Annotated in this window: 58 protein-coding genes and 1 pseudogene (2 of these 59 cut by a window edge); 35 read left to right on the forward strand and 24 right to left on the reverse strand. The window is 71.5% G+C overall.

Translation table 11 applies throughout. The features are described 5' to 3' along the window. Positions 1–154: the final stretch of a sensor domain-containing diguanylate cyclase gene (locus BKK80_RS33700; protein WP_236903878.1), read on the forward strand. It extends 1,469 nt beyond the left edge of the window; the window shows 154 of its 1,623 coding nt (coding positions 1,470–1,623); its start codon lies beyond the left edge, outside the window; its stop codon occupies positions 152–154. Between the two features lie 38 nt (positions 155–192). On the opposite strand, the gene BKK80_RS33705 is transcribed toward BKK80_RS33700, so the two are convergent. Beyond that, complete coding sequence (locus BKK80_RS33705; protein WP_071073006.1) at positions 193–915, reverse strand: response regulator transcription factor; 723 nt, start codon at positions 913–915, stop codon at positions 193–195. A gap of 297 nt (positions 916–1,212) precedes the next feature. On the opposite strand from BKK80_RS33705, the gene atpD reads away from it, so the two are divergent. From atpD to BKK80_RS33755, 9 genes and pseudogenes are all read left to right on the forward strand, one after another. After that, a complete protein-coding gene (gene atpD / locus BKK80_RS33710; protein ID WP_071073008.1) occupies positions 1,213–2,679 on the forward strand; it encodes a F0F1 ATP synthase subunit beta in 1,467 nt (488 codons plus the stop codon). 20 nt (positions 2,680–2,699) lie between these two features. Next, on the forward strand, positions 2,700–3,158 hold the full coding sequence (locus BKK80_RS33715) for a F0F1 ATP synthase subunit epsilon (RefSeq protein WP_071022048.1): 459 nt from the start codon (positions 2,700–2,702) through the stop codon (positions 3,156–3,158). After that, positions 3,155–3,577 carry an AtpZ/AtpI family protein gene (locus BKK80_RS36010; protein WP_084545865.1) on the forward strand — a complete coding sequence of 141 codons (423 nt, stop codon included), beginning with the start codon at positions 3,155–3,157 and terminating at the stop codon, positions 3,575–3,577. Before BKK80_RS33715 ends, BKK80_RS36010 begins: the two co-directional genes overlap by 4 nt. Then, a complete protein-coding gene (locus tag BKK80_RS33725) occupies positions 3,574–3,915 on the forward strand; it encodes an N-ATPase subunit AtpR (RefSeq protein WP_083384353.1) in 342 nt (113 codons plus the stop codon). Before BKK80_RS36010 ends, BKK80_RS33725 begins: the two co-directional genes overlap by 4 nt. Next, complete coding sequence (locus BKK80_RS33730) at positions 3,912–4,694, forward strand: F0F1 ATP synthase subunit A (protein ID WP_083384352.1); 783 nt, start codon at positions 3,912–3,914, stop codon at positions 4,692–4,694. The genes BKK80_RS33725 and BKK80_RS33730 overlap by 4 nt, the downstream gene beginning before the upstream one ends. Beyond that, complete coding sequence (locus BKK80_RS33735; protein WP_071017853.1) at positions 4,691–4,939, forward strand: F0F1 ATP synthase subunit C; 249 nt, start codon at positions 4,691–4,693, stop codon at positions 4,937–4,939. The genes BKK80_RS33730 and BKK80_RS33735 overlap by 4 nt, the downstream gene beginning before the upstream one ends. A gap of 12 nt (positions 4,940–4,951) precedes the next feature. After that, on the forward strand, positions 4,952–5,707 hold the full coding sequence (locus BKK80_RS33740) for a F0F1 ATP synthase subunit B family protein (RefSeq protein ID WP_071039115.1): 756 nt from the start codon (positions 4,952–4,954) through the stop codon (positions 5,705–5,707). Positions 5,708–5,729: 22 nt separating this feature from the next. After that, positions 5,730–8,365: pseudogene (locus tag BKK80_RS38065) on the forward strand (F0F1 ATP synthase subunit alpha). 196 nt (positions 8,366–8,561) lie between these two features. Continuing rightward, positions 8,562–8,846, forward strand: a complete 285-nt coding sequence (locus BKK80_RS33755) for a hypothetical protein (RefSeq protein WP_071017847.1) — start codon at positions 8,562–8,564, stop codon at positions 8,844–8,846. An 88-nt stretch (positions 8,847–8,934) separates the two neighbouring features. On the opposite strand, the gene BKK80_RS33760 is transcribed toward BKK80_RS33755, so the two are convergent. Both BKK80_RS33760 and BKK80_RS33765 read right to left on the reverse strand, forming a co-directional pair. Continuing rightward, a complete protein-coding gene (locus BKK80_RS33760; RefSeq protein WP_071073010.1) occupies positions 8,935–10,467 on the reverse strand; it encodes a thymidine phosphorylase family protein in 1,533 nt (510 codons plus the stop codon). Between the two features lie 30 nt (positions 10,468–10,497). Next, positions 10,498–10,953 (reverse strand): universal stress protein, encoded by a 456-nt coding sequence (locus BKK80_RS33765; protein ID WP_071017844.1) that lies wholly within the window; start codon positions 10,951–10,953, stop codon positions 10,498–10,500. A gap of 151 nt (positions 10,954–11,104) precedes the next feature. On the opposite strand from BKK80_RS33765, the gene BKK80_RS33770 reads away from it, so the two are divergent. The 5 genes from BKK80_RS33770 to BKK80_RS33790 all read left to right on the forward strand — a co-directional run bounded on the left by BKK80_RS33770 (position 11,105) and on the right by BKK80_RS33790 (position 16,439). Further along, entirely contained in the window at positions 11,105–11,758 is a 654-nt protein-coding gene (locus tag BKK80_RS33770; RefSeq protein WP_071017842.1) for a BON domain-containing protein, read from the forward strand. Positions 11,759–11,930: 172 nt separating this feature from the next. Then, positions 11,931–12,719: a potassium-transporting ATPase subunit KdpA gene (locus BKK80_RS37660; protein WP_084545867.1), complete on the forward strand. Its 789-nt coding sequence runs from the start codon at positions 11,931–11,933 to the stop codon at positions 12,717–12,719. Between the two features lie 1,001 nt (positions 12,720–13,720). Next, positions 13,721–14,914, forward strand: coding sequence for a type VI immunity family protein (locus BKK80_RS33780; protein WP_071073012.1), 1,194 nt, complete (start codon positions 13,721–13,723; stop codon positions 14,912–14,914). A gap of 437 nt (positions 14,915–15,351) precedes the next feature. Beyond that, a complete protein-coding gene (locus BKK80_RS33785; protein ID WP_071073014.1) occupies positions 15,352–15,570 on the forward strand; it encodes a DUF2188 domain-containing protein in 219 nt (72 codons plus the stop codon). Between the two features lie 95 nt (positions 15,571–15,665). Next, positions 15,666–16,439, forward strand: a complete 774-nt coding sequence (locus BKK80_RS33790; RefSeq protein WP_071073016.1) for a PTS sugar transporter subunit IIA — start codon at positions 15,666–15,668, stop codon at positions 16,437–16,439. 64 nt (positions 16,440–16,503) lie between these two features. Here the strand turns inward: BKK80_RS33790 and BKK80_RS33795 are convergent, their stop codons facing one another. Further along, on the reverse strand, positions 16,504–16,758 hold the full coding sequence (locus BKK80_RS33795) for a hypothetical protein (protein ID WP_236903882.1): 255 nt from the start codon (positions 16,756–16,758) through the stop codon (positions 16,504–16,506). Positions 16,759–17,145: 387 nt separating this feature from the next. On the opposite strand from BKK80_RS33795, the gene BKK80_RS33800 reads away from it, so the two are divergent. Continuing rightward, positions 17,146–17,493: an ArsR/SmtB family transcription factor gene (locus BKK80_RS33800; protein WP_071017840.1), complete on the forward strand. Its 348-nt coding sequence runs from the start codon at positions 17,146–17,148 to the stop codon at positions 17,491–17,493. Between the two features lie 58 nt (positions 17,494–17,551). Here BKK80_RS33800 and BKK80_RS33805 read toward each other — a convergent pair whose 3' ends face one another. The 4 genes from BKK80_RS33805 to BKK80_RS33820 are packed head-to-tail and all read right to left on the reverse strand — an operon-like array spanning position 17,552 to position 19,617. Then, positions 17,552–18,256, reverse strand: coding sequence for an aquaporin (locus BKK80_RS33805; RefSeq protein ID WP_071017838.1), 705 nt, complete (start codon positions 18,254–18,256; stop codon positions 17,552–17,554). A gap of 5 nt (positions 18,257–18,261) precedes the next feature. After that, complete coding sequence (locus BKK80_RS33810; RefSeq protein WP_071073018.1) at positions 18,262–18,765, reverse strand: arsenate reductase ArsC; 504 nt, start codon at positions 18,763–18,765, stop codon at positions 18,262–18,264. Between the two features lie 10 nt (positions 18,766–18,775). Then, positions 18,776–19,276 carry an ArsI/CadI family heavy metal resistance metalloenzyme gene (locus BKK80_RS33815; RefSeq protein ID WP_071073020.1) on the reverse strand — a complete coding sequence of 167 codons (501 nt, stop codon included), beginning with the start codon at positions 19,274–19,276 and terminating at the stop codon, positions 18,776–18,778. 11 nt (positions 19,277–19,287) lie between these two features. Continuing rightward, the gene (locus BKK80_RS33820) at positions 19,288–19,617 is read right to left on the reverse strand and encodes an ArsR/SmtB family transcription factor (RefSeq protein WP_071073022.1); all 330 of its coding nucleotides are present in this window, start codon (positions 19,615–19,617) and stop codon (positions 19,288–19,290) included. 398 nt (positions 19,618–20,015) lie between these two features. On the opposite strand from BKK80_RS33820, the gene BKK80_RS33825 reads away from it, so the two are divergent. The 4 genes from BKK80_RS33825 (at position 20,016) to BKK80_RS33840 (ending at position 22,056) form a co-directional block, all read left to right on the forward strand. Beyond that, positions 20,016–20,507 carry a universal stress protein gene (locus BKK80_RS33825; protein WP_071017825.1) on the forward strand — a complete coding sequence of 164 codons (492 nt, stop codon included), beginning with the start codon at positions 20,016–20,018 and terminating at the stop codon, positions 20,505–20,507. A 47-nt stretch (positions 20,508–20,554) separates the two neighbouring features. Next, on the forward strand, positions 20,555–21,022 hold the full coding sequence (locus BKK80_RS33830; RefSeq protein WP_071017824.1) for a universal stress protein: 468 nt from the start codon (positions 20,555–20,557) through the stop codon (positions 21,020–21,022). A gap of 103 nt (positions 21,023–21,125) precedes the next feature. After that, a complete protein-coding gene (locus BKK80_RS33835; RefSeq protein ID WP_071017822.1) occupies positions 21,126–21,407 on the forward strand; it encodes a DUF1488 family protein in 282 nt (93 codons plus the stop codon). Between the two features lie 97 nt (positions 21,408–21,504). Continuing rightward, positions 21,505–22,056 (forward strand): hypothetical protein, encoded by a 552-nt coding sequence (locus BKK80_RS33840; protein WP_071017820.1) that lies wholly within the window; start codon positions 21,505–21,507, stop codon positions 22,054–22,056. Positions 22,057–22,105: 49 nt separating this feature from the next. Here BKK80_RS33840 and BKK80_RS37275 read toward each other — a convergent pair whose 3' ends face one another. Further along, positions 22,106–22,501 carry a TraR/DksA family transcriptional regulator gene (locus tag BKK80_RS37275; protein ID WP_236903883.1) on the reverse strand — a complete coding sequence of 132 codons (396 nt, stop codon included), beginning with the start codon at positions 22,499–22,501 and terminating at the stop codon, positions 22,106–22,108. Between the two features lie 239 nt (positions 22,502–22,740). Here BKK80_RS37275 and BKK80_RS33850 point away from each other — a divergent pair, with 239 nt between their 5' ends. From BKK80_RS33850 to BKK80_RS33865, 4 genes are all read left to right on the forward strand, one after another. Next, positions 22,741–23,406 (forward strand): BON domain-containing protein, encoded by a 666-nt coding sequence (locus BKK80_RS33850; RefSeq protein WP_071017818.1) that lies wholly within the window; start codon positions 22,741–22,743, stop codon positions 23,404–23,406. Positions 23,407–23,462: 56 nt separating this feature from the next. Further along, complete coding sequence (locus BKK80_RS33855; RefSeq protein WP_071017816.1) at positions 23,463–23,885, forward strand: Hsp20/alpha crystallin family protein; 423 nt, start codon at positions 23,463–23,465, stop codon at positions 23,883–23,885. Between the two features lie 112 nt (positions 23,886–23,997). Beyond that, positions 23,998–24,822: a universal stress protein gene (locus tag BKK80_RS33860; RefSeq protein ID WP_071017814.1), complete on the forward strand. Its 825-nt coding sequence runs from the start codon at positions 23,998–24,000 to the stop codon at positions 24,820–24,822. Positions 24,823–25,126: 304 nt separating this feature from the next. After that, positions 25,127–25,603, forward strand: coding sequence for a CBS domain-containing protein (locus tag BKK80_RS33865; RefSeq protein WP_071017813.1), 477 nt, complete (start codon positions 25,127–25,129; stop codon positions 25,601–25,603). A gap of 114 nt (positions 25,604–25,717) precedes the next feature. Here the strand turns inward: BKK80_RS33865 and BKK80_RS33870 are convergent, their stop codons facing one another. Next, positions 25,718–26,560 carry a universal stress protein gene (locus BKK80_RS33870; protein WP_071017812.1) on the reverse strand — a complete coding sequence of 281 codons (843 nt, stop codon included), beginning with the start codon at positions 26,558–26,560 and terminating at the stop codon, positions 25,718–25,720. A gap of 216 nt (positions 26,561–26,776) precedes the next feature. Between BKK80_RS33870 and BKK80_RS33875 the strand changes: the two genes are divergently transcribed. Next, positions 26,777–27,436: a SagB/ThcOx family dehydrogenase gene (locus BKK80_RS33875; RefSeq protein ID WP_071017811.1), complete on the forward strand. Its 660-nt coding sequence runs from the start codon at positions 26,777–26,779 to the stop codon at positions 27,434–27,436. 65 nt (positions 27,437–27,501) lie between these two features. Here BKK80_RS33875 and BKK80_RS33880 read toward each other — a convergent pair whose 3' ends face one another. Continuing rightward, positions 27,502–28,146, reverse strand: coding sequence for a response regulator (locus BKK80_RS33880; protein ID WP_071073024.1), 645 nt, complete (start codon positions 28,144–28,146; stop codon positions 27,502–27,504). After that, the gene (locus BKK80_RS33885) at positions 28,143–29,420 is read right to left on the reverse strand and encodes a PAS domain-containing sensor histidine kinase (protein WP_418235909.1); all 1,278 of its coding nucleotides are present in this window, start codon (positions 29,418–29,420) and stop codon (positions 28,143–28,145) included. Before BKK80_RS33885 ends, BKK80_RS33880 begins: the two co-directional genes overlap by 4 nt. 409 nt (positions 29,421–29,829) lie before the next feature. On the opposite strand from BKK80_RS33885, the gene BKK80_RS33890 reads away from it, so the two are divergent. Further along, the gene (locus tag BKK80_RS33890; protein WP_083384348.1) at positions 29,830–30,618 is read left to right on the forward strand and encodes a helix-turn-helix domain-containing protein; all 789 of its coding nucleotides are present in this window, start codon (positions 29,830–29,832) and stop codon (positions 30,616–30,618) included. Positions 30,619–30,827: 209 nt separating this feature from the next. Further along, positions 30,828–31,115, forward strand: coding sequence for a DUF1840 domain-containing protein (locus tag BKK80_RS33895; protein WP_071017807.1), 288 nt, complete (start codon positions 30,828–30,830; stop codon positions 31,113–31,115). Positions 31,116–31,138: 23 nt separating this feature from the next. Here the strand turns inward: BKK80_RS33895 and BKK80_RS33900 are convergent, their stop codons facing one another. Beyond that, positions 31,139–33,136, reverse strand: coding sequence for a TonB-dependent receptor (locus BKK80_RS33900; protein WP_071073026.1), 1,998 nt, complete (start codon positions 33,134–33,136; stop codon positions 31,139–31,141). A 546-nt stretch (positions 33,137–33,682) separates the two neighbouring features. Between BKK80_RS33900 and BKK80_RS33905 the strand changes: the two genes are divergently transcribed. From BKK80_RS33905 to BKK80_RS33915, 3 genes are all read left to right on the forward strand, one after another. Then, the gene (locus BKK80_RS33905) at positions 33,683–35,746 is read left to right on the forward strand and encodes a TonB-dependent hemoglobin/transferrin/lactoferrin family receptor (RefSeq protein WP_071073028.1); all 2,064 of its coding nucleotides are present in this window, start codon (positions 33,683–33,685) and stop codon (positions 35,744–35,746) included. 76 nt (positions 35,747–35,822) lie between these two features. Further along, positions 35,823–36,788, forward strand: a complete 966-nt coding sequence (locus BKK80_RS33910; protein WP_071073031.1) for an MbnP family copper-binding protein — start codon at positions 35,823–35,825, stop codon at positions 36,786–36,788. Between the two features lie 3 nt (positions 36,789–36,791). Then, positions 36,792–37,994 carry a methanobactin export MATE transporter MbnM gene (locus BKK80_RS33915; protein WP_071017801.1) on the forward strand — a complete coding sequence of 401 codons (1,203 nt, stop codon included), beginning with the start codon at positions 36,792–36,794 and terminating at the stop codon, positions 37,992–37,994. A 26-nt stretch (positions 37,995–38,020) separates the two neighbouring features. Here the strand turns inward: BKK80_RS33915 and mbnC are convergent, their stop codons facing one another. The 5 genes from mbnC to BKK80_RS33935 form a co-directional block, all read right to left on the reverse strand. Continuing rightward, positions 38,021–38,635 (reverse strand): methanobactin biosynthesis protein MbnC, encoded by a 615-nt coding sequence (gene mbnC, locus BKK80_RS33920; protein WP_084545871.1) that lies wholly within the window; start codon positions 38,633–38,635, stop codon positions 38,021–38,023. Then, a complete protein-coding gene (gene mbnB / locus BKK80_RS33925; protein WP_071073033.1) occupies positions 38,625–39,494 on the reverse strand; it encodes a methanobactin biosynthesis protein MbnB in 870 nt (289 codons plus the stop codon). The genes mbnC and mbnB overlap by 11 nt, the downstream gene beginning before the upstream one ends. A 63-nt stretch (positions 39,495–39,557) precedes the next feature. Next, positions 39,558–39,650: a methanobactin gene (mbnA, locus tag BKK80_RS36855; protein WP_083384345.1), complete on the reverse strand. Its 93-nt coding sequence runs from the start codon at positions 39,648–39,650 to the stop codon at positions 39,558–39,560. Positions 39,651–39,831: 181 nt separating this feature from the next. After that, complete coding sequence (locus BKK80_RS33930) at positions 39,832–40,461, reverse strand: phosphoribosyltransferase (protein ID WP_071022023.1); 630 nt, start codon at positions 40,459–40,461, stop codon at positions 39,832–39,834. An 18-nt stretch (positions 40,462–40,479) separates the two neighbouring features. Then, entirely contained in the window at positions 40,480–41,019 is a 540-nt protein-coding gene (locus BKK80_RS33935; protein WP_071073035.1) for a hypothetical protein, read from the reverse strand. Positions 41,020–42,088: 1,069 nt separating this feature from the next. Between BKK80_RS33935 and BKK80_RS33945 the strand changes: the two genes are divergently transcribed. From BKK80_RS33945 to BKK80_RS33955, 3 genes are all read left to right on the forward strand, one after another. After that, positions 42,089–42,316 (forward strand): hypothetical protein, encoded by a 228-nt coding sequence (locus BKK80_RS33945; protein ID WP_071017792.1) that lies wholly within the window; start codon positions 42,089–42,091, stop codon positions 42,314–42,316. Between the two features lie 55 nt (positions 42,317–42,371). Next, positions 42,372–44,309: an ATP-dependent zinc metalloprotease FtsH gene (ftsH, locus tag BKK80_RS33950; protein ID WP_071073547.1), complete on the forward strand. Its 1,938-nt coding sequence runs from the start codon at positions 42,372–42,374 to the stop codon at positions 44,307–44,309. A gap of 143 nt (positions 44,310–44,452) precedes the next feature. Further along, the gene (locus BKK80_RS33955; RefSeq protein ID WP_071073040.1) at positions 44,453–44,746 is read left to right on the forward strand and encodes a hypothetical protein; all 294 of its coding nucleotides are present in this window, start codon (positions 44,453–44,455) and stop codon (positions 44,744–44,746) included. A 16-nt stretch (positions 44,747–44,762) separates the two neighbouring features. Here BKK80_RS33955 and BKK80_RS33960 read toward each other — a convergent pair whose 3' ends face one another. The 4 genes from BKK80_RS33960 to BKK80_RS33975 all read right to left on the reverse strand — a co-directional run bounded on the left by BKK80_RS33960 (position 44,763) and on the right by BKK80_RS33975 (position 49,011). Beyond that, the gene (locus tag BKK80_RS33960) at positions 44,763–46,304 is read right to left on the reverse strand and encodes a methyl-accepting chemotaxis protein (protein WP_071073042.1); all 1,542 of its coding nucleotides are present in this window, start codon (positions 46,302–46,304) and stop codon (positions 44,763–44,765) included. Positions 46,305–46,786: 482 nt separating this feature from the next. Then, positions 46,787–47,056: a hypothetical protein gene (locus tag BKK80_RS33965; protein ID WP_071017777.1), complete on the reverse strand. Its 270-nt coding sequence runs from the start codon at positions 47,054–47,056 to the stop codon at positions 46,787–46,789. 130 nt (positions 47,057–47,186) lie between these two features. Continuing rightward, positions 47,187–48,251 (reverse strand): cell envelope integrity protein TolA, encoded by a 1,065-nt coding sequence (tolA, locus tag BKK80_RS33970; RefSeq protein WP_071073044.1) that lies wholly within the window; start codon positions 48,249–48,251, stop codon positions 47,187–47,189. Positions 48,252–48,366: 115 nt separating this feature from the next. Then, positions 48,367–49,011, reverse strand: coding sequence for a hypothetical protein (locus BKK80_RS33975; protein ID WP_071017773.1), 645 nt, complete (start codon positions 49,009–49,011; stop codon positions 48,367–48,369). 294 nt (positions 49,012–49,305) lie between these two features. Between BKK80_RS33975 and BKK80_RS33980 the strand changes: the two genes are divergently transcribed. Further along, complete coding sequence (locus BKK80_RS33980) at positions 49,306–50,208, forward strand: LysR family transcriptional regulator (protein WP_071017771.1); 903 nt, start codon at positions 49,306–49,308, stop codon at positions 50,206–50,208. A gap of 418 nt (positions 50,209–50,626) precedes the next feature. On the opposite strand, the gene BKK80_RS33985 is transcribed toward BKK80_RS33980, so the two are convergent. Beyond that, positions 50,627–52,174 (reverse strand): class I adenylate-forming enzyme family protein, encoded by a 1,548-nt coding sequence (locus BKK80_RS33985; RefSeq protein WP_071039139.1) that lies wholly within the window; start codon positions 52,172–52,174, stop codon positions 50,627–50,629. Between the two features lie 160 nt (positions 52,175–52,334). Beyond that, positions 52,335–53,501, reverse strand: a complete 1,167-nt coding sequence (locus tag BKK80_RS33990) for an acyl-CoA dehydrogenase family protein (RefSeq protein ID WP_071017769.1) — start codon at positions 53,499–53,501, stop codon at positions 52,335–52,337. Positions 53,502–53,939: 438 nt separating this feature from the next. Between BKK80_RS33990 and BKK80_RS33995 the strand changes: the two genes are divergently transcribed. Continuing rightward, positions 53,940–53,975 carry the 5' end (the start) of an SDR family NAD(P)-dependent oxidoreductase gene (locus BKK80_RS33995; RefSeq protein WP_418235926.1) on the forward strand. Its footprint extends 870 nt past the window's final position, so the window shows 36 of its 906 coding nt (coding positions 1–36); its start codon is at positions 53,940–53,942; its stop codon lies beyond the right edge, outside the window.

The raw sequence follows: 53,975 nt of genomic DNA on the forward strand, positions 1-53,975 counted from the left end.
GCCCGAGTCGCACGGCAGCATGGAGCGGGTGCTGGCGCTGGCGGACGCCGCCCTCTATGCGGCGAAGGAACAGGGGCGGAACCGGACCGTGGCCGACGCCTCCCTCGACCTGCCGGACGCGCCCCGTCCCCCGGCGCCACGCTCCGCCGGCTGAGGCCCGGCCCGATGGCGTCCGCTACCGCTGGCCGCTGCTCAATGCCGTACTGCCGCCGCCTCCTGTTCGAAGCGGTAGCCGTAGCCGTACACCGGCGCCACCCGCCAGCCCTTGCTGCCGTCGAGCTTGAGCTTCTTGCGCAGGCGGCTGACATGGGTGTCGACGGTGCGCGTGTCGACGTCGGCGTTCAGGCCCCAGATGCGGTTGAGCAGGTGGTCGCGCGAGAGCAGCTTGCCGGGACTGTCGAACAGGTAGACGGCCAGGTCGAACTCCTTCTGCGTCAGTTCGACAGCCTGGCCGTCGAGCGCGATGCGCACCGCCTGCAGGTCGATCTCATAGGCGCCATGGCGCTTGGCCGCCGTGCCGGCGACGGTGGTGCCAGCGGTGGTGCCGGCGGTGGCGCCATAGCGGCGCGCCAGGGCCTCGATACGGGCCAGCAGCACCGCCGGCCGCACCGGCTTGACGAGGTAGTCGTCGGCGCCGGACCTGAGCGCGCTGACGGTGGTCTGCTCGTCCTCGCGCGCGGTCAGCACGATGATGGGCAGCTCCCAGCCGAGCTGCTCGCGCGCCCAATGGATGATGTGGCCGCCGTCGGTGTCGGGCAGCATCCAGTCGATCAGCAGCAGCTCGCAGCCGCGTCCCACCTGCGCCATGAAACCCGCGCCGTCGCCGAAGCCCTGCGCCACATGGCCGCCGCCCTCCAGCCAGGCCAGGATCACATCGCGCTGGTCCGGATCGTCTTCCAATACCGCGATCTGCATTGCCCCTCCCTTTCATCGCCCAGGCCCTCCCGCCACCGGCTGGCGGGGCCGGATTCTACCTGTTGCGCGCGCACAACCCGGCGCCACGCGGCCGGCCCGGGCGCGCCAGGGCCCACCCTCCCACCATAGCAGCCGGGCGCCTGCGAGCGCACCCCTCGCTTGATGGATATCAATCCGCGGCGTGACGGCGGCGTCTACAGTAGGAAGTGACTGTCCCGAGGCGCCGGCCGCGATTGCCTGCACCTGGCCGCGAACGGCGCCGCCGGGACCCGACCGCATCGCCGCAACGCCGAACAGTTGGAAACGCGCCCCCTCCCACCCCAGACCGCCCGGACCGCCCAGGCTGCCGGCCCGCCCGGCAGCGCGCGGGTGCGCGCCATCCGTGGCGCGGTGCTCGACATCGACTGCGCCGGCCAGCCGCTGCCCGCTCTCTGCGACGTGCTGGCGGTAGCGCTGGACGGAGGCGGCGAGGTGCTGGCGGAGGTACAGGCCCACCTGGACCGCGGCAGCGTGCGCGCCATCGCGCTGCAGTCGACCAGCGGCATGCGGCGCGGCGCGGCCGTGCGCCTGGGCGGCGGACCGCTGCGGGTGCCGGTGGGCCAAGCCGTGCTCGGGCGCCTGCTCGACGTCACCGGCACGCCGCGCGACGGCGGGCCGGCACTGCCCGCCGGCACGCCGCTGCGCCCGCTGCACCGCGCCGCGCCGCCGCTGGCGGCGCAGGCGCCGGGCACCGAGATCTTCCGCACCGGCGTCAAGATCCTCGACCTGCTGACACCGATCGCCCAGGGTGGCAAGGCCGCCATGTTCGGCGGCGCCGGCGTCGGCAAGACCGTGCTGGTGATGGAACTGATCCATGCCATGGCTGAGCGCTACCAGGGTATTTCGGTCTTCGCCGGGGTCGGCGAACGCTCGCGCGAGGGCCACGAGATGCTGCTCGACATGCGCGGCTCGGGCGTGCTCGGCCGCACCGTGCTGGTCTACGGCCAGATGAACGAGCCGCCCGGCGCGCGCTGGCGCGTGCCGCTGACCGCCGTGGCCGCCGCCGAGTTCTTCCGCGACGAGCGCCGCCAGGACGTGCTCTTGCTGATGGACAATGTGTTCCGCTTCGTGCAGGCCGGCGCCGAGGTCTCCGGGCTGCTCGGGCGCCTGCCCTCGCGCGTCGGCTACCAGCCCACGCTGGCCAGCGAGGTGGCGGCGCTGCACGAGCGCATCACCGCCACGCGCGACGCCGCCATCACGGCGATCGAGGCGGTCTACGTGCCGGCCGACGACTTCACCGATCCCGCCGTCACCGCCATCGGCAGCCACGTCGACAGCATGATCGTGCTGTCGCGCGCGATGGCGGCCGAGGGCATGTACCCGGCGGTCGATCCGATCGCCTCGTCCTCGGTACTGCTCGATCCGCTGCTGCTGGGCGACGACCACGTGGCCACCGCCAACGCGGTGCGCCAGGCCATCGAGCACTACCGCGAGCTGCAGGACGTCATCGCCCTGCTCGGCGTCGAGGAGCTGGGCGCGCAGGACCGCCGCGTGGTGGCGCGCGCGCGGCGCCTGCAGCGTTTCCTGACCCAGCCGTTCACCGTCACCGAGAACTTCACCGGCGTGGCCGGCCGCTCGGTGGCCGTCGCCGACACCCTGGCCGGCTGCCGCGCCATCCTCGACGGCGAATGCGACGACTGGCAGGAGCAGTCGCTCTACATGATCGGCACGCTGGACGAGGCACGCGAGCGCGAGCAGCAGGCGCGGCAAGGGGGCACGCCATGACACCCGCCATGACACCGGCCATGACGCCTGCCAGCGCCGCGCCGCGCGCCCTGCACCTGCGCATCGCCACCCCCGACGGACTGGCGGTGGACGAGGCCGGCGTGCGCGCGCTGCGCGCCGAGGACGACAGCGGCGCCTTCGGCGTGCTGCCGGAGCACGCCGACTTCCTCACCGTGCTGGTGCCCTGCGTGGTGCGCTGGCACGGCGCCGACGGCACGCATCGCTTCTGCATGGTGGAGGGCGGCATGCTGCGCGTGGACGGCGGCGCGGAAGTCGCCATCGCCACCGCCGCCGCGGTGCTGGGCGACAGCCTGGAGGCGGTGGCCGCGCGCGTGCGCGAAGCGCGCGAGCGGCGCCTGGAGGCAGCGCGCAATGCGCGCGTCGAGCAGACCCGGCTGCATGCGCGCGCGGTACGCGAGATCGTGCGCTGCCTGCGCCCGGACCTGCATGTCGACGGCATCGGGAGGCTGGAGCCATGAGCGCAACGCAGCACGATGGCGCACATGCCGCCGGTGGTCCTGGCGGTCCTGGTGACGCCGATGGCGCCGTCGATGGCGCCGTCGATGGGGGCGGCGGCAAGGGCGGCGCTCACGGCCAGGGCAAGGACAACGGCAACGGCAACGGCGGTGAACGCGTGGCGCAGCGCGCGCTGGCCCGCGCACGGCAGGCCGCGCGCGTGCCGGAGCCCTCGCTGGCCAGCCGCCTGGCCCAGATCGGCGTGCTCGGCTGGACCATCGTGCTGCCCACCGTGCTCGCGCTGGCGGCCGGCCGCTGGCTGGACCGGCGGCTGCATACCGGCGTCTTCTTTTCGGCGCCGCTGTTGATGATCGGGGCCGCCATCGGCCTCTGGTGCGCCTGGCGCTGGATGCGGCGCCACGGCGGGGAGGATGGGCAATGATCGACCTGGGCGGAGCGGCTGCCGCGCTCACCGGCGGACTGGCCGGTGGAGCGGCGGGCGCGGTGGCGGGGCTCGTGGCGGGACTGGCGGGAGGGCTGGCGCACTTCGGCAGCCTGCACGCCGTGGTGCGGCGCCTGCAGCGCGGCGCCACCGCCGGCGCGCTGGCGCTGCAGGGCGTGCGCCTGGCGCTGACCGGCGCCCTGCTGTTCGCCTGCGCCAAGGCAGGCGCGGCACCGCTGCTGGGCGCCGGCGCCGGCCTGCTGGCGGCGCGCGCCGTGGTACTGCGCCGCCTGCCCCGGCCACGCGATGGACGCGCTGCGCGCGCGGACACGCCATGACCTTGCACTCGCCGCTGCTGACCGAGCCCTTGTTCCACCTCGGGCCGGTCCCCGTCTCCGCCCCCGTGCTGATGACCTGGGCCATCATGCTGGCGCTGGGCGCGGGCGCCTGGCTGGCCACGCGCCGCCTGGCGCTGCACCCGTCGCGGCACCAGGCCGCGCTGGAACTGCTGGTGACGACGCTCGACCAGCAGATCCGCGACACCATGCAGGTGGCGCCGGAGCGCTACCGCGCCCTGCTGGGCACGCTCTTCCTCTACATCCTGCTGGCCAACTGGTCCTCGCTGCTGCCCGGCGTCGAGCCGCCCACCGCCCACCTGGAGACCGACGCCGCGCTGGCCCTGCTGGTGCTGGCCGCGACGGTGCTGCACGGCGTGCGCAGCCGCGGCCTGGCCGGCTACCTGCGCACCTTCGCCGAGCCCAGCTGGCTGATGGTGCCGCTCAACCTCGTCGAGCAGCTCACGCGCACCTTCTCGCTGGTGGTGCGCCTGTTCGGCAACGTGATGAGCGGCGTCTTCGTGGTCGGCATCGTGCTGTCGCTGGCCGGCCTGCTGGTGCCGATCCCGCTGATGGCGCTGGACCTGCTGACCGGCGCGGTGCAGGCCTACATCTTCACGGTACTGGCGATGGTCTTCATCGGCGCGGCGGTGGCCGACGCGCAGCCGGGCGCGGTCGAAGGCATGCGGCCGCGCGGGCCGGACGAGCGGCCGGCCCGGGGCGCCGCACGCGAGCCGCGGGCAGCGCTGGATCAGGACAAGGAAAAGGAGAGCGCAAGATGAACAACCTCGTGGAAGTGGTCAGCATCATCGCGGCGGCAGTGGCGGTGTCGTTCGGCGCGATCGGGCCGGCGCTGGCCGAAGGCAGGGCGGTGGCCGCCGCCATGGACGCGCTGGCGCGGCAGCCCGAAGCGGCCGGCACCATCTCGCGCACCCTCTTCGTGGGCCTGGCGATGATCGAGACCATGGCCATCTACTGCCTGGTGGTGGCGCTGCTGGTGCTGTTCGCCAACCCCTTCCTCAAGTAGGCGGGGCCCATCATGCGCATCGACTGGTGGACGCTCGGCCTGCAGGCCGTCAACGCCCTGGTGCTGGTGTGGATCCTGTCGCGCTTCCTGTTCCGGCCGGTCGCCAGGATCATCGCCGCGCGGCAGCAGGCCTGCGACGACGCACTGGCCCAGGCCCGCACGGCGCGCGACGAGGCCGGGCGCGAGCGCGAAGCCGCCGCCGCGGCGCGCGCGCAGGCCGAGGCCGAGCATGCCTCGGCGGCAGCCGGCGCCGCCGCCGAAGCGGCGCGGCTGCGCGACGCCCTGGCGCAATCGGCGCGGGCCGAGGTCCAGGCCGAGCGCGCCGCGGCCGAGGCCGACATCGCGGCCGCCCGGCGCGCCGCCGTCCAGCGCGGCGGCGAGGATGCGGCGCGCCTCGCGCTCGACATCGCCGCGCGGCTGTTCGCGCGGCTGCCGCGCGAGGCCCGCATCGGCGCCTTCATCGACGGCCTGGCCGCCGCCGTGGCCGCGCTGCCGGCCCCGGCGCGCGCCGGCCTGCTGCAGGCGGACGCCGGCCTGGTACTGGCCGCGCCCTGCGCGCTCGCGGCGGATGAACTGGCGCGCTGCGCGCAGGCACTCGGCGCGGCGCTGGGCGCGGCCCCGGTCCTGGCCACGCGCGTGGACCCCGGGCTGGTGGCCGGCCTGGCGCTGGAAAGCGACCGCCAGGTGATCGGCAACAATGTGCGCGAGGACCTGGCGCGCGTGCGCGCCGCCCTCGCCCAGGAGCACGACGATGTCCCTGCCGCCTGAACCGCCGCTGGAGGGGGCTCCCCTGCCGCCGCAGGCCGGGCCGGCTGAATCGGCGCAATCTGCACTATCTGCACCGTCGGCAGAAGCAGCGGGAGCAGCGGGAGCGGCAGACGACCGCCACCCGCCCGCCGGCGCCTGGCTGGCGCAGGCGCGCGGCGCGCTGACGCGGGCCGAGCTCGGCCCGCTGGCGCGCGAAGTAGGGCGGGTGGAACGCGCCGCCGACGGCATCGCCATGGTCGCCGGGCTGCCGCAGGCACGGCTCGACGAACTGCTGCGCTTCGATGGCGACCGCTATGGCCTGGCGCTGACCCTCGACGCGGACCGCATCGGCGCCGTGCTGCTCGACGACGACGGCTCGGTGGGCGCCGGCTGCCGCGTCAGCGCCACCGGCGAGGTGGTCAGCGTGCCGGTGGGGCCTGCCCTGCTGGGGCGGGTGGTCGATCCCCTCGGGCGGCCGCTCGACGGCCTGCCGCCGCCGGAGTGCGCGCAGCGCCTGCCGATCGAGCGCCCCGCGCCGGCCATCGTCGAGCGCGACCTGGTCAGCCAGCCGCTGGCCACCGGCATCCTGCTGGTCGACGCGCTGTTCCCGATCGGCCTCGGCCAGCGCGAACTGATCCTCGGCGACCGCGCCACCGGCAAGACCTCCATCGCCCTCGACGCCATCGTCAACCAGAAGGACAGCGGGCTCATCTGCATCTATGCCGCGGTGGGCCAGCGCGCCGGCGCCGTGGAGCGCGCCATCGAGACCGTGCGCGCGCAGGGCGCGGCCGGGCGCTGCATCTTCGTGGTGGCCTCGGCGGCGGCGGCGCCGGGCCTGCAGTGGATCGCGCCGTTTGCGGCCTTCAGCATGGGCGAGTACTTCCGCGACCGCGGCGAACATGTGCTGGTGGTGATCGACGATCTCAGCCAGCACGCCGCCACCCACCGCGAACTGGCGCTGCTGACGCGCCAGCCGCCGGGACGCGAGGCCTACCCTGGCGACATCTTCTACCTGCACGCGCGCCTGCTGGAGCGCGCCGCCAAGCTGTCGCCCGCGCTCGGCGGCGGCTCGCTGACCGCGCTGCCGATCGCGCAGACCGAGGCGGGCGACCTCTCCGCCTACATCCCCACCAACCTGATCTCGATCACCGACGGCCAGCTGGTGATGAGCAGCGAGCTGTTCGCCGCCAACCAGCGCCCGGCGGTCGACATCGGCCTCAGCGTCAGCCGCGTCGGCGGCAAGGCCCAGCCCGCCGCGCTGCGCCAGGTCTCCGGCCGCCTGCGGCTGGACTACGCGCAGTTCCAGGAACTGGAGATGTTCACGCGCTTCGGCGGCCTCACCGATGCGCGCGTCAAGGCCCGCATCGTGCGCGGCGAACGCACCCGCGCGCTGCTGCGCCAGCCCCGCTTCGCCGCGCTGGCGCCGCTGTCCCAGGTGGCGCTGCTGGCGGCGCTGGCGGCGGGCGCCTTCGACGGGCTGCCGGTCGAGGACGTGGGCCGCCTGCGTGCGCGGCTGCCCGCGTGGCTGCAGGCACATGGCGCGGCCCTGCCCGATGGCGGCCCGCTCGGCGCCGAGGCCGAGGCGTCGCTGGCGGAGGCGGTGCGGGCCTGCCTGCGCGGGATGGCGCAGGAGTCCGCTCGGGGGGCGGCACAAGCGGCGGCACAAGCGGCGGCACAAGCGGCGACACAAGCGGCGGCACAGGACACGGCGCACGAGGCGGCGCATGCCAGCGAGGCGTCCGGCACTGCCACCGCGACCGCAGCGGAGCCCGCGCCGCAGCGCGTACCGGGGTCCCCGCCATGAGCACGCGGCGCGGCGAACTCCAGGCCCGCATCGCGGGCGTGCGCCAGCTCGAGGCCGTGGTCGGCGCCGTGCGCGGCATGGCGGCCAGCCGGTCGGCCGAGGCGCGCGCCCACCTGCCCGGCGTGCACGCCTGCGCGGCCATGCTGGCGCAGGCCATCGGCGACGCGCTGGCGCTGGCCGGCGCGGCAGACCCGGCCGGTGCCGCCGCGCAGCCGCCACTGCAGGCACCGGCCGCACCAGCCACCCCGCGCGTCAGCGTGGTGATCGGCAGCGACCAGGGCTTCGTCGGCACCTTCAACGAGCGGCTGCTGGACACCGCCCAGGCCGGCGCCGGCGCCCACGGCACGGTCTACTACATCGTGGGCCAGCGCGCCGCCGCGCTGGCCGCCGAGCGCGGCCTGGCACCGGCCTGGTCGGCACCGATGGCCGCCCACCCCGGCGACGTGGCCGCGCTGGCCACACGCCTGGCGCACGCGCTCGAACCGCAGCTGGCGGCCGCCCGGCCCGCCGCGCTCAGCGCCTGGCACGCGTGCCCGCCACCGGCCACGTCGCCCATCCGCGAACTGCGCCTGCTGCCCTTCGACTACGGCCGCTTCACCCGGCCCGCCCACCGCCAGCCGCCGCTGGCCAGCCTGCCCGCGCCGCTGCTGCTGGCGCGCCTGGCCGAGTCGTATATCCACACCCAGCTGTGTGAAGCGCTGTTGCAGTCCTTCGCCGCCGAGAACGAAGCACGCATGCGCACCATGCTGTCGGCGCGCGACCACGTGCGCGCGACCCTGGCCCGGCTGGAGATGCAGGCGGGACGCGAGCGCCAGGAACAGATCACCAACGAGATCATCGAACTGGGCGCTGCCGGCGCCGGGGAGGAGGCATGAGCCCTGGGCCGCGCGGGCCGCCACCCCTGCCGCCGCGCTGCGGCCATAGGCGCGCCACCCGCGCTGCCTTGACGCAGGACAAGATGTGCACCACCGGCTGTGCCAGCATCACAGGCAACCATCACAACGCACCCGTCGCGGCCCGGCGCGCCCACCGGCTTCCGCCGCCACCCCGGGGCATCCAGGAGACCACACCATGACCCAGACCGCATCCACCCAGCCGCACGCGGCCACGCCGGGCCCCGCCAGCGCCGCTGAGATCCGCGCCGTGATCGGCCCCTTCGAGGCCGAAGTGATCGCGCAGATCCTTGCCCTCGAACCGACCCTCGATGAAGTACGGCTGGCCTACAAATGGCTGCGCTCCGACGAGCACCTGCTGCGCGGCATGGATTCGAGCCTGCTGTCCGGCCGCGCGGCCCAGGTGTTCGAGGTGCTCGACGCCGAATTTCCCGACTTCGACTCCGGCGGCCACCCGGCCTGAGCGCCAGCGGCAGGCCCGACGCAGCGCCGCGCCGCGCTCGGGCGGCGCTTGACCTGGATCGCGGCCGGTGCCGGTCACGGCGCGCGGATCAGCCGGCCTCGCCGATCACGATGGCCGGATGCGCGGCGAGAAAGCCGCCCGCGTAGGCCAGTTCGCCCGAGGCCTGCGCATGCAGCGTCAGCAGCGGCTGGCCGGCGCGCACCGTGTCGCCCAGCCGCACGTGCAGGTCGATGCCCGCGACCTGGCGCTCGGGCGCGCCGGCCAGCCTGGCGGCGCGTGCCAGCCGGCGGTTGTCGATGGTGGCCACCACGCCGTCGCGTGGCGCCGGCACATCGCGCAGGAACAGCGCGCGGCCAGGCGCGCGCAAACCGCCCTGCGCCTCGCAGATGGCCTGGAACCGGGTCCAGGCGGCACCGCCGGCCAGCAGCGCCGCGGCCAGCGCCGCCCCCTCGCCGGCGCCGCAGGCCCCGCAGAACTCCATCAGTTCGCCGGCCAGCATCAGGCTGCGCTCGCGCAGGTCGTGCGGCGCCGACGGCGCGCCCTGCAGCACCGCCAGCACGTCACGCGCCTCCAGCGCCGGCCCGATGCCGCGCCCGACCGGCTGGGTGCCGTCGGTGCGCACGATGCGCACACGCACGCCGAGGGCCTGCGCGGCAAGCGTCAGCAGACTGCGCAGGCGCTCCAGGTCGGCTTCCTCGCGCACCTTGGCGGTTGGGCCCACCGGCACGTCGATCAGCACATGGGTGGAGCCCGCGGCCACCTTTTTCGACAAGATCGACGCCACCAGCTGCGCGTCGCTGTCCAGGTCGAGCGCGCGCTCGACCTGGATCAGCATGTCGTCGGCCGGACTCAGCCCGAGCGCCCCGCCCCAGGCCAGCGACGCCCCGGCCTGCTCCACTACCTGGCGCAGCGTGGCGGCATCGAGGTCGACGCGGGTCAGCACCGCCATGGTGTCGGCGGTGCCAGCCGGCGAAGTGATCGCGCGCGAGGAGGTCTTGGGCACCAGCAGGCCGGCCGCGGCGGCGACCGCCACCACGATGGGCGAGGTGCGGTTGCCGGGCAGCCCGCCCACGCAATGCTTGTCGGCCACCACGGGCCGATTCCAGGACAGCCGCTCGCCGGTGCCGATCATGGCGCGGGTCAGGTCGATGGTCTCGCGCTCCGTCATGCGCCCGCCCGCGCAGGCGGCCAGGAAGGCGGCGATGGGCACGCCGGTGTAGCTGCCGCTGGCCACGTCCTGCATGATGGCGTCGAGCTGCGCGCCCGCGAGTTCGTTGCCGTAGACCTTGGCGCGCACCCAGCGCAGCGATTCCAGCCCGGGCGCGTGGGTGACGTAGACCAGATCCCCCGCACGCGCCTCCAGCGCGCCGCTGGCGCTGGCCGACAAAGCCGCCTCGGCGCGGCCGAGCACGCCCGAGCCGACCACGTTGACGGTGGCGATCAGCCGCCGCGCGCCGACCTGCACCTGCACGCGCGCCTGCGCGCGGAAGCCCTCGGCGCGGCACACCGCGCAGTCGCGGTGCAGGTAGATCACGTGCTCCTGCCAGGTATCGATATCCAGCGCGCGGTAGCGCAGGGGCTCCAGCACGCAGGGGCTGTCGAAGCGGACCGTGTCGTTCATGGCAGTCTCCCCGGGGCGCGCCGGCCCGGCTCAGTCATCGGCATTGCTGCGCGTGAGCAGCATGGGACCGGCCCATTCGCGCAGCACGGCGCGGGCCACGCTGCCCATCACCGCACGGCGCAGGCCGCGACGCCCATGGGTACCCATCGCGATGAGATCGGCGTGGCAGGCCTCGGCGCGTGCCACCAGCGTGCGCGCGACCTGGCCCGGCGCGACGCAGTGCTCGACCAGTGCCAGCGTATGGGCGACACCCGCCGCGCCGAGCTGGTCGCCGGTGGCACGCAGCACACCGCGTCCGAACTCGGCCATGCTGCGCCATAGCGCGTCACGGTCGAGGTAAGCCACTTCGAGCAGGGGCTCGCGGTCATCCAGCACATAGACCGCGTGCACGGTCGCGGCCATCGCGCGGGCCAGTGCCGCCGCCTCGAACGTGGCCAGGCGGGAGGCATGGCTGCCGTCCACCGCCAGGAGGATGGTTCGATACATGGGTGCTCCTTGCGCTCGCGCAGGGCGATCCGTGCCGGACGGACCGCTGCTGCCAGCCTAGCCAAGGCGCATGCCGCCACGTTGACATGGGTCAAGGGCGCCGCGCGCGGCTCGCCTAGTCTGCAGGTGTGCCGCCGCGAGGAGAACCGAGATGAAGGGCGATATCCAGCTCAAGCAGGACGTGATGGAAGAACTGGCCTGGGATCCGGCCGTCGACGCCACCGGCATCGGCGTCGAGGTGCAGGACGGCATCGTGACGCTGAGCGGCCACCTGCCGACCTTTGCCGAGAAATACGCGGCCGAGGCAGCCGCGCAGCGCGTGACCGGGCTCAAGGGCCTGGCGGTGGAGCTCGATGTGCGCCTGCCCGACGACGCCCAGCGCACCGACGCCGACATCGCGCGCGCGGCGCGCCATGTCCTCGATTGGATGAGCGGACTGCCTGCCGACCGCATCCACCTGATGGTGGAGCACGGCGCGGTCACGCTGCGCGGCGAAGTCGACTGGAACTACCAGCGGGTGGCCGCCGAACAGGCGGTGGCGGGCCTGTTCGGCGTGCGCGGCGTCAGCAACGGACTGGCGGTCCGCCCCGCCATGGCCGCCGACGACGTCAGGCAGCGCATCCGCCAGGCCATCGAACGGCAGGCCAGCGACGATGCCGGCCACGTCAGCGTGGAAGTCAGCGAAGGCGTGGTGACGCTGCGCGGCACGCTGCGCACCTGGGCCGAACGCCAGGCCGCCTTCGAGGCGGCGTGGTCGGCGCCGGGGGTGAGCGCGGTGCACAACCAGATCCAGGTCACGCTGTAAGGCCGCGGCGGCCGGTGCGGGGCGGCGCTCAGGGCGGCGCATCCCGCGCCGCCAGCTCGCTCAAGGCCAGCACTTCGCCGGCCAGTGTGGTGGCCACCGACAGCAGGCGGGACTGGAGTTCTAGCGTTCCAGCACCACGGCGCCCATCTCATCTCTTCTGCAGGGGGGACCTATGTGGACCCTGCCCTTACTCATCCTGGCGATTGCCATCGTCGTCTCCATTCCCTTGAGCCGCTACATGGCGTGGATCATGGACGGCAAGTACCGGCCGCTGCCGGGACTGCGCTGGTTCGAAGCCCGCCTGGACAGCGGTGCCCAGGACTGGAAGCAGTACACGGTGGCGCTGCTGGTGTTCAACGCCGTGCTGTTCGTGTACGGCTTCGTCGTGCTCGCACTGCAACCGGTCGCGCCGCTCAACCCGCTGGGACGCGGCATGCTGGCGCCGTCGACCATCTTCAATACGGTCATCTCGTTCATGACCAACACGAACCTGCAGCACTACTCCGGGGACCAGCACCTTTCGAACTTCAGCCAGATCTTCTTCATCCTGCCGAACATGTTCCTGGCGGATGTGCCGCGTACCGGGGCGGATGGAAAGCCGGCCACCGTGGTGGAGCCCGTGCGGGCAGGCAGCGACATCCAGTCGGTCTTCTTCGAGATGTGGCGGCAGGAACATCCCGATGCCCAGCTCGCGCCCGTGCCGGGCGACATGGTCACGGCCCCGGCCTCCGGGCTGGATCCGGACATCACCCTGGCCAATGCGCTCTTCCAGCTGGATCGCGTGGCGGCTGCATGGGCGCGCGATACGAAGCGCAATGCCGCACCGCTGCGGGCGGAGATCCTGGCGCTGCTGCAGCAGCAGGCCAGGGCGCCGCTGGGTGGACTGGCCGGAGAGCCGATGGTCAACGTGCTGGCGATCAACCTGGAACTGCGCAAGCGTTACGGTGCGCCATCCGCTTGAAATCGCCGCAGGCGGCAACGGGGCCTGATGGCCTGCGAGGCTGTCGACGATCCGAATTGGGAGCGCGAGACTGGTGCCCTGAATCACAGATTCCTTGGCTCGGCCTGCCCTAAGTCCGTCGATGGGCCGCACGACGCGTCGTCACCGATGCTCGCGAGGCTCCAGCCTTGCCGCGCTTTGTTCCTGGCCTCGCGGGTCTTCTCGACGGACTCGGTTCTTCCATGGATTTCCGACTCAGGACACTGGGCTCTGTCCACTTCCTGACGAAGGTCCCGACCTTGCGGGCAAGCGATGCCGATGCCAACCGGCTGCCTGTGAGTTTGCGTAGCGTGCCTCGACTCGCTGGAAATGCTTGATCCGGTTGGAGAGGCGCTCGACGACATCGTGACACCCGGCCCACCGGTCGCATCCGGCCCGACACACGGACGTTGGCCTGCCCCGCGATCCCATCAAAGCCCGCCGCGCAGCATTCCACCGCAGCTTCCGCAATTTCCACACCAATCGGCAGAAAGCACCTAACCCGGTACTCTCCCCCTCGCCACTAGCATGGCTCCCAAGCCTGCGGACCGCGCCGCGCCGCCCCGGCAGCCGGCCCCCGCGCGCGCGCACCGGCCCCGCGCGCTCCGCCGCCATGCCGCCATGCCCGACCTGGTGATGCCCGAGTACCGGCATCAACGGCCCGACAAGGGCAGTACTTTCGTCATCGCGGAAATCAGGTTTCCGGGGATCGGATCGAGGCGAAGCCGTTCATCGCAAGCAAGCGGATGCTTGAGCAGGACGTGAATACTAGGACGGCTCGCTCGCCGATCCGTCTCCAGAACAAGTCCGTGAATCCGGGGGGACGGTTGTCGCTGTTCCGGTACCCGGAGGATGTCGCGGTGCATGGAAGGCAGAAGCCCGGGACGCCCGACGGGCATGACAAGAACGAAGAACCATCGAAGCGGGAAGCCCGGAGGAAGCCCGGTGGTCGGACCCCGAAATAGCAAGAAGCGAGGTACTGGATGAGCACGGCAGAACAATATCTGAACTCCGACGAGATCGAAGAATTCATCCGCGAGAGCAAGATCGCCCCGCAGTGGTTCTACGGTGACGAGGGACGGGAACTGGGCATCTGCCCCTATGTGACCTTCTACGTCCACCACCAGCCCAAGGACTACATGGTGGTGGCGGACAAGTTTATCGACATCTGGGAGCGCTTCGATCGCATCGCCGACAACCCCTTCCAGAAGATGTTCAAGTCGCGCACGCAGGTTTGGCTCCAGGCCGGAGACAAGCGGTTTCCCACCGACCTGCGGGCCGAAGCCAGGCGTCTGCGGGAGGTATCCCGGCCGTTCTACTTGATGGCGACCGACATGGAATCGCCCGATGCGTCCCCCCTCTGGTCCTACTCCGCCCGGGTCCATCATGTCCCGCAGCGGTGCTACAGCACGCTGAAACTGGTGTTCCGCCATGACTGGTACGCGAACGGCAACGAGATGGCGTGGCGCGCCTTCTCGCACAGTTGCATCCGGTCGCTATGCCCCGAGCAAGCCTACATGGGCTACGAGGTAGGCAATGGCGGACTCAGCGTGATGGGGGCCTATGAATCCGACGTGCTGGAACGCATTTGTGCCGACTATTTCTACGGCTTGGACATCGATCACCCGGTCGACATGGGTTTCCACTATCACGATGCGATCAACGGGGGGCATATCAACCCATCGCGCCTTGGAGCAGGCTTACGCCCGCCCACCTGGTGCTTCATGCTGTCCCCCGTTTGGCAGCGCAAGCTTGGCAAGAGCGAGTCCGAGATCCGGGCGGAACTGGCGCACCCACGTATCCGCATCACCTCCATGCCATACCCCCGCAACGCGCTCAATCCCGATGGCGCCAACGGCCTGTGGATCGAACTCGGCGACCTGGACCTCTACCCCGTGGAAGACGGCGTTCCCGAGGTGCTGGTCAGGGCCAACCGCCTGATTCGCCCGATCCGCTGCGATAGACTGAACCTCAGTACGCTCGATCCCTGGGACGGTGACCCCAACCCGCGCTTCGACTACGGCAGCGCCTCGCGCTGGATACGCCGCTTCGACGACGACAGCAACTGGCCCGGCGCGGCCCAGCGTGCTGGCACGCCGCCGGCCCTCTCCGGGGATGCCGGGCCGCATCACACCCCCGGCTCGGTTCCCGGCCGCCAACCCTGCTTGGCGGGATAGTGGATGACACCCGCCAAGCAAGGGTGCGGCGCTATTTCCACCAAGGCGAAATCATGCGACCGTGGCCGTCGACTACGGTGACGCCGTCTGGCAGTGGGACAGCGACCAGTCAGGCCCCAGGCTCCGGTCATCCCTGCACACGTTCAAGACACCTGGCGTCGCGGTGTCGCGGCGCCGCATGAAGATCATGGCGCTATACCGTGGTCCGATCGCTCGTGGCACTCATGCCCAAACCGGAAATGCTCCCCGCGCCACGTGACTGATTGGGAGCGCGGGGAGCACCTGTTCGGGCCGGCCATGTCCCCGCCACAGCGCGCCATTCAGCCTTTGCAGCATTTTTATGCAGCAGGCGATTGGCATGACAGCCGCTTGATGCGCGGCCACCTACCATAGGTATAGGAATCACGCCGCGACCGGCTGAGGAGACATCCGTGACCATGCAGATCGAGGTCGTTGCCTATCGGGAAGGCTGGGACGTCATCTACGAAGGAGCGAGGTACGCGGAGTCACATCACGCGAGCCGCGACGATGCGGTCGTAGCCGGCATCGAGAAAGCGCGCCGCGACGGCGTCACGCTCGTCATACTGGATCGCGACGGACGGGAATGTGCGCGGACCGACTATTCGGCAGCCTCCGCGGGAGCCATGCTGCCATGAGCACTTTCGTCTCGGCTGGCGCTGGACGGCCCAGGCTTCCGGCAGTGGAATGCCCGAACACCACCCGGCCGTGTCTCGCTTCGCGCAATGTCACGATGCACATCACCATCGACGCACAGCACGCCAGGCCGCTTCGTCAGGCCTTGGTCAGGGACTGCGCGGGGCAGCCGTGGTCGATCTGCATCGCAGTCATGCCCGGTGGTGCCAGGATGCGCGTCTCCCTGACCCTTCCCAGGCTCTCCGTCGGGGATGCCCTTGCCCAGCTCAATCGCCTCACGCCGGGCGCCGAGGTCAGCCAGTATGTCGAGGTTCCTGAGAGGCCTTCCGGCGCGTGGATCGATCTGATCCATGGTACGCAGGCGCGGCCAGGTCCACGTGTCAGCGCTTCACACGCGTCGACCATCGGAAGCATCCTGTGCGAAGAGGATGTCGTGCTGGATTGTGAAGCCGCCGACCGGAGCGCACTGTTCCATCACTTGGGCACGCTTGCCAGGCAACACCATGGCTTCGACGCAGAAGCCGTGACGGCAGGGCTCATGGAGAGAGAGGCATTGGGATCGACAGGGCTCGGCCAGGGCGTGGCGGTGCCTCATGCACGAATCCGCCGCGTTCCCCGGGAACTCGCCTTCTACGTTCGCTGCGTCACACCGCTACCGTTCGATGCACCGGATGGGCTGCCCGTGAGCGACCTGATCTGCCTGCTCCTGCCGGATTGGGGCAACAACGCGCACCTGCGCTTCCTGGCCAGCGCCGCTCAGTTCTTCTGCGACCAGCGCTTTCGCAGTGCGCTGCGGCACTGCAGGGATGCGCGTTCCGTATGCCGACTGTTCTCCGGCGATCCGGCTTCGGACTCCGCTGTGCGCCGATGAACTGCCATCGCGATGCGCTTGGTGGTTGCCGGCTTGCCGGCGACCCGGAAGGAGAAAGCGACGCTCAGCGCAGCCGTGCCGGATCCTGCGCCGCCAGTTCGCTCAAGGCCAGCACTTCTCCGGCCAGCGTGGTGGCCACCGACAGCAGGTGGGTGCGGATGCCTGCCTCCGGCGCGTCGTCGTCGCTTACGTTGCCGCAATCTGAGTCGTACTCCTGGCTGGCAACCAGCAGCGCATGCAATTGAGCCGCCTTCTCGGCGGCAAGGCTCAGCGGCGTTTCCGCGGCGACTTCGGTGTTCAGGTAAAGACTGGCGCCCACCTGTTCGGCGCGAACGCCCCGGCGGCAAGGGCAGGAAGAAAATGCGGCGGCGGACGCCAGGGAGCGGGATGAACGAGGCGCCGAGGGCGGTGAACTAGACATGACATGGACTCCTGTGTGCGGTTCAGGCACTGCTTCAAAACGCCGCCAACCGGCGGCTTTCCACGCACAAGTGTTCGGGACGCCAATCCCGTTCGCCTCTGTATCGACGATGCGGACAATATAGTGCCGCCCAAGGGCCAGCGGCCGGCGACGATTCCGCATGGCGGCGCGATTTCCGCTCACCAGCTTCGCTGCCCGGCGGCAACGCATCCACGCAACGCCCGCCCGCCCCGGTTTCGGCGGACAATACCCCCTTTCCGTACCGATGCATGGATCCCAAGCCTCATGAACAGCGACGCCGCCGTCAAAGCCCTGGCCGCGCTGGCGCAGCCTTCGCGCCTGGCCATTTTCCGCCTGCTGGTCCGGGCCGGCCGTACCGGCCTCTACGCGGGGCAGATCGGGGAAGCGCTCGGCCTCCCGCCGGCTACCCTGTCCTTCCATCTCAAGGAGCTCTCGCATGCGGGGCTGATCGCGGGCCAGCAGGAAGGGCGCAATGTGCTGTACCAGGTCCAGTTCCCGCAGATGAACGACCTGATCGGCTTCCTGGTGGAGCACTGCTGCGAGGGTGACGCGCAGGGCTGCGACGTGCCCACCTCCGCCTGCGCGCCGGCAGGCCGGAAGGCCCGGGCCTAAGCCCGCCTGCGCCGCGAGGAGCCCCGGGCCCGCGCGGACAGCCAGGATGGCGGCGCGCTCAGTCAGTCGGCTGCTCGCCCGAGGACTCGATCACATTGGGATGGCCACGCCGCGCCGCTCGCGGCTCCAGCAGCCGGTGCAGCCCCAGGCCGATGGCGCCGCCCACGCACTGTGCGATGACGAAGCCCGGCACGCTGGCGGGGGCGATGCCGGCAAAGCTGTCGCTGAACATGCGGCCGAACGCGGCCGCCGGATTGGCGAACGACGTGGATGCCGTGAACCAGTAAGCCGCGCCGATATAAGCCGCCACCATGGACGAGGCTCGGCCCGCCGGCGCCCGCAGAATCACCAACAGCAGCCCCGCCGTAGCCACCGCTTCCGCGATCCATTGGCCAGGGCCACCGCGCACCTTGGTGGAGTACTGCAGGATGCTCAAGTCGAACATGGCATGGGCCAGCCAGGCGCCGAGCACCGCGCCGGCCAGTTGCGCGAGCAGATACGGCGCCAGCGCGGAGCCCGGCAGTTCGCCGCGCACGGCCATGACCGCACTGACCACAGGATTGAAGTGCGCGCCGCTGAGCGGCCCGAAGACTTCGATCAGTACGTACAGGCCAAGCACCGTGGCGCCCGTGTTGGCCAGCAGTGCGATGGCGACATTACCGCCGGCAAGCCGCTCCGCCATGATGCCCGAACCGATGACGATGGCCAGCAGCAGCGCCGTGCCCAGCGACTCCGCCAGAACCTTGTGCCGCAAGTCGACCATGGCGTTCAGCTCCGCGCAATGCGCTGCAGCGCGACCTGCAGCTCGGCGTCGCTCATCTCCTCGAGCGGCAGTTGCAACAGTTGCAGCATGCGATAGCCGATGGCCTGGCGCGTCAGCTCGAAGGCGACCCGCTTGCCGTCGTCGCCACCTTGTGCGTTCGACGGATCGGCGTAGCCCCAATGCACTTTCACGGGGCTTCCCGGCCAGTAGGGACACTGCTCCGCGGCCGCGCTGTCGCACACGGTGATGACGACCCGCATGCGCGGGGCATCATCCGCCACGAATTCATCCCAGCTCTTGCTGCGGAAACCGGCCGTTTCCACACCGGCATTCTGCAGTGCCTCGATCGCGAACGGGTTGATGCGGCCGCTCGGCGCGCTGCCAGCGCTGTACGCGCGGACGTCGCGGCCGAGCTGCTGCGCCAGATGATTGAGCATGCCCTCGCTCAGCACGCTGCGTGCCGAATTGTGGGTGCAGAGGATCAGGACGTTGGTGGTCTTGCCGCCCATGCCGGCCTCCTCAGCAGCAGGACGACTTGGACGTCACGGCCACGCCGATGGGCTTGCCCCTGGGCGCACGCGGCGCGCAGCAGGCCGATTCGGCAGCAGGGGCAGCGGCAGCAGCGGGCGCCTCGGCCGGCCGGCTTTCGCCGAAGACCGGCACGTTGCCCAGCGTGTGGAAGTGCTCCCAGGCGATGCCTTGCGGATCCGTGATCCAGTGCTTCTCGCTGCGCGCGTAGCAACAGGTGGTCTCGCCCTCGTCCAGCAGCGCCATGTCGGCCGCCTCGGCGCGCGTCTTCAGCTCCGCCAGTTCCGCCGCATCGTCGGTCTGGAAGCCCAGGTGGTCCAGGCCCGCCTGGGTACCACGCGTCGAGATGGCGAAGTTCACCCGCGGATCCTCGAGCATCCACTTGGCGTAGTCGGCTTCGACCCGCGCCGGCTCCGCCGCGAACAGCTTGGAATAGAAGGCGATGCTCTTGCCGAGGTCATCGACGTGGATGTGTACGTGAAAGCGCTTCATGGGGTTCTCCCTCAACATTCGCAGACACCGCCGGCGGCGGTGGTTTCCGGGCAGGCGTCTCCCTGGCAGCAGTTCGCCGTCAGGAAGCCCAGCAGTGAATTCATATGTTCGAACGCCGCCCGATAGATCAGGTGCCGGCCATCCCGTTGCTGCAGGACCAGGCCCGCGTGCATCAATTCCTTCAGGTGAAAGGACAAGGTGGCGCCGGGCACCTCCAGGCGCGCCGCGATCGCGCCCGGCGTCATGCCGGCGTGGCCGGCCACCACCAGCAGGCGGTAGACCTCGAGGCGCAGCCCGTGGGCCAGTGCGGCGAGGGAGCGGATGGCGTCTTGGCTTTCCATCCTTCCATACTAGTGGAAATATAGAATACAAACAAGGCCGCGTGGATTGCGAAGGGATCGCGAATGCGCCGCCGTTGACGCCATCGTTACCTCATCGCTTATGCGTGAGCGATAAACCGCCTGAAGCGCTCATGGGTGAGCGGTCAGGTGCCGCGACAGCTGTCGCACGCGCTTCCGGCTCAGGTGCACGTGGCGAGCCGTTCTCGACAGGGTTCCGCGGCGATCGGCATGCCATACACGCATCCTGCCAAGCGCCGTGCGGCGCCGCAGCGGCTTTCCCTGATCCAGGTCAAGCCGCGCCGCCGCCGCCGCGCCACACTGTGGATCAAGAGAGCGGAAACATGCCAAGCGCGCTTGCCCTCCCGCGCCAGCCCCCACCCATCACCAGGAGTCCCGCCATGCCCCAGACCATCCTCGTCGCCATCGATGACAGCAGCTGCGCCAGAAAGGCCCTGCAGCAGGCGGTATCCCTGGCCGCCTCGACCCAGGCGCGGCTGGAGATCCTGCACGTGGTGGACTACGGCTACCTGAAGTACGACCTGGGCTATGTCGACGCCGGCGCACTCGGGCCGCAACTGGTAGTGGCGGGCGAAGAACTGCTGCGCGACGCCGCGGCCGCCGCCGACGCGGCCGGCGTCTCGTGCGGCGTGCACCTGGTCAACGACGTGCTGACGCTGGGCGACATCCCGTCCGCGGTGCGGCAGGCCGCCAGCGAATGCAAGGCCGACATGATCGTGATCGGCACGCACGGGCGCCACGGCCTGCGCCGCCTGCTGCTCGGCAGCGTGGCCGAAAGCCTGGCGCGCGAGTGCGAGGTGCCCGTGCTGCTGGTGCGCGAGCCGGCCGCCGCGGCAGGCGGCCAGCAGGCCGAAGCGCGCGCCGCGGCCTGAGCCCTTCCCCTTTTTTCATTGCTCGCCGCAAGGCCGGGAGACCTACCATGTATCAACGCATCCTGCTGGCGGTGGATGGCAGCCACTGCGCCGAACTGGCCATGGAGCAGGCCATCGGCCTGGCCAAGGCCGGCGGCGGCGCCGTCCAGGCGATTTTCATCGCCGACGACATCGACATGCTGTATGACGCACGCTACTACGACCCCGGGCAGATGCGGCGGGAACTGGAGGCCTGGGGCGAGAAGGTGCTCGCCGCCACCGCCAGGCGCTGCGAGGCTGCCGGCGTGCCCTGCACGACACGCCTGGTGACCCGGCCGGCGGCGCCGGGGCATTTCGCCGATTCCATCGTCGCCGAAGCCGAGGCCTGCGGCGCCGACCTGCTGGTGCTCGGCACGCATGGCCGGCGCGGCCTGTCGCGCGCGCTGATGGGCAGCGTGGCCGAGGGCGTCGTCCGCAAGAGCCGTCTGCCGGTGCTGCTGGTGCGCAGCGATTCGCGCCAGCCGGCGGCGGCTTAGCCGGCATCCGGCACGGGACCGCTGGCGCGCACGTTCTGCGGCGGCAGTGGCTGCAGTAGGTAGAGGGAAGCTGGAGGAATCCAGCCAGCACAGCGAGCACGGCATGAACAAGCAGATTGCCTTTCCGGACGCCACGCCCGACTACTGCGCGGCCGGCCCCTGCCTGGACTGCGCGGCCACGGTCGACGGCCACCCCGCCACCTACTCGGTCACGGCCGAGGCGCTGGAAGACCACTTCGGCGCGCGCTCCCTGCGCGCCGACGACCTGCTCTGCGCCTTCCAGCACCACCGGCAGGAAATCCAGGACGTCGCGCGCGCGCTGTTCGAGATGACCGGTGCGCACCGCATCGTCCTGCACAGCGGGCACTTCCGCTTCGCCGGCTGAGGGCGGCCCGGCAAGGCGGCCGCGGCGCTCGCGGCGCGCAAGCGCGCGCGCTTGCGCGCCCGTGCGCAAACCCAGGCGCGCACAGGAGGAAACCGACATGTCCACGCAAGACCTGGGCTGCCTGGGCAGCGAACACCTGCGCCTGTTCGGTGCCGTCACGCAGTGGTTCGCGCGTTATGAACTGCTGATGCAGGAGGCCATCGCCACCTTGAGCGGCGCCGATCCGACCGCGGTGATGCTGCTCGTGCGCCGGCTCGACTTCGGCGCCCAGCGCGAGGCGCTGCTCGACCTGCTGCGCTGCCGCCACGTACCGGTGGACCGCTTCGACCGGATCCACGCCTACCTGCTGGTGCCTCATACCCATCGGCAGTTGCTGCACGACATTGCCCACGCGCGCTGGGCGCCGGGACGCCTGCCGGGCTCGCTGCAGCCCGCCTGGGTGTTCGGCCTGCCGCGCAGCATCGTGGCGCTGCACGAGGTGCCCGATGATGGCGGCGAGCCGGCGCCGGCGCGCGCCGCCGAAGAAGACGCCTACTCGCTCGACGACCTGAGCGGCATCGTCCGCACCCTGGCCACGCACCACGCGGCGCTGGCGTCCTACCTGCGCGAGATCGGCCTGGTGAAGGACCCCGGCAGCGAAGCCGCCTGAGTCCTGCACCCGTGCCACCCGGGCGGCGCCACGGAGGCCGCCGCCACGCCTACGGCCGGCCCGGCCGCAGCCGCTCGTGCTGGCGCTGGCAGGGCAGGCAGCGCCGCGCGGTCGGGCAGGCCAGCAGGCGCGGCTGCGGGATGCCCTGCCCGCAGTCCGCGCAGATGCCGTAGTCGCCCGCCGCCAGCCGCGCCCGCGCCGCGGCAATCTCCGCCAGCTCGCGGCGCGCGTGCGCCTGCGCCGCCTCGCTCACTTGCGCCGAGGCGGCGCGGCCGGCCAGGTCCTTGTAGTCGACCTGGTCGGTCTGGTCGGTCTGGTCGGTCGGCTCGATCCGGTCGACCTGGTCGGCCGGACCGGCCGCCGCTTCCACCGGGACCGCGCCGGCCCCGGCTCCGCCGCACTGCGCCAGCGCACGCTGCTCGGCCTGGTCCAGGCGCGTCGCCACCTCTCCCCGCCATCCCTTGCACAGGGCACCGCACGTGCCCGTGCAGGCCCTGCCTTCCGCTGTTGTCATCGTGCCCCCTCGCCTGTCCGGCTGCCTCGTCGATGGCGGACCGCGCGCGGCATCCGCCCTGTCTCCGATTGTCTCCGCGCGCGCCACCGCGGCCTTGCGCCAGGTCAAAGCCGGTCGCGGCGCGCCGCCTATATTGCGAACAGGCCCGGCCAACGCAGAGGAAGGACGACATGAAGACGGATGCCCAGCTCCACCAGGATGTCAGCGCCGAACTCGAATGGGAGCCGGCGGTGCACGCCGCCGCCATCGGCGTCGAGGTCAACGACGGCATCGTGACGCTCAGCGGCCACCTGCGCAGCCACGCGGAGAAGCTGGCGGCGGAACGCGCCGCCGAGCGCGTCGCGGGCGTACGCGGTGTGGTGGTGCAGCTCGAAGTGCGCCCGGGCGAAGCGATCGGCGACGAAGCGCTGGCCCAGGCCGCGCACGCGGCGCTGCAGTGGCAGGCCAACCTGCCCGCCGGCGCCATCAAGGTGCGCGTCGAGAAGGGCTGGATCACGCTGAGCGGCGAGGTCGAGTGGGGCTACCAGCGCGCCCTGGCCGAACGCACCGTGAGCCATCTGCGCGGCGTCACCGGCCTGCACAACTACCTGACCGTCCAGTCGCGCATGACGCCGCCCGACGTCGCCCGCCGCATCGAGGCCGCCCTGTGCCGCCACGCCCAGCGCGAGGCCCGCCACATCGATGTGCGCGTGGAGCATGGCGTGGTCACCCTCAGCGGGCAGGTGGATTCCCTGGCCGAGCGCGACGCCACGGTCGGCGCCGCCTGGTCCGCGCCGGGGGTGGTCAACGTGATCGATGAACTGCGCGTGAACGGCGCGCCGGCGGCGCACCGCTGAATCCGTCGCGCATCTGCAAGGCGGCGTTGCGCCGCCTGTCTTCCCAGGAGAGAACGATGAGCAATATCCGACTGCATGATCCCTTCTCGCTCGAGCCGATCGGCGATGTGATGCAAGGCATGCTGCGCGCGCTGCGCGGCAGCGCCGACAGCGGCATGCCGTTCAAGGTCGATGTCAGCGAGTCCGACAAGGCCTACACCGTGGTGGCGGAAATCCCCGGCGCCAAGAAGGAGGACATCCAGGTCGCGGTGGAGCGCGGCACGGTGATGATCTCGGCCAAGGTCGAGCGCGCCTCCGAGACCAAGGAAGGCGAGCGCGTGATCCGCCGCGAGCGCTACGCCGGCACCATGCAGCGCGCCTTCACGCTCGACAGCAATATCGACGAGGGCAGCGTCGATGCGAGCTACGAGGACGGCGTGCTGAAGGTCGTACTGCCCAAGAAGGAAGCCACGCCGCAGCAGCGCATCACGATACGCTGAGGCGCGCGCACGCCGCTTCCCGCGGCTTCCTGCCGCTTCCTGCCGCTTCCTGCTGTCGGCCGCCGGCGCGCGCGAGTGCGCCGGCGCCGCGCATCGCCCTGAAGGATCCGCCATGCGCCCAGCCAGCATCCTTGTCCATCTCGACAGCTCGGCGCGTTCGAGCCTGCGCCTGGCACTCGCGGCCCGGCTCGCCCAGGCTGCCCAGGCCAGGCTGATCGGCCTGTACGCCGCCTTCGAACCCGATCCCGCCTGGTACGCGATGATGGAAGGCGCCGAGACCTATATGGCGGAAGACATGGCGCGCCGCGACGCCACCCGCGCACGCGCCGAGGCGGCCTTCCACGCCGCCGTCGACGCGCTGCCGATCGCATCGGAGTGGCGCCAGGCCGACGGCGACGCCGTCACCTCGGCGCTGCGCGAAGCGCGCGAGGCCGAACTGGTGGTGGCGGGCCAGACCGATCCTTCCGAGCCGGAGGGCTATGTCGGGCCGCAGTTCCTCGAATCCCTGATCCTCGAATCGGGCCGGCCGGTCCTGGTGGTGCCTTGCGCCGGCCGCTTCGACACCATCGGTACGCGCGCCATCGTGGCCTGGAACGGCAGCCGCGAAGCGGCACGTGCCCTGCATGACGCCATCCCGCTGCTGTCCGGCGCGCAGGCCCTGCTGCTGTGCGCGGGCGACCTGCGTGCCAGCGCGACACCGCCGGCACACGCCTGCCGCGCGCTGGCGCTGCACGGCGTGCAGGCCGCACTGGAGCGTTCGCCGCCGCTGGCCGATGCCGGCGTCGGCGAACTGCTGCTGTCGCGTGCCGCCGACTTCGGTGCCGATCTCATCGTGATGGGCGCCTACGGACGTGGGCGCATGCGCGAGCTGGTGCTGGGCGGTGTCACCCAGGCGCTGCTGTCCAGCATGACGGTGCCGGTGCTGATGGCGCATTGATTCGCATTGATGCGCATTGATGCGCATTGATGCGCATTGATGCGCATTGACCGGCGCCGGCAGCGGCGTCGCCGGAATCTTCGGCCGCGCCGCCCTGATCCGCACAGCGCGCACAGGCCGATGCCGAGCCGGCATGCGGTCAGCGCGGCGAAGGCGGGCTGGGACGGGAGCATGCCGACCCGTCCGCGGCGCTTGGCGCCGGTCGCCGTGAGTGCGCCGACACCGCCCTTGCGTTCGATCAAGGTGGCGCGGCACGGCCACCATATAGTGAATCCGGACCCCGCACCGATAACAGGAGCCACCCATGAGAGTCGACGAAGTGTGCTCCCACGCGCTGCACCACGTTTCCGCGACCTGTACCTTGCGCGAAGCGGCGCAGCTGATGCGCGACCGCCGCGCCAAGCTGCTGTTCGTCACCGAGCAGGACGGGCCCTACCAGCGCATCCTGGGCGTGGTCACGGACCGCGACATGGTGGTGCATGGCCTGGCCGACCTGCCCGCCTGCGGAGAAGCCCTTGTCACCTGCGTGATGACGCCCGGGGTGATCACCACCGAACGCCACGCCGCCGTCAGCGACGCCCTGCGCAGCATGCTGGCGCACGGCGTGCGCCGGCTGGCCGTGCGCGATGGCGAATCCGCCGTGATCGGACTGTTGACGCTGGACGATGCGGTGCGCTCGCTGAGCGCCGAGGTGGACATGGTGTCCAACGTGCTGCGGCGCGAGCGCAGCGAGAACGGCCTGCCCGGCGAGATGGCGGCGACGCCCGCGTTCCGCTTGTAGCGCGTTCTGTACCTGTAGCTGTAGCGCGTTCGTTCGTGGCCGCCACCTGCCACCGCCTGCCACCACCTGCCGGCGGCGGGCGGCGCCTTGCGCCCCCGCGCGGGCATCCCGGTCTCAGTGCGAGAAGAACACCGGTACCGTCATCGCGCCCAGCAGGGTCTGGGTGACACCGCCCAGCACCACCTCGCGCATGCGCGCGTGGCCGTAGGCCCCCATTACCAGCAGGTCAACGCCCAGGTCCGCGGCGCGCGACAGCAGCAGTTCGCCGAGCGCCGCATCGCCCGCGACACCGGGCAGCGTATGCAGCGTGGCGTCGATGCCGTGGTAGCGCAGGCTGGCCACGGCGTGCTCGCCGGGCGCCTCGCGCTCGCGCGCGGCGCCGCCATCGTGCGGCGCGCAGACGACATGCACGGTCCGCGCCAGGCGCAGCAGCGGCAGCGCATCGTGCAGCGCGCGCGTGGCTTCGCGGGTGCCGCTCCACGCCACCATCACCGTGGCGCCGACGCTGGCGAAGCGGCCCGCATAGGGCACCACCAGCACCGGGCGGCCGCAGCCCAGCAGCAACGACTCGACGAAGCGCTCGCCGATCCAGGCTTCGTCGTCGTCGGGATCGCTCTGCCCGGCCACGACGAGGTCGGCCAGGCAGGCTTCGCGCCGCACCACGTCGGCCGGATCGCCTGCCACCGCGCGCCACTCGACCGCCACCGGCGCCTCGTCCGCGGCGCCCTCGAAAGCATGGCGCATCTGGCTGATGGCCGCCTCGTGGCGCGCCTGCAGGGCATCCATGAAGCCGCGATCCTGCTGGCGCAGCAGGGCCAGGCCCGGGTCCGGCTGCGGTATCAGCGGCAGGCCGAGCAGCCTGGCCCGCTGCGCGGCCGCCAGCCGGGTGGCGATCTCCAGGCGGTGATAGGCCCTGCGGCTGTTGTCGAGCAGCACCATGATGGTCGAGTAAGGCATGTTCAGGCTCCTGTGAAGACAGGGCGCCGCAGCGCCGGCTGCATTGACTGTAGCGTGCCCCCGCGGCCGCGGCTTGACCCAGCGCAAGATGGCGCGCCACCTGTCCTTTGACGCCCATCAAGCCCCGCCGGCAGGGATGGCCTAAGTTGGACAACGGAGCGGCACGCGGCAGGCCCGCCTGGCGCACCGCTGCCGCCACGGGTCCAGGAGACAAGCATGGAAGAGGTCAAGTCGCTCACGTATCAACCGCTCGCCGGCAAGGAGCCGAAGGCGGTGCGCGGCAAATCCGAGCGCACCATCGCGCTGCCGGCGCCCGACATGGCTTCCGGCCTGCCCTTGATGGGCGCGCTATGGGAACGCAAGAGCACGCGCGAGTTCGCCGCACGCGAGCTGCCGCTGGCGCGGCTGGGCGAACTGTTGTGGGCCGCCGGCGGCGTCAACCGCAGCGATACCGGCGGGCGCACCGCGCCGTCGGCGCACGGCCTGAACGAGATCGACATCTATGTGGCACTGCCGACCGGCGTCTACCGCTACGAACCGCTGCACCATACCCTGGTGCTCAAGCGCGCGGTCGATGCGCGCAACCTGACCGGCTACCAGGACTTCGTCGCCACCGCGCCGCTCGACCTGATCTATGTGGTCCGGCGCGCACGCCTGCAGGGACTGCCGAAGCCGGGGCAGGAAGTGTTCCCGGCGATCGCGGCGGGCGCCATCGCGCAGAACGTCTACCTGTACTGCGCCTCGTGCGGGCTGGGTACCGTGGTGCGCGGCTGGCTGAACCAGCGCCTGCTGGCAGAGGCGCTGTCGCTGAACGAGGACGAGGTGCCGCTGCTGGCGCAGACGGTGGGCTACACCACGGGCAACGGCGTGCAGTAGAAGAGGAAAGGAAAGGAGAGGGGGAGAAGAGAAGAAGCGCCCGGCCGCAGCGCACCGCGGCGGCCTCACAGATCGTCGGCCTCGTCGAACAGGCGGTGGCGGATCGCGTAGCGCACCAGGGCCGCGTCGTTGGCCAGTTCGAGCTTCTCCATGATGCGCATCTTGTAGGTGCTGACGGTCTTGGCGCTCACGCACAGCGCGGCGGCGATGTCCACCAGCGCCTCGCCTGCGACCAGGCGGCGGTAGACCTCCATTTCGCGGTCCGACAGGCGCAGGTGCGGTGCTTCCAGCCCTTCCTGCAGGCCGGTGGCGAGCTTCTCGGCGATCGCCTGGCTCATATAGGTGCCGCCCGCCGCGACCTTGGCGATGGCATTGACCAGTTCCATCGCCGCGCTCTCCTTGGTCAGGTAGCCGGCGGCCCCGGCACGGAAGGCGCGCATCACGTACTGTTCCTCGGCATGCATGGTCAGCACCAGGATGCGCAGCGCGGGACGCTCGGCGCGCAGCAGCCGGATCAGTTCGAGCCCGCTGCGCCCGGGCATCGACAGGTCGAGCAGCAGCAGTTCGGGCTCGCTTTCCCTGGCCAGGCGCGGCACCTCGGCACCGTCCGCCGCCTCGGCCACGATCTCGAAGCCCCCAGCGCGTTCCAGGATGTGGCGCAGGCCGTCGCGCACCACGGCGTGGTCGTCGGCGATCATCACCCGGATCATGCGTGCTCCTCCTCGCCGCAGCCCGCCACCGCCGGGAAGCGCACGGTCAGGCCGAAGCCCGCGCCCGGCGTGTGCGCGATGGCCACGCTGCCGCCGATCAGCCTGGCGCGCTCGCGGATGCCGAGCAGGCCGAACGACACCCGCCTGCCGCGCTCCGGCATCTTGCCGTCCCAGCCGCAGCCATTGTCGCGCACGGTCAGCTGGTACCAGTCGCCGGCACGTACCAGCGCGATCTCGACGGCCGTCGCGTGGGCATGGCGCGCGACATTGTTGAGCGCCTCCTGCACGATGCGGTAGACGGCGGTGCCGGTGCGCTCGGGCACCTCGACCTCGTCGCCGAGCGCGTGCGGCTCGATGCGGATGCCATAGCGCGTGGAGAAGTCCTTGGCCAGCCACTCGATGGCGGGCACCAGTCCCAGCTCGTCGAGCAGCGCCGGCCGCAGGTCGGCGGCGATGCGCCGCACCGAGCCGACGGTCTCGTCGATGACCGCCTGCATGGCGGCGATCTGCGCGCGCGCGGCATCGGCGGCGGCGGTCTGGCGCAGGTCCTCGTCGAGCATGGCGAGATCCATCTTGAGTGCGCTCAGCCGCTGCCCGAGATCGTCGTGCAGTTCACGCGCGATGCGCCGCTTCTCCTCCTCGCGCGCGGCCAGGATGCTGTCGGAAAGCTGCTGCAGTTCCTCGCGCGAGCGGCGCAGCGCCTGCTCGGCCAGCACGCGCTCGGTGGTGTCGCGCAGCATCACGGTGTACAGCTTGCCGCCGCCGTCCGGGGTCTGCGAGATGGAGGCCTCGATGGGAAACTCGACGCCGTCGCGCCGCAGCGCGTACAGGGTGCGCTGCTGTCCCATCTGCCGCTCGGTGACGCCGGTCACGCCGAAACGGCGCACATGGCGTTCGTGGGCGGCGCGGTAGCGCGCCGGGATGAAATCGCCGAGCTGGCGGCCCAGGGCGTCCTCCGCCTTCCAGCCGAACAGGGTCTCCGCCATCGGGTTGAACAGCACCACGCACTGCTGCTCGTCGACGGTGATGATGGCCTCCATCGACGAGCGGATGATGCCGGCCAGGCGGGCCTCGCTTTCGGTGGCCAGCGCGGCGGCGCCCGCCGCGGCCTTGCCGTCCGGCACCGGTAGCGGCACCCGGACCGTGCGCCGCCGCGCCGCCAGCGCCGCGGCGGCCATCGCGGCAACGGCAGCGATAGCGGCAACGCAGGCCGCCAGCTTCGGTGCGGTACGCCCGGCTGGATCCGAAGAAGTGGAGGAATGACCACGCAGCATGCGGGGGAAGGGGGCGGAAAAATGCCTTGGCGGGGGCATGAGATACGTTAGGCGAGTTTTGCCGACTTGGAAACTCCACCGCTCGGAGGAGATGGCCGACCCTCTCCACCCGCGCCGCATGATCCACATCCGGCATGCCTTCCCCTTCCCGGGCGATGCCGTAGCCAGGATGCCTGCCCTGTCGCCACGCCCGGCCCTTTCCCGCCCCGTCCCGTCGCTTCCCGCCCCGTCAGGGAAACCTGACATCTCTCTTCGCGCGGATGACAGCCGATTCAGCGCAGCCTGATTGGATCGGCGCCGCGCCGGTGGAATACTGGATTCACAGATCACCGGCGCGCCCGCGGACGGGCAGCCCACCGGGGCTTGCCGCGCTGCTGCGCGCGCCCGAGCCAGCCACAGGGATACCGACATGCTTGATACCTGCCCCCACGTCAGCGCGGATACCTTTCCCATCTCCCTGCCGTCGCACCGCCCGCAGCCAGCGCATGGCACCGAGGACAGCGCCGCCCCGGGCCCGGACGGCGCCGCGCGCTGCAACCGCTGCATGCTGCAAGGCGTCTGCTCCGGCATGTGCGGGCAGGCGCGCCCGGCGCCCGCCGACGGGCGCACCTGGCGCCTGGTCAAGCGCGGGCAGTACCTGTTCCGTGCCGGTGACGCCTTCCAGAGCGTCTACACGCTGCGCGCCGGCACCATGAAGACCGTGGTGCCCGCGCCCGGCGGCGGCGACCAGGTCACCGCCTTCTTCCTGGCCGGCGAGACCCTGGGGCTGGACGGCATCGACTCGGAGACCCACACCTGCGATGCGGTCGCGCTGGAAGACAGCGCCGTGTGCGTGATCCCCTTCGGCGTGCTGGAGGCGCTGTGCCGCGAGACGCGCGACCTGCAGCACCGCCTGCTCAAGGTGATGAGCGCCGGCCTCGTGCGCGAGTCCGAGCACGCGATGCTGCTGGCAGGCCTTTCCGCCGAGCAGCGCGTCGCTTCCTTCCTGCTCAACCTGTCGGCGCGGCTGCGCGCGCTCGGCTATTCGTCGACGGCCTTCTCGCTGCGCATGACGCGCGAGGAAATCGGCAGCTACCTCGGCATCAAGCTGGAAACCGTCAGCCGCATCCTGTCGCGCTTCCAGCGCGAGGGCTGGGTGCAGGTCCGCTCCAAGTCGATCACCCTGCTCGACCCCGCAGCGCTGCGCGTGCTGCTGTAGCCGGGGCTGCCTTCACCAGGCCCCGCAGCGTCGCCCATCGCATCGTCGCCGCGCGACGCCGGCTCCTCTTAAGCCAGGCTTAAGCCTGGCCGCCTACCTTGCAGGCAACGGTCCGCCGCGCAGGCCCTGCTGCCCGCGCCGGCGCACCGCCACGCCACGCCATCGAACGATCCGGCGGCACGCGCCGCCCGCCAAGACAAGGAGTCGACATGCTGCTCACCCTGCACAGCAAGGCCGCCCCGGACATCACGCTGCCCCGGGACCTCGCCCAATACCTGCTCGGCCTGGTCGGCAAGCGCATCGGCGAGCGCGGCGTGATCCGCCCCGACGAGCTTCCGGGCGCCATCGAGCGCCTGGAGAGCGCGCTCGGCCACGGCGGCGAGGCGCCGCTCGCGGACGCGCGCCGCAGCGCGGTGCTGTCGCGGCGCGCCTACCCCTTCCTCGACATGTTGCGCGCCGCCCGGCGGCAGCAGGCCGACATCCTGTGGGGCATCTGAGCACGGGCGCGGCCTGCCCGCGCTCAGTAGCCAACCGTCAGCGTGGCCTGGAAGGAGCGGCCGGGAGCGGGCGAATGCAGGTTCTGCGTGCCGTCGTTCCACACGTACTCGTAGTAGCGGTCGGCCAGGTTCTTGACCTGCAGGTCCAGCATCACTGACTTGGCGAGGCGGTAGCCGAGCCCGGCGTTGAGCAAGGCATAGGCGCCGTAGCGGCCCGTGCTGTTGGTCTTCTCCAGGTAGTAGCTGCTCTGCGCGCTGCCCCACAGCGACAGGCGCAGCGCGGGCGTGGCCTGGTAGTCGAGCCCGGCCGAGACCATGCGGTCGGGCACGTGGTCGATCTGCTTGCCGGCGGTGACGCCATCGCCGGGGCCCGGATCGACGATGCGGGCCATCTGGAAGGCATAGGCGAACCACAGGTTCAGCCCTGCCATCGGCCGCAGATTGGCCTGCAAGTCCACGCCCCGGCGCCGCGTCTTGCCCAGGTTGTCGTAGTCGCCCGACGGATCGTTGAGCTTGCGCTTGACCTCATTGGAGGCCAACTGCTCCCAGTAGGCGACGCGCCCTTCCAGCCACGCGGCCGGGCGGAACTTGACCCCGGCCTCCCAGCCGTCGTTGAGCGACGGTGACAGGTCGGCGGTGCGTGGCGGGATCTTGTAGGCGCCGGCGCCGGTGCCGGCCTGGAAGGTGCGGCCCCAGTTGCCGTAGAGGCTGTAGCCGTCGGCCACGGCCAGCACCGCGCTGATCCTGGGCTGGCCGATGGTGCCGTAGTCGTTGATGGCGTAGTCCTGTCCGTTCAGGCCGTTGGCGAAGCCGCCACGGATCACGTCGACGCGGTAGGCCGGCACCAGCCTGAGCGCGGGCAGCGGCTGCAGCACGGCCTGCACGTAGGCGCCATAGACGTCGAAATCGAACGCCTGGTCGCGCGTCTGCGCCGTGCGCACCTGGGCCACCGTGGTGTAGCGCAGGCTGCGGTTATGCTGGCGCTCCATGTCCACGCCCCCTTCCAGCGCGAAGCCGCGCAGCCAGGACGGCTCGAGGCGGGGCCGCCACGTCATCACGCTGCTGGCGCCGAACTGCTGCTCGTCGGCGAAGCGCTCCTGCTGCGACACGTTGGCGGAGTAGGTGACGTAGCGCCGGTCGCGGAAGGTGTTCAGGTAGATCTTGCTGGCCCAAGATACGGTCTCACCGAGGTCGGTGTCGGCGTGCAGGCTGTACTGCCCCGTTTCGCGCGTGCCTTCGTCGGTGCTGTTGAAGGCGTAGGACGCGGACGGGCGGGTGTAGGCGTCGGCCCCGGTCAGATAGCCGGGCTCCTGCGCGTGTCCGCTGTAGTAGCGCGCCATCGCGCCCACGCGCCAGCTGCCGTCGTCCGGCGTGAAGAACCACTTGCCCGAGAGCGCCAGCTTGTCATAGCGCGAGTGGTCGCGCCAGCCATCGCTGCGGCGGTAGCCGAAGGCATAGTTCTGCGCCAGGTTGCCGTTGTCGTAGCCTGCCACCGCTTCGGTATCGGCCGTGCCGAAGCTACCGTAGCCGACCCGCCCGCGCGCATAGTTGCCGCCCTGCAGCGTCTGGATGCCGGCATTGCCGGCGATGTTGTGCAGCCCGTAGCGCGGATCGTTGGTGCCGCGCACCGTCTCCAGCGAAGCGATCTCGAGCGGGAACACACCGTCGATGAAGGGCATGTTGCCATCGTTGCTGTTGCTGGGGATACCGTCGATCAGCAGCTTGACCGCGTTGATCTCGCCCTCGCCGTTGAAGCCGCGGAAGGACAGCTTGCCCGAGGTGGTGCCCTGGTTGAAATCGGTCAGCAGCACGCCGGGCATCTGGCCGAACAGTTCCCAGGCATACCCCACGCTCTGGTCGACCATGCGGTCCGCGCCGAGCACGTCGACCGAGGTCAGCACATTGCGCGTGGAGAGCTTGCCGCTCCGGCTGGCCTGCACGGTGACGCCGCCGAGCGTCAGCGTGGAGTCCGCGCGCTGCGCGTCGGCGCCGCGGCGCGCGCCCGCCTTGCCGCTCGCCACGCCGCGCTCTCCTTCAGCCGCCACCTCGGCCGCCACCTCCGTGGCGCCGCCGGCCGCGTCGCCATCGCCGGCCCCGGTCCCGGCCCAGGCGCCGCCGGCCAGCGCGATGGTGCCGATTGCCAGCCAGCGGCGGCGCGGCCTGCCCCTCGGGGCGGCCGGAACGGCGCAAAGGCGGGCCGCGGGACGCGGGGCGGATGGAGACGGCGAGGAAGACGCCTGTGCCGCGGGGGCGGCGGCATGGCGCCGGCGCCGGTCGGCGCGCGATCGGTCAGGTGGCATTGCGCAGGGGCGGGAACGATAGGCCGCGGGACGGAAGTCGGGCGGCGCCGGCCGATGCGCGGCGCATCCCGCGGATGCCGGACGATTCTAGCGGCCGCCACCGCCGCGCGGCGTGCGACAGATCGACGCGGGACCGCCGGCGCGGCCAAATGCCACATCGTGTCTGCGAGCGTGCGCCGATAAAGTGGCGCCGAAAAAAATGAAGCGCGGGCGGCCCGCAGGCTGCGGCCGCGCGACAAGACAAGACGCCAAGGAGGAAGGACCGCGATGAATCGACATGTGCTGCTGGCCTGCACGCTGGGCACCGCGCTCGCTCCGGCATGGTGCAGCGAGCCGCTGCTGGCCGCCGAGGAGAACGGGGGCAAGCGCGCCGCGGCCACCCTCGACCCGGTGGTGGTGTCGGCCACCCGTACCGGCAACATGCTGTCGGCCACAGCCGCCTCGGTCAGCGTGGTCACGCGCGACGACTACGAGGAACGCCAGGCGGACTCGGTATCCGACGTGCTGGGCACCCTGCCCAACGTCGACTTCGGCGGCGGTCCGCGCCAGGCCGGCGAGATCCCCTCGATCCGCGGCTTCACCGGCAAGGAAATCACGCTGACGATCGACGGCGCGCGCCAGAACGGCGCGGCCGGCATCACCTCGCCGCTCTACCTCGACCCCTATTTCCTCGCCGGCACGGAAGTGATGCGAGGCGCCGCCTCCTCGCTGTATGGCAGCGGCGGGCTGGGCGGTGCCATGGTGTTCCGCACGCTGTCGGCGCGCGACCTGCTCGCCCCCGGCCAGGCGGCCGGGGGCGACGCGCGCGCAGGCTACACCTCGGCCGACCGCTCGCCGCACTATAACGGCCGCGCCTACGGGCAGTATGGCCCGCTCGATGCGCTGGCGGCCTTCGGCTACGCGGAGTCCGGACCCATCCGCCAGGGCGGCGGCACGCTGCTGTCGCCCAACGACGGCCATACCGGCAGCGGCCTGTTCAAGCTCGGCCTGGAGCCGACCGGGCGGCTGCGCTTCGAGCTGTCGCACCTGTCCTATCAGAGCGGCACGCTGCGCCCGAACAATCCGGAAGCCGACAGCAGCCTGGGCACGTCGTCGACGGTGCCGGTGCAGAACAATCGCGTCAGCCAGGAACAGACCGTGCTCAAGGGCACGCTCAAGGACACCGAGGGCCGGCCCGAGCTCGACATCACGCTGTATCGCACCCGCCTCAACCTGAGCGCGGACGCCAATCCATCCGTCTCCTCGCTGCCGGTGACAGCCAACGTGACCACCACCACCGGCGCCTCGCTGCAGCACTCGATCGCGCTGCCGGGCGAGGTGGTGGGGCAGCGCATCACTTACGGCCTGGACTATTACCGCGACGAGCAATACGCGTCGAGCGCCGGCGCGGCCAACCCTGTGATCCCGAACGGCGCGCAGAAGGTCTACGGCGCCTTCGTGCAGGACGAGATCCGCCTGGGCGAGCCATGGCGCCTGACACCCAGCCTGCGCGCCGACCGCTACGACACCGACGTCGGCGCCAACAGCGCGGCGGACAGCCATGTCTCGCCCAAGCTGACGCTGGCCTGGCAGCCGGCGGCGCGCGGCAAGCTGTATGCCAGCTTCGGCGAGGCCTACCGCGCGCCGTCGATCAGCGAGTCCTTCCAGAACCTGTCGGGCCGCCACTACCTGTTCAACTTCGCCGCCAACCCCGACCTCAAACCCGAGACCGCGCGTACCCTGGAACTGGGCGGCTCGCTGCAGGGCAGGGACCTGCTGGCGGCGGGCGACAGCGCGCGGCTGCGCGCCTCGGTGTTCCAGTCCTGGATCAAGGACCTGATCGCGAGCACGGTGATCGGCACCTATGCGCGCACCGCGCCCTTCGCCGGCGTCGGCACCATCACGCAGTACCGCAACGTCAGCAATGCCACCAGCCGCGGCGCCGAGGTCGAAGGCCTGTACCAGTCCGGCGGCTTGAGCTTCGGCGCGGCCTACAGCCGCGTGCGCACCACCGACGACGGCAACGGCGGCTACCTGTACTCGCCACCCGACAAGGTGGTGCTGACGCTGCGCCAGGCGCTGCCGCGCTGGCGCACCACGCTCGGCTGGACCAGCTCCCTGGTGGCCGCGCAGGACTATGACTCGACGCTGCTGCGGCGGCGCCCCGGCTATGGCGTGCACAGCCTCTACGCGAGCTGGACCCCGCCCGGTGTCAAGGACCGGCTGCGCCTGGACGTCGGCATCGAGAACCTGTTCGACAAGCGCTACTTCCCCTACCAGTCCGGCAACGCGGTGGCCTACACCGCGGACACGGGCCGCAACTTCAAGATCGCGCTGAGCGCCAGCTTCTGAGCGCCGCGCCGCGAGCCCCGCCTTCCCCGGCGCCCGCCAGCGGGCGCCGCTTCCCGACATCCGCTGAGGCCATGCCATGCTGCCCCGTCCCGCCATCCGCCTGCTGCCTCCCGCCGCGCCCCTTCTTCTGCTGGCCGCCTGCGCTGCGCCACTGCCGGCGCAGCTACCCGGCGCGGGCGCGGAGGGCACGGTGCCGGTGCAAGTCCCGGTGGCGGTGCGCTTCGCCGCGCGTGTCGGCGCGCAGCCGTTCCGCTGCGGCGCCGGCTACGACGGCATCGGCCGCACGGCCTCGCGCATCACGCCATCCGACTTCCGCTTCTACGTGTCGTCGGTGGCGCTGCTCGACGAGGACGGGCGCGACGTGCCGCTGCGCCTGGAGCAGGACGGCCGCTGGCAGTACCGCGACGTGGCCCTGCTCGACTTCGAGGACGGCAGCGGTCCCTGCCGCAACGGCAACGCCGGCCTGCACGAGGCCGTCACCGGGCACGTGCCGGCGGGCCGCTACCGCGGCCTGCAGTTCACGCTGGGCGTGCCGGCCGACCTCAACCACGGCGACCCTGCCGTGGCGCCGCCGCCGCTGAACCTGAGCGCGATGTTCTGGAGCTGGCAGGCCGGCTACAAGTTCGTCAAGATCGACATGGCCACGCGCGGCCAGGCACGGGGCGGCACCGCCCCTCCCGCAGACGCCGCCCCCGTGCCGGCGGCCGCACCGCGCCGCCGCGCGGCCGGCTTCCCCATCCACCTGGGCAGCACGGATTGCGTGTCGCCGGCGGCCACCGCGGCGCCGTCTTCGTGCGCGCGGCCCAACCGCGTCACGGTGCGCCTGGACGCCTTCGACGTAGCCACCGAGCAGGTCGAATTCGATCTCGCCGCGCTGCTGCGCGACACCGACGTGGACGTCAACGCGCCGGACAGCGCGCCCGGCTGCATGGCCGGCCCGGACGATGCCGACTGCCGCTTCGTGATGCCGGCCTTCGGCCTGCCCTTCGACGGCCAGCCGGCGCTGCCGCAGCGCGTCTTCCGCGCCGCGCCGCGCGGCTGAGCCATGCCGATGCGACGCCTGCGCACCGGCCTGGCCCTGGCGGCCGCGGTGGTGGTCGCGCTGGCCGGCCTGACCGGAGCGGCCGCACCCGAGGCCACCTCCGCCGCCACCCCGGCCGCCACCCCCGCGGACGACTACCGCTGGGCGCTGCCCGACTGGATGCCCCGTCCGGTGGTACCGGCCGACAATCCGATGTCGGCCGCCAAAGCCGAACTGGGACGCCACCTGTTCTACGACAAGCGCCTGTCGGCCGACGGCAGCATCGCCTGCGCGAGCTGCCACCTGCAGGCGCGCGCCTTCACCGACGGCCGCCAGCTGCCGCTCGGCGTGCACGGCACACCCGGCGTGCGCAATGCGATGAGCCTGGGCAACGTGGCCTACCTGCCGGTGCTGACCTGGGCCAACCCCAACCTCAAGCGGCTGGAGCGCCAGCTGCTGGTGCCGCTGTTCGGCGAGACGCCGGTGGAAATGGGCATGGCCGGCCAGGAGGCGCGCCTGCTCGACACCCTGCGCGCCGACCCGCGCTACCCGGCGCTGTTCCGCGCCGCCTACCCCGAACGCGCCGGCACGCCGGACCTGGTCTCGCTGGCCACCATCAGCCGCGCGCTGGCCACCTTCGAGCGCACGCTGCTCAGCTTCGATGCGCCCTACGACCGCTACAAGTACGGCGGCCGGCCCGACGCCATCAGCGCGTCCGCCAAGCGCGGCGAGGCGCTGTTCTTCAGCGAGCGGCTCGAATGCGCGCACTGCCACGGCGGCTTCAACTTCACCGACAACAACCTGCACGCACGCCTGGCCGATGCCGAGTCCGGCTTCCACAACACCGGCCTCTACAACCGGGACGGCCACGGTGGCTATCCGGCCGGCAACCACGGCCTCCGCGAGTTCACCGGCGACCCCGCCGACGAGGGCAGGATGCGCACACCCTCGCTGCGCAACGTCGCGGTGACCGCCCCCTATATGCACGACGGTTCCATCGCCACGCTGCGCGAGGTACTGCGCGACCACTATGCGATCCAGGGCCGCGCCGCCAGCGGCCCGCACGGCCCCAGCCCGCTGCGCAGCGAGTTCATCGAAGGCTTCACGCTCAGCGCGCAGGAACTCGACGACGTGGTGGCCTTCCTCGAAGCGCTGACCGACCACGGCTTCCTCACCGACCCACGCCTGGCCGATCCGTGGCCGGCCGGCGGCGCGGCGGCGCGCTGAGGCGGCGGTCGGCCCGGCGCGCCGCCTCAGCGCGGCACCGCCATCCAGCCGGGAAAGGTGTCGAGCGTGAAGCCGGGCACGAGGAAATGGCCGAAGCGGTCCGGCGGCGCGTCGAGCGGCTCGTCCAGCGCGATGCGCTCGACCCGGCGCGCGCCGTCCACGCTGGCGCATTTCCAGCCCGCCACCAGCACAGGCGAGGCTGCCTGCGCGTCGGCCAGCACGATGCCGGCGTGGCGCCCGCGATCGACCGCGGCCCAGCGCGCCGCCGAGGCGGCCAGCAGGGTCTCGGCCAGCGTGGGCGGCAGCCGCGCGGCGAATTCCGACTGGCACAGCCAGCGGTAGACCCAGAGGTAGACGCTCCAGCCGAGCGACAGCCGCTGCGCCTCGGCCCAGGCCATGAACGGGCGGAAAATGCGCAGCCCGTCGGGGCCGGACAGCTCCAGCAGCGCGGGACAGACGTCGAACAGCGTGTGCCAGTAGGCGCGCAGGCTGGTATCGATGCGCACGAAGGCGGCGGACTCGCGCGCGAAATCCGACTGCAGCGCCGGCACGCTCAGCGCCGGCAGCAGTTCGGCATCAGTGCGCACCGTGCGTGGCGGGACGGCATACGCCGGCCGGGTGGCGTGAATGTCAGTCGGCATCAAGGTCGGCATCAAGGTCGGCATCAAGGTCGCGATCTGGGTCGCGATCTGGGTCGGCGGGAGCGGGGTCGGCGGCAAAGAGCGCGCGCAGGCGCCGCACCTCCGCGCGCACCGCAGCGGCATCGATGGCGGCGTCGCGCTCGTAGGTGAGGGTATGGCCGGGCGCGTCGATCAGCGGGCGCAGCGCCCGCAGCCAGGCCATGGTGTCGTCGGCGAGGTCGGCGTCATGGGTATCGAGCGCCAGCTTCGGCGCCAGCATCGATTCGCCATAGCCGGCCACGTGGAAATGGCTGGCACGCGCCGCCACCGGCAGCCAGGCATCCAGCGCGAGGCCGCAGTTGCGCTGCGCGCAGACCGCGTTGGAGAGGTCGAACAGCAGGCCGCAGCCGGTATCGTCCATCAGGCGCGTGAAGCAGTCCGGTGCATCGTGCCCGCCCGGCAGCAGCGAGGGGTAGTTCTCCAGGTGCAGGCGCACGCCCAGCTGCTGCTGCCACCATTGCACACGCGCGCGCAGCGCGGCATAGCCCGCGCGGTAGTCGACCTCGGCCAGGTGGTAGAGGTGGCGGCCCTGGTGGGTGAAGGTAGCCACATGGTCCGAGACATAGAGCGGGCGCAGCACCGCGATGTAGTCGCGCAGGCGTTGCGCCAGCGCCTCCAGCGCGGCCTGGTCGTTCTCGAGGAAGCGCGAGAACATGATGTGCAGGCCGAGCGGGCAGGGAAAGGCGGCGGCCAGTTCGGCGGGCGGGACCTGCAGGAAGTTGTCGATCAGCAGTTCGCAGTAGTCGATCTCGCCGTCCTGAGCCATCTGCCGTACGAAGGGATAGGTACTGCCCAGCGTGTAGTTGAAGCCGATCAGCATGGGTCGGGAGCGCAACGGAGGAAGGGCGGCGCCCGCACCGCGGGCGCCGTTGCACCGGTGCCGTCAGGCACCCAGGGCGGCACAGCAGGCGCCGCAGCAGGCGCCGGCGCGGCCGGGGACTTCGATGGTCTGCTGGCTTGCGATACGGATCTTCATGTCGATTCCTCTTGCTGTCGGGGTTGGGGTTGGGGTTGGGGTTGGGGTTGGGACTGGGAATATCTGCAAGCCCCTGCGCGCCATATCGCACGTGCAGGAGCGTCCACAGCATAAGCAGTGGCGCCCTCCGGCGCAGCGTGACGGATTGCCGCAACCCCGATCGCCTCCGGCCCGTGCGCTGTCAGGCCCTGCCCGCCAGGCAGTCCACCACCTCCTCGTCGCTGACCTGCGGGAACGACAGATAGTGGTGCCCCACCGCCTGGAAGCCTGCCGGCGCGTACAGGCAGACCACCTCGTCGGCATACGCCTGCACCTCCCGCAGGCCATCGGGCGCTGCCACCGGCACCGCGCATACCAGCCGCGCCGGCGCCTGCGCGCGCACGGCGTGCAGCGCGGCGATCATGGTGGCCCCGGTGGCCAGCCCGTCGTCCACCACGATGGCCACGCGGCCGGCCGCAGAGGGTGCCGCCGCACGGCCCGGCGTATAGCGCGCGCGCCGCTGCCGGATGCGCTCCAGTTCCTCGGCGCGCACGCGCTCCAGGTAAGCGCTGCCGGCAGTGGGCTCGGCGTAGGGCGCCAGATAGGTCCAGCCGTCTTCGGCCACGGCGCCCAGCGCGAACTCGGGGTCGCCCGGCGCGCCGAGCTTGCGCACCAGCACCACGTCCAGGTCCGCCTGCAGCGCGTCGGCCAGCACGCGCCCCAGCGGCACGCCGCCGCGCGGCAGGGCCAGTACCAGGGCACGCTGCCCGCGGTAGTGGCCCAGTGCATCGGCCAGCTGCGCGGCCGCGTCCTGCCTGTCTACGAATCGCATCTTCGGCCCCTCTTCCATTCACCGCCGCCCGCAAGGTGCCGCCGCGCGCTGGCAAGGCGCGCCGGCCTGTGGCGGCGCGGCCAGCAGCTCGGCCGGTTCGTTCCGCGCGGGAAAGCGCAACTGCAGGTCGAGCGCGCGCCCGCCCGGCTTGACCTCGATGCCGTGGGACTCGATGGTGACGCCATAGCGGATCACCGCGCGGTAGGTGCCCGGCTCCAGTTTGAGAAACAGGTAGGGGCCTTCGCTCAGCACCAGCAGCACGATCTCGCGCCGCGCGTTGAACAGGGTCACCGACACATCGGACAAGGACCCGTCGCCGCCGCTGTCGAGGAAATGCATGCGCACATTGAAGCGCGGCGCGATGCGGCGCAGCGCGGCGGCCTCATCGCTGCCGATGCCGCCGGACACGTAGGTGATCCCGTTCACATGGTGCAGCGGTGGCACACCGCCTTCCTGCACGGCAGGCGCGTCCGCCGCGATGCCGACGGCCGGCACGCCAGCCGCCAGCGCCAGGCCGGTGATGCCGAGCAGACTCAGTTTCCTTGCCAGGGCGCGCATGCTGCCCTCCTCGCTGGTTGGAGGCGTCGGGGCGCCCCGGCCGGCTCACGCGGAGCGGACGGGGCCACGCCGCGATGCTTGCTTCGAGACTAGGCCATGCGGCGCGGCAGGGCTTGGCGTGGATCAAGAAAGACGTGAGTGCGGGCAGGATGCGCCCAAGCCGCTCGAACCAGCCGACCGGTGTGCTCCCTTTCCGCCCATGGGAAAGGGGCCGGGGGTGAGGGCAGGCGCTGGCTGGCCGTGGTGGCCGGGATCGCACCGTTGGCTTCGTCTCTGCGCTCGCGTGCTGGATCACACCGTTGGCTTCGCTGGATGCGGCGCCTTGCTAAACCACCCCTCTCCCCCACACTCTCCCCGTGCGGGGAGAGGGAGCCAAGACACTATGCTTGGCGCTCGGTGTTGGTGCATCTCGCCGGCTTGGTCCCGCGCGGCGGTGACCAGGGGAAAATCCGCGAAATGCTCGGCGAGATCGATGCGCTCGCCCGCCGGCGCCGTCAGGCAGACCAGTTCGTCGGCCAGCGGGCGCCCCTTGGCCAGCCCTTGCGCGGGCGCGGCCGGCACGGCATCCGCCCTGGGCCTGGGCGGGCGCAGCCAATCCGGGCCGGCGCAAGCCGCGCAAGCGGCGCACAGCACGAGGCCGGCGCAGCGCCTCGCGTACCCGCGCCATCGGCCATGCCGCTGTCGGCCCGCCTGCCGCATCCGCTCCATGCTCCACCTCCTGTCCACGCCGTCCGATGGCGCGACCGTGCCATGCGCGCGCCCCTGGCCATGAAAAGGCTAGGCGAGCGTCGTCCGCGCGGCTTGACCCGGATCAAGCCGCCCGCGCGCGGCACACCTGCAGGGCAGCCGAAGCCTGCAACGCCGCCCTCGTTGCCCTCGGCACCCACGGCCGGCGTGGCGCCGGAAGCACCACCCGCCCGCACGGCTTGACCTGGCGCAAACGCAGCGCGCAGCGCTGCGCCCGGTGCCGGCGCAGCGGCTATATTTGCCTGCGCACGGGCCGCGGCATCCGCGCTGCGGCCACGACACGCGCTGCACCCAGGGTGCCCATGCACGGGGAGACGAAGTCATGCTGAGCCCGCACGAAATCGCGACGCTGATGGTACTGGGCCATCCACAGCCGCCAGCCGGCATGGATCCCGAGGACATTCGTGTGCTGGTCGAGCGCCGCCTGGTGCAGCTCGATGCCCAGGCGCCAGCCCAGCGCATCCAGCTCACCCACGAAGGCCTGCGCCTGCTGCAGGCCGTGCGCAGCCGCCGCGCTGCGCCGGACGCGGCGGCGCGCTGGCTGGCGTGAGCGCCAGAGCGCATCGCGGCTCGCCGCCATACCAGGACAGCCCCCCATGAAGCCGATGGAATCGCGCCGGCAGTTCTCCCTTTGGTACCTGGCCGCGGCCATGCTGGCCATGTTTGCGCTACAGGCCTATCTCTTCTCCGGCGAGGTGGAGACGCTGCCCTACAGCGACTTCAAGGCGCTGCTGCACGCCGGCAAGATCGAGGAAGTGTCGGTCGGCGAGCAGGTCATCAGCGGCACCTTCTCCACCGCCGGCATCGACGACGTGCTCGGCAAGGCGCGCGCCGAAGCCGCGCGCGGCCACGGCGACAGCCCGCGCGCCTTCAGCAGCGTGCGCGTGGCCGATCCCTCGCTGGTGCAGGAGCTGGAAGCTGCCCACGTGCGTTTCACGGGTCAGATGGATAACAAGGTGCTCGGCACCGTGCTCTCCTGGGTACTGCCGGCGCTGATCTTCTTCGCCATCTGGAGCCTGCTGATCCGCCGCATCGGCGGCGCCGCCGGCGGGCTGATGGAGATCGGCAAGAGCAAGGCCAAGGTCTATATGCAGACCGAGACCGGCGTGACCTTCGCCGATGTCGCCGGCATCGACGAAGCCAAGCAGGAACTGGCGGAGATCGTCGACTTCCTCAAGGAGCCGGGCCGCTACCAGCGCCTGGGCGGCAAGATTCCCAAGGGCGTGCTGCTGCTCGGCGCGCCGGGCACCGGCAAGACGCTGCTGGCGCGGGCGGTGGCCGGCGAGGCCGGGGTGCCCTTCTTCAGCCTGAGCGGCGCCGACTTCGTCGAAATGTTCGTCGGTGTCGGCGCGGCACGCGTGCGCGACCTGTTCCAGCAGGCCGAGACGCGCGCGCCCTGCATCATCTTCATCGACGAGCTCGACGCGCTGGGCAAGACCCGTGCCCTCAACGCGGTGGGCGGCAACGAGGAGCGCGAGCAGACGCTGAACCAGTTGCTGGTGGAGATGGATGGCTTCGACACCAACAAGGGCGTGATCCTGATGGCGGCCACCAACCGGCCGGAGATCCTTGACCCGGCCCTGCTGCGGCCCGGCCGCTTCGACCGCCACATCGCGCTGGACCGGCCCGACCTGCGCGGGCGCGAGCAGATCCTCAAGGTGCATGCCAGGCGCGTGACCCTCGGCCCCGACGTCGAACTCGCCGCGCTGGCCGCGCGCACCCCCGGCTTCGCCGGCGCCGACCTCGCCAACCTGGTCAACGAGGCCGCGCTGCTGGCCGCGCGCGAGGGCAAGGCGGCGGTCTCGATGTCGGACTTCGATGCGGCGCTGGACCGCATCGTGGGCGGCCTGGAGCGCAAGAACCGCGTGATGAACACGCTGGAAAAGGAAACCATCGCCTACCACGAGGCCGGCCATGCCATCGTGGCGGAGCTGCGCCCGCATGCCGACCGCGTCACCAAGATCTCCATCATCCCGCGCGGCATCGCGGCGCTCGGCTACACGCAGCAGACCCCGGCCGAGGACCGCTACCTGCTCAAGCGCAGTGAACTGCTCGACCGCCTCGACGTGCTGCTGGGCGGTCGCATCGCCGAGGAACTGGTGTTCGGCGACGTCTCCACCGGCGCACAGGACGACCTGCAGCGCGCCAGCGACATGGCGCGCCGGATGATCACCCAGTTCGGCATGGACGAGGCGCTCGGCCTGGCCACCTACGAAAGCCCGCCCAATCCACTCTTCTCCAGCAGCGGCCTGCCGCAGCGCGAGCGCAAGGAGTACAGCGAACGCACCGCGCAGATGATCGATGCGCAGGTACGCAAGACGCTGGCCGAGGCCGGCCTGCGCGTGCGCGCCACGCTGGCCGGCCAGCGCGCCCGGCTCGACGCGCTGGCGCGGCTGCTGCTGGAACGCGAGGTAGTCGACCGCAACGATCTCGACCGCCTGCTGAGCGGCAAGGTGCTGCCGCTGCCGCCCGCGCGGCCGCAGGCGGACAGTACACCCGGGCGCGCCGCGCCAAGGCCGGATCAGGACCTGCAGCAACCCTGAGGCCGCGCCGCGCAGGCTGCGCTACACCACGCCCTCGCGCTTCAGCGCTTCCAGCTCGGCCGCGCCCAGCCCGAGCGCGCCGTAGACCTCCGCATTGTGCTCGCCCACGCCCGGCCCGCTGCGGCGCCGCCGAGCGCGAAGCCGTGCTGAACCGGCTGCGCCTGCACGATGCCGAGGCGGTGCGGCGCGCCATGCCGGCGCTGGCCGCCGCGCGCGAGAGCCTGGAGCGGCGTGGCTTCTGCTCCAGCCCGGCCGAATGGCACCCCGACGTCTACGGCTTCGCCACGCCGCTGTGCGCGCAGGTCGACTCGCAGTGGTTCGTGCTCAATTGCGCGGTGCACCGCAAGCGCGGCCGCTTCGCCACCGTCGAGGCCCAGGCGGGCGCGCGCCTCGCCGCGCTGGCGCACGGCCTGGAGCGGCTGCTGGGCCTGCGCTGAACGCGCCGCCGGTCCCTCAATGCAGGCGGAACACGGCGATGGCGCCGTCGAGCGAACGCGCCTGCTCCTCCAGCGCGGCGGCCGCGGCGGCGGCCTCCTCGACCAGGGCGGCGTTCTGCTGCGTCGCCTCGTCCATCAGCGTGACCGCCTTGTTGACCTCGTGGATGCCGGTGCTCTGCTCCTTCGAGGCCGCGGCGATCTCGCCCATGATGTCGGTCACGCGGCGGATCGAGGCGACGATATCGGCCATCGTGCTGCCGGCGCGCTCGGCCAGCGCGCTGCCCGCTTCCACCTTGGTCTGCGAGGCCTCGATCATGGCCTTGATCTCCTTGGCGGCGGCGGCGCTGCGCTGAGCCAGGCTGCGCACTTCGCCGGCCACCACGGCGAAGCCGCGGCCCTGCTCCCCCGCGCGCGCCGCTTCCACCGCGGCATTCAGCGCCAGGATGTTGGTCTGGAAGGCGATGCCGTCGATCACGCCGATGATCTCCGTCACGGTGCGCGAAGCGGTGCTGATCTCGCGCATGGTCCGCACCACCTCGGACACCACCGTGCCGCCCTGCTGCGCGACTTCGGAGGCGCTGTCGGCGAGCTGGCAGGCCTGGCCTGCGTTGTCGGCGTTCTGCCGCACGATCGAGGTCATCTGCTCCATGCTGGCGGCGGTCTGCTGCAGCGAACTGGCCTGCTGCTCGGTGCGCTGCGACAGGTCGGCGTTGCCCGCGGCGATCTGCCGCGTGGCCGCCGAGATGGCGCCCGAGCCGTGGCGCACGCGCTGCACGGTCTCGGCCAGCGCGCCCTGCATGCGCGCCAGGCCGTCCAGCAGGCGGCCCATCTCGTCGCGCCGCTGGTGGCGCACCGGCTGCGCCAGGTCGCCGGCGGCGATGCGGTCGAACTGGGCGACCGCCGCCTCCAGCGGGCCGACGATGGCCCGCAGCAGCGACCAGGCGCACCACGCGGCGACCGCCAGCGCCATCAGGATGGCGGCCAGCACCACCCAGCGGAAGCGGGCGTAGGCCGACTGGGAATCGTCGAAGTTGGCCTGCGACAGCTTGAGCTGCAGCTTGCCGAGCGCCTGGCTGGCGTCGTTGGCCGCGCGGAAGGCCTTGGAGACGCTCTTCTCCATCAGGGCATCGGCGCTGGCGCGGTCGCCGGCGCGCAGGGCGGCGATGATGTCGCGCAGGCTCTTGACGGCCGCCTCGCGCTGCGGCGCGAGCGCCTGGGCCAGGCGGTCCTCCTCGGCGTCGCGCGGCAGCGCCAGGTAGCGCTTCCAGGCCGCGTCGGAGCGGGTGATCAGCTCCTCGGTGCGGTCGAGCAGCGGCATCGCGTCCGCGTCGGACGGGTACAGCATCGACTTGTCCAGCGCGGTGCGCGCACGGGTCAGGCTCAGGTCGGACTCGCCCAGCGCCAGCGCGGACGGAAACTGGTTGGTGAAAGTCTGCTCGTGGGCGCGGTTGGCGTCGCGCAGGCCCAGCAGGCCCGCCGCGCCGACCAGCAGGGCAAGCAGGAACAACGTCGAGACGGACAGCAGCAGTCGGAGACGGATCGTCAGGCGGGAGGACATGGGGGCGGGGGCGAGTGCATGCAGGCGGTCTCCCGCGCTGCGCCCATCGCAGCACGGCCGCCGGCTATACGCCCCGGCTATCGGACGGCGCCGGGCGAACTTGAGCGGCGCGCCCCGGGGGTGGCCCGTGGCTGTGGCGCATGCGCCGCACTCGCCGCACTCGCCGCACTCGCCGCACCGGAACCAGACCGGCTCGGCGGCCACCTTCCGCCCCATGGCACGCCTGGCTGGCGTGACGGGCGCGGCACGCGGGGCATTCCGCGCCCTGTCTCAGCGCGCGGCGGCTTCGGGCGGCGCCGGCCAGCGGCGTGCCGAACACCGAGGCAAAGCCCGCGCTGATGCCGCCATCAGCAGGATGCGCCCGATCGGCAGGTTGTGGCCTCCCGCCACGGCGCCACCGGCGCGGGCGGCTTGCGGACTGCCGGCCTGCTGGGCGGCTACTGGCGGAGCGGCTACTGGCGGACCTGCTACTGGCGGAGCGGCTACTTGCTGACCGAGAACGCGGGCAGTTCCAGGCCCTTGAACAGCGCCGGGCTCGGAGCCGCCTCCGACCTGGCCTGCGCCGAACAGCTGCGCCGGATCGCCTCCAGTTCGCGCTGGCCGACCTGTCCGCCCCGCTCGACGATGGCCTGGAACAGCCGCGAACCCGCGTCGTCGCAGGCGTGCAGGGCCTGCAGCGCGGGCCAGACGAAGTTGATGCCGACCAGCGCGGGAAGGCCGATCAGCAGGCAGGGTAAGGCGGACTTGAGCATGGGGGCGGTCAATGATGCGTTACAGCAAGGATTAACGGCGCCCGCCGCGCCAACTGAACCCGCCGCCGTCCCCGCCCTCCGTCCCCGCCTCTCCCGGCCGCCGCGCGAGGAGTCCTCCTGGCGCGCCGCCTCAATCCTTCGGCCGGAAGGTGATGGTGAAGCGTGTCGGCAGGCGGCCGTCGTCGGGCAGCGGGAAGGGCGCGGACAGCGCCACCGCGCGCATCACCGCAGTGTCCCAGCGCGCGTCGCCGCTGGACTGCACCAGCCGGGACTGCAGCAGGCTGCCGTCGCCGCGCAATTCCACCATCACCACGGCGGCAGGGTTGCCCGCGATCTCGGCGTCGACGCGCACGTTCGGCCGCACGCGCCGCCGCACCGCATCGGCGAAGGCGCGCGCCGACGACGTACCCGTGCCGGCAGCCGGCATGGGCGCCGCGGCGGCACCGGCGGCCGGCAGCAGGCCATCCAGGTCCTGCAGGCTCGCCTGTCCGGTGGCGGGCGGCGGTGCCTTGGCGGCAGCGGGCGCAGCCGCCAGCGACGCCACCGATGCCACCGGCGCCTCGGTCTGCGATGGGGCGGCCCGGCCCGCCGTGCCGGCGCCGGCACCTTCGAGCCGGCTGCCCTGGCCAAGGGCGATCTCGCGGCAGCCCGGCAGCATGTGGTCGCGGATCAGGCCGTTGGTCAGGTCCACCGCGAACACGGCGCCGCGCTCGGCCAGCGGGATCACGGTGCCGCCGCGCCCGAAGTCGAAGCTGCCGCGCCAGACCGGCCGATGCCCTTGCATGGCGCCCAGCGTGGCGAGATAGTGGATCGAAATGCGGTTGCCGCCGCCCATCATGACCACGCCGCCGCCATGGGCGATGGTCAGCAGCGTATCGGCGCGGAAATCGGCGGCGCGCTGGACCGGCGTGCGCTGGTCCAGTTCCAGCCCCGACAGTTCGACGAAACCGGCGGTATTGCCGCAGGCGCCGACGATCTCCTGGAACTTCTGCTGGAAGGCCTGCGAGAACTCGCTGCCCCAGCCCATGCCCGCGCCGGTGGCGACATAGATGCGGCCGGGCCGGGCGACATAGTCCGAGGCATGGTTGGTCTGCACCACGGTGGCAGGCGCGCAGCCGGCCAGCAGCACGGCGGCGAGCAGGGAGAGCGCCGCGGGCAGGCGCGGCACGGAGCATGGCGGGATCGGCAGCAGCATCGGCGGGCAGGGAGCGTGACGGATGGGCCCGATTCTACGGGAGCGCGGGGGCGGCATGGCGCGGTTCTGCCGAGCCCGCCCCGCCCCGCCCTGCCGGGGGCGGCGCGCATCGGGCTCAGCGCAGCGCCGGCCGCGCCGCCAGGCCTCCTCCCTCGACACCGCGCGGCCATGGCTGCGCCAGCGGGAGGCGCAGCCGCGGCGCGCCCGCCAGCGACCGCGCCGCGTGCATGGCGATGCCGAAGCGGTCGTAGAAGGCCGACGCCAAGTCGCCCTGCGGCGGCCAGCCGGCCGCCCGCTTCACCTGGGCCGCGGCATGGCCTGCCAGGGTTTCGAACAGGGCACGCATCAGCCGCTGGGTGCGGCACAGCTCGGTCAGCGCCGTGCCTTCCGAGAACAGCATGCGGCGCAGCTGCGGCGGCGGGATATCGAGCAGCCTGGCGATGTCGCTCGCATTCCACGCGTGCTGCGGCTGCAGGAAGATGCGGCGCGAGAGTTGCCGGTGCAACGCGCCGTCGACCGCGGGCGGACGCGCCACATGCAGGGCCAGCGCACACGACGAAGGCTGCTCGCTGCTGCCATCAAGGCCGAGCTCGACCGGCTCGAAGGCATCGAGCAGGACCTGCTGCCCGGGCGCCAGCGCGCGCTCGAAGCCGCGCCGCCGGAGGATCACGCGGCCCTGCAGGGCGGCCACCGAGAGCGGGAATGCCGGCAGGAGATGGCGCAGGCTGAGGTGCTGGCAGGCGTGCAGATGGGCGTGCATGGGATGTGGGGGCAGACGGTTCCGGCCGCCATCATCGCCGCCGGCCGCCGTGGCCGCTATCTGCATTTCCCGAAGCTAACGTTCGGCCGGCCGTAACGCCCGCGCCGCTGCCGCCCTTCCCGCCGCCGCGCCTGCCACGGGGCGGCCCGATTCACTATAATCGCGGGACTGTCCGCCTGTCCCATCGCACCGCCGCCACCCCGCTGCGGCATGCCCTGGGCCCCATAACGATTCGAGCGATGCGCGCGATCCCCGCGATCCACCCGCTCCGAGACACCGCCGCCCGCAGCAGTCATGCGCTTCGACCTGGTCGACCTGAAACTCTTCACGCATATCGCCGAGGCCAACAGCCTGACGCGGGGCGCGGAGCGCTCGCACCTCTCGCTCGCGGCGGCCAGCACCCGCATCAAGAACCTCGAGGAACACGTCGGCGTCAAGCTGCTCAGCCGCAGCAACCAGGGCGTGAAGGTCACCGGCGCCGGCGAGACCCTGCTGGCCCACGCGCGCCGCGTGATCCGCCAGCTCGAGCAGCTGAGCGGCGACCTGCAGGAATACGCCTCCGGCGTGAAGGGCCACGTGCGCGTGCTGGCCAATACCACCGCGATGAGCGAGTACCTGCCCGCGGTGCTGCGCACCTATCTGGTCAACCACCCGGACGTGACCATCGAGATGCAGGAGCGCCTGAGCCCGGACATCGTGCGCGCGGTGCAGGAGGGCATGGTCGACATCGGCATCGTCGCCGGCAATGTGCGCACCGAAGGCCTCGAGGTGATGCCGTACCGGCACGACCGCCTGGTGCTCGCCACCGCGCTGAGCCATCCGCTGGCGCAGCGCCGGCACGTCGGCTTCATCGACACGCTCGACTACGACTTCATCGGCCTGCCGGAGGCCAGCGCGATCCACAACTTCCTCAAGCGCGCCGCCGGCGACCTGCAGCGCGCGCTGCGCTGGCGCGTGCAGGTCAGCAACTTCGAGACCGCCTGCCGCATGATCGAAGCCAACGTCGGCATCGGCGTGCTGCCCGAGAGCACGGCCAGCCGCCACGCGCGCACCATGGCGCTGCAGATCGTGCGGCTGGAGGACGAATGGGCGGAACGCAAGCTGCAGATCTGCGTGGCCGATCTCGCCGCGCTGCCGGTCTTCGCGCGCAAGCTGGTGGACCTGCTGGTCGAGGACGGCCTAGGGCGCCAGGACTGAGCGGGGAAGACAGCCAACACCGCCGGCCAAGCATAGTGTCCTGGCTCCCTCTCCCCGCACGGAGAGGGCGGGGGTGAGGGGTGGTCTAGCAAGGCGCCAAGCCCAGCGAAGCCAACGGTGTGATCCAGCGCGCGAGCACAGAGACGAAGCCAACGGTGTGATCCAGCACGCAAGCACGGAAACAAAGCCGATGGTGTGATCCCACTCGCCACGGCCTGCCAGCGCCTGCCCTCACCCCCGGCCCCTCTCCCGCAGGCGGGAGAGGGGAGCGAACCGGCGCGATGCGAAACCCAACGCGCTTGCCGAAGCCGACGAGATGCACCAACACCGAGCGCCAAGCACACGGTCTTGGCGCCCTCTCCCGCAGGCGGGAGAGGGGGGCAGACCAGCGGGGAGCCAACCGGCGCACCGCCGGCGGCTAGCGCGGCTCCGCCAGCATGCCGCGCAGCTGGAGCTTGAGCAGCTTGCCGCTCGCGGTGCGGGGAATGGTGGCGACGCGCAGGATGCGCTGCGGCCGCTTGTAGGGCGAGAGGCGTTCCTTCAGGTAGGCCTGCACCGCCGGCACGTCGAACGCTTGTCCTTCTGCCACCTCGACGAAGGCGACCACTTCCTCGTCGCCGTCCTGCCCCGGCATGCCGACCACCGCGGAGACACGGATCGACGGATGCGCATTGAGCACCGACTCGACCTCGATCGGATAGACGTTGAAGCCCGAGCGGATGATCAGGTCCTTGGTGCGGCCGACGATGAAGAGCGCGCCGTCCTCGTCGAGCCGGCCGATGTCGCCGGTGTTGAGCCAGCCGTCGGGACGCAGCGCGGCGGCGGTGAGTTCCGGCGCGTGGTAGTAGCCGCGCATCACGCCCGGCCCCCTGACCCACAGCTCGCCCGGCGTGCCGGCCGGCACCGGCTGACCGTCGGCGCCGACCACGCGCAGCTCCGCGCCCTCGACGATCTGGCCCGCCGAGCAGTCGGCGCGCGGCTGCTCCATGCGCGTGACGAACAGGGAGCCGGCGTACTCGGTCATGCCGTAGCCGTGGTGCAGCGGCAGGCCGAACAGGGCCTCCACCTCGCGCTTCAGCGTCAGGTCCAGCGGGCCGCCGCCGGTGTAGAGGTAGCGCAGCCGGCCCCACGGCTGCGCGCCGGGGCCTTGCGCGCCTGGGCCTTGCGCGCGTAAGTGGGCCAGGATGCGGCTGAACAGGGTCGGCACGCCCTGCAGGATGGAGATCTCGCCCGCGCGCAGCGCCGCCACCACGTCGGCGGCGCTGAAGCGGGCGCACAGGTACAGGCTGGCGCCGGCCTGGAAGGTGGACAGCAGCACCGTCGCCAGCCCGAACACATGCGACATCGGCATCAGCGCATAGGCGCAGTCGTGCGGCCGCAGCCGGCGCGACGCCACCGTGACGCGGGCATAGTGCAGCAGGCCGCGGTGGGTGACCATCACCCCTTTCGGCTGCCCGGTGGTGCCGGAGGTATAGAGCAGCGCGGCGACCTCGCGCGCGACCGCTTCGGGCTCGCGCGGACTGGCCGTGTCGAGCGCGCCCGCCATCAGCGGGCCGAGGCCGGGCAGCACGCTCTCCAGCGCGCGATAGCGCACGCCATGGCGCAGCGCGTCCGGCGACGCGCCATGGGTGAACAGCGCCAGGCGCGGCCGGCAGTGCGCATGGATCTCATCGACCTCGCGCTCCGACAGGCGCGCATTGACCACCACCGGCCAGGCGCCGAGCTCCGACAGCGCGAACAGCAGCGTGATCACCGCCAGGCAGTTCTCGGCGACGACCAGCACGCGATCGCCGGTGGCCACGCCCTGGTCCTGCAGGTAGGCGCGCGCCGCTTCCACGTTCGCCCACAGCTGCGCATAGGACACCGTGCGGCCGTCTTCGACCACGGCCGTATCGTCGGGGGCCAGCCCGGCGCGCTGGCGCGGGATATCGCTGATCCGCTGCGCGGTGGTGGGGGGCGGGGACATCTCGCTGGGGTTCCTGGGCAAGGCGGTCGATCGGCGGGCGGGGCCCGGCGGGCCCCGATGGGTGCCAGTGTAGGGTCGCCCGGGACGGGGTGCAATCGCCGGGCGCGACGTGCCCGGCGCGGGGCGGCCCGCCCCCGCCCGGGGGAGGGCCGGCCGGGGCTCAGAACGAGCGCGGCAGGCCGAGGATGTGCTCGGCCACGTAGGAATAGATCAGGTTGGTCGAGATCGGCGCCACCTGGTACAGGCGCGTCTCGCGGAACTTGCGCTCCACGTCGTACTCGCAGGCGAAGCCGAAACCGCCATGGAACTGCAGGCAGGCGTTGCCGGCCTCCCAGCTCGCCTTGGCCGCCAGGTACTTGGCCATGTTCGCCTGGGCGCCCATCGGCTGGTGTGCGTCGAACAGCTCGCAGGCCTTCCAGCGCATCAGGTTGGCGGCCTCCAGCTCGATGAAGGTCTCGGCGATGGGGAACTGCACGCCCTGGTTCTGGCCGATGGGGCGGCCGAACACCTGGCGCTCCTTCACGTACTGGGTGACGCGGTCCATGAACCAGTAGCCGTCGCCGATGCACTCGGCGGCGATCAGGGTGCGCTCGGCATTGAGGCCGTCGAGGATGTACTTGAAGCCCTTGCCCTCCTCGCCGATCAGGTTCTCCTCGGGAATCTCCAGGTCCTCGAAGAACAGTTCGTTGGTCTCGTGGTTGACCATGTTCGGGATCGGACGCACGATCATGCCCTTCTTCTGCGCCTCGTGCAGGTCCACCATGAAGATGGACATGCCCTCGCTCTTCTTCTTGACCTCGGCCAGCGGCGTGGTGCGCGCCAGCAGGATCATCCAGTCGCTGTGCTGCACGCGGCTGATCCATACCTTCTGGCCGTTGACGACGTAGCGCCCGTCCTTCTTCTCGGCCTTGGTCTTGATCTTGGTGGTGTCGGTGCCGGTGGTCGGTTCGGTCACGCCCATGGACTGCAGGCGCCACTCGCCGGAAGCGATCTTGGGCAGGTACTTCTGCTTCTGCGCTTCGGAGCCGTGGCGCAGCAGCGTGCCCATGTTGTACATCTGGCCGTGGCAGGCGCCGGAGTTGCCGCCGCAGCGGTTGATCTCCTCCATGATGACCGAGGCCTCGGTCAGCCCCAGGCCGGAGCCGCCGTACTCCTGCGGGATCAGCGCGGCCAGCCAGCCGGCCTTGGTGAGCGCGTTGACGAAGGCCTCGGGATAGGCACGCTGCTCGTCCACCTTGCGGAAGTACTCGTCCGGGAACTCGGCGCACAGCGCGCGCACCGCGTCGCGAATTTCCTGGTAGTTGTTGGATTGGGTCTGCTCGATCATGGAAACGTTCGGCGTGTTGGCTGTTCAGGGCCCCCGGGCTTGCCGCGCAAGCGCCGGCGGTGCGGCGGCGCGGGCCGGCACGGCGGCGGCGGGCCGCTGCCCGCGCACGCCGGACCCGGTCCACGCCCGTGTCTGGTACGTCAGGTCCGCATGGTCGGGCCAGTCGGCCGCCGGCGCAATCAGCGTTTGCGGAAGCGCGTCTTCGCGTGTGCTTAAGTCCTGCCCGGATCGCGCCGGGATCGCGCCGGGATCGTGCCCCCCGCGGCGCCGCGCCAGGCCGCTCCGCCGCCGCCTTGCACTTCACTTCCACCCCACGGTCGCGCCCCACTTTCACCATTGCCGAAGGCGGCCATTGGCATTGTCGAATAGCGCAAAACGCCGTTTGGCGAGATCCTGCCGGCAATTTCCGTACACAAGAGAGGGACCGACATGGCAGGCATGATGCAGGACAAGGTGGTGGTGGTGACGGGCGCC

It is taken from the genome of Cupriavidus malaysiensis (assembly GCF_001854325.1).
Classification (GTDB): Bacteria; Pseudomonadota; Gammaproteobacteria; order Burkholderiales; family Burkholderiaceae; genus Cupriavidus; species Cupriavidus malaysiensis.

Excerpts from the sequence above, each read along its gene's own strand:
- BKK80_RS33705 (WP_071073006.1), bottom strand. The coding sequence starts at position 915 with ATGCAGATCGCGGTATTGGAAGACGATCCGGACCAGCGCGATGTGATC.
- BKK80_RS33715 (WP_071022048.1), top strand. The coding sequence starts at position 2,700 with ATGACGCCTGCCAGCGCCGCGCCGCGCGCCCTGCACCTGCGCATCGCC.
- BKK80_RS36010 (WP_084545865.1), top strand. The coding sequence starts at position 3,155 with ATGAGCGCAACGCAGCACGATGGCGCACATGCCGCCGGTGGTCCTGGC.
- BKK80_RS33725 (WP_083384353.1), top strand. The coding sequence starts at position 3,574 with ATGATCGACCTGGGCGGAGCGGCTGCCGCGCTCACCGGCGGACTGGCC.
- BKK80_RS33730 (WP_083384352.1), top strand. The coding sequence starts at position 3,912 with ATGACCTTGCACTCGCCGCTGCTGACCGAGCCCTTGTTCCACCTCGGG.
- BKK80_RS33735 (WP_071017853.1), top strand. The coding sequence starts at position 4,691 with ATGAACAACCTCGTGGAAGTGGTCAGCATCATCGCGGCGGCAGTGGCG.
- BKK80_RS33740 (WP_071039115.1), top strand. The coding sequence starts at position 4,952 with ATGCGCATCGACTGGTGGACGCTCGGCCTGCAGGCCGTCAACGCCCTG.
- BKK80_RS33755 (WP_071017847.1), top strand. The coding sequence starts at position 8,562 with ATGACCCAGACCGCATCCACCCAGCCGCACGCGGCCACGCCGGGCCCC.
- BKK80_RS33760 (WP_071073010.1), bottom strand. The coding sequence starts at position 10,467 with ATGAACGACACGGTCCGCTTCGACAGCCCCTGCGTGCTGGAGCCCCTG.
- BKK80_RS33765 (WP_071017844.1), bottom strand. The coding sequence starts at position 10,953 with ATGTATCGAACCATCCTCCTGGCGGTGGACGGCAGCCATGCCTCCCGC.
- BKK80_RS33770 (WP_071017842.1), top strand. The coding sequence starts at position 11,105 with ATGAAGGGCGATATCCAGCTCAAGCAGGACGTGATGGAAGAACTGGCC.
- BKK80_RS37660 (WP_084545867.1), top strand. The coding sequence starts at position 11,931 with ATGTGGACCCTGCCCTTACTCATCCTGGCGATTGCCATCGTCGTCTCC.
- BKK80_RS33780 (WP_071073012.1), top strand. The coding sequence starts at position 13,721 with ATGAGCACGGCAGAACAATATCTGAACTCCGACGAGATCGAAGAATTC.
- BKK80_RS33785 (WP_071073014.1), top strand. The coding sequence starts at position 15,352 with ATGCAGATCGAGGTCGTTGCCTATCGGGAAGGCTGGGACGTCATCTAC.
- BKK80_RS33790 (WP_071073016.1), top strand. The coding sequence starts at position 15,666 with ATGCACATCACCATCGACGCACAGCACGCCAGGCCGCTTCGTCAGGCC.
- BKK80_RS33800 (WP_071017840.1), top strand. The coding sequence starts at position 17,146 with ATGAACAGCGACGCCGCCGTCAAAGCCCTGGCCGCGCTGGCGCAGCCT.
- BKK80_RS33805 (WP_071017838.1), bottom strand. The coding sequence starts at position 18,256 with ATGGTCGACTTGCGGCACAAGGTTCTGGCGGAGTCGCTGGGCACGGCG.
- BKK80_RS33810 (WP_071073018.1), bottom strand. The coding sequence starts at position 18,765 with ATGGGCGGCAAGACCACCAACGTCCTGATCCTCTGCACCCACAATTCG.
- BKK80_RS33815 (WP_071073020.1), bottom strand. The coding sequence starts at position 19,276 with ATGAAGCGCTTTCACGTACACATCCACGTCGATGACCTCGGCAAGAGC.
- BKK80_RS33820 (WP_071073022.1), bottom strand. The coding sequence starts at position 19,617 with ATGGAAAGCCAAGACGCCATCCGCTCCCTCGCCGCACTGGCCCACGGG.
- BKK80_RS33825 (WP_071017825.1), top strand. The coding sequence starts at position 20,016 with ATGCCCCAGACCATCCTCGTCGCCATCGATGACAGCAGCTGCGCCAGA.
- BKK80_RS33830 (WP_071017824.1), top strand. The coding sequence starts at position 20,555 with ATGTATCAACGCATCCTGCTGGCGGTGGATGGCAGCCACTGCGCCGAA.
- BKK80_RS33835 (WP_071017822.1), top strand. The coding sequence starts at position 21,126 with ATGAACAAGCAGATTGCCTTTCCGGACGCCACGCCCGACTACTGCGCG.
- BKK80_RS33840 (WP_071017820.1), top strand. The coding sequence starts at position 21,505 with ATGTCCACGCAAGACCTGGGCTGCCTGGGCAGCGAACACCTGCGCCTG.
- BKK80_RS33850 (WP_071017818.1), top strand. The coding sequence starts at position 22,741 with ATGAAGACGGATGCCCAGCTCCACCAGGATGTCAGCGCCGAACTCGAA.
- BKK80_RS33855 (WP_071017816.1), top strand. The coding sequence starts at position 23,463 with ATGAGCAATATCCGACTGCATGATCCCTTCTCGCTCGAGCCGATCGGC.
- BKK80_RS33860 (WP_071017814.1), top strand. The coding sequence starts at position 23,998 with ATGCGCCCAGCCAGCATCCTTGTCCATCTCGACAGCTCGGCGCGTTCG.
- BKK80_RS33865 (WP_071017813.1), top strand. The coding sequence starts at position 25,127 with ATGAGAGTCGACGAAGTGTGCTCCCACGCGCTGCACCACGTTTCCGCG.
- BKK80_RS33870 (WP_071017812.1), bottom strand. The coding sequence starts at position 26,560 with ATGCCTTACTCGACCATCATGGTGCTGCTCGACAACAGCCGCAGGGCC.
- BKK80_RS33875 (WP_071017811.1), top strand. The coding sequence starts at position 26,777 with ATGGAAGAGGTCAAGTCGCTCACGTATCAACCGCTCGCCGGCAAGGAG.
- BKK80_RS33880 (WP_071073024.1), bottom strand. The coding sequence starts at position 28,146 with ATGATCCGGGTGATGATCGCCGACGACCACGCCGTGGTGCGCGACGGC.
- BKK80_RS33885 (WP_418235909.1), bottom strand. The coding sequence starts at position 29,420 with ATGCTGCGTGGTCATTCCTCCACTTCTTCGGATCCAGCCGGGCGTACC.
- BKK80_RS33890 (WP_083384348.1), top strand. The coding sequence starts at position 29,830 with ATGCTTGATACCTGCCCCCACGTCAGCGCGGATACCTTTCCCATCTCC.
- BKK80_RS33895 (WP_071017807.1), top strand. The coding sequence starts at position 30,828 with ATGCTGCTCACCCTGCACAGCAAGGCCGCCCCGGACATCACGCTGCCC.
- BKK80_RS33905 (WP_071073028.1), top strand. The coding sequence starts at position 33,683 with ATGAATCGACATGTGCTGCTGGCCTGCACGCTGGGCACCGCGCTCGCT.
- BKK80_RS33910 (WP_071073031.1), top strand. The coding sequence starts at position 35,823 with ATGCTGCCCCGTCCCGCCATCCGCCTGCTGCCTCCCGCCGCGCCCCTT.
- BKK80_RS33915 (WP_071017801.1), top strand. The coding sequence starts at position 36,792 with ATGCCGATGCGACGCCTGCGCACCGGCCTGGCCCTGGCGGCCGCGGTG.
- mbnC (WP_084545871.1), bottom strand. The coding sequence starts at position 38,635 with ATGCCGACTGACATTCACGCCACCCGGCCGGCGTATGCCGTCCCGCCA.
- mbnB (WP_071073033.1), bottom strand. The coding sequence starts at position 39,494 with ATGCTGATCGGCTTCAACTACACGCTGGGCAGTACCTATCCCTTCGTA.
- mbnA (WP_083384345.1), bottom strand. The coding sequence starts at position 39,650 with ATGAAGATCCGTATCGCAAGCCAGCAGACCATCGAAGTCCCCGGCCGC.
- BKK80_RS33930 (WP_071022023.1), bottom strand. The coding sequence starts at position 40,461 with ATGCGATTCGTAGACAGGCAGGACGCGGCCGCGCAGCTGGCCGATGCA.
- BKK80_RS33935 (WP_071073035.1), bottom strand. The coding sequence starts at position 41,019 with ATGCGCGCCCTGGCAAGGAAACTGAGTCTGCTCGGCATCACCGGCCTG.
- BKK80_RS33945 (WP_071017792.1), top strand. The coding sequence starts at position 42,089 with ATGCTGAGCCCGCACGAAATCGCGACGCTGATGGTACTGGGCCATCCA.
- ftsH (WP_071073547.1), top strand. The coding sequence starts at position 42,372 with ATGGAATCGCGCCGGCAGTTCTCCCTTTGGTACCTGGCCGCGGCCATG.
- BKK80_RS33960 (WP_071073042.1), bottom strand. The coding sequence starts at position 46,304 with ATGTCCTCCCGCCTGACGATCCGTCTCCGACTGCTGCTGTCCGTCTCG.
- BKK80_RS33965 (WP_071017777.1), bottom strand. The coding sequence starts at position 47,056 with ATGCTCAAGTCCGCCTTACCCTGCCTGCTGATCGGCCTTCCCGCGCTG.
- tolA (WP_071073044.1), bottom strand. The coding sequence starts at position 48,251 with ATGCTGCTGCCGATCCCGCCATGCTCCGTGCCGCGCCTGCCCGCGGCG.
- BKK80_RS33975 (WP_071017773.1), bottom strand. The coding sequence starts at position 49,011 with ATGCACGCCCATCTGCACGCCTGCCAGCACCTCAGCCTGCGCCATCTC.
- BKK80_RS33980 (WP_071017771.1), top strand. The coding sequence starts at position 49,306 with ATGCGCTTCGACCTGGTCGACCTGAAACTCTTCACGCATATCGCCGAG.
- BKK80_RS33985 (WP_071039139.1), bottom strand. The coding sequence starts at position 52,174 with ATGTCCCCGCCCCCCACCACCGCGCAGCGGATCAGCGATATCCCGCGC.
- BKK80_RS33990 (WP_071017769.1), bottom strand. The coding sequence starts at position 53,501 with ATGATCGAGCAGACCCAATCCAACAACTACCAGGAAATTCGCGACGCG.